The following is a 41,926-nucleotide window of genomic DNA, read 5'->3' as shown; positions in this document are numbered from 1 at the left end:
AACTACACGTGCGTGGCCAAGATCCGCAAGGAATGGCTGCCACGGCGAGAGACGCACCGCGGACTGCACGCACACCTGCGCGAAACGGCCGCTTCACTCCCCCACCCCACGTCCCACAGCCCCTCCTAGCCCCCGTCTTGGCCTTCGCCTCGGCCAGGGCGGTGGATCACTCCAGTACAGCGCCAGGTCAGCGGATCCCCCCACTGAGAGGCAGGTCACTCATGGATCAAGCAAGACGCTTCCCCAGCAGGCGCCGACTGCTGCAGGGCGCGGTCGCCGCCGCCGTTCCCGCCGCGATCCTTCCCGCCACCCACGCCGCGGCCCAAGCCCAGGCAGTCGATTACCCCGGAGCCGAGTGGGTGCCGGCGAGCAGTTCCAACTACACGGCCTCGAACCGCCCCACCACGTATCCCGTCGACTACGTGGTCATCCACGTCACCCAGGAGACGTACGCGGACGCACTCGCCATCTTCCAGAACTCGGCCAAGCAGGTCTCGGCCCACTACGTGGTGCGCTCCAAGGACGGACACATCGCCCAGTGCGTCCGCGAGCGCAACGTCGCCTGGCACGCGGGCAACTGGAGCTACAACACACGCAGCATCGGCATCGAGCACGAAGGGTGGGTCGACAAACCGGAGTACTTCACCGACGCCATGTACGAGAAGTCCGCGGCGCTGACCGCCGCCATCTGCTCCAAGTACGGCATCCCCAGGGACCGCGAGCACATCATCGGCCACCACGAGGTTCCCGGTGCGGACCACACGGATCCCGGTCCGTACTGGGACTGGTCGCGCTACATAAGGCTCGTCAACTTCGTCTGAGGACGGCCGCGACGACGCGGCAGCGGCTCGGCATCCGTGCGACCTCGGTGCGCAAGCCCACGGGCCGGCTCCGAGATCCGTTCCGCATCCTTGTCGGCTTGTCCTTCCGGGGCGACGATGGCAGCACCGCATCGCCTTCCCGGGAGGCCGAGTTGACCGATCCATGGGTGGCCCTGGAGCCGGGCGCCGATCCTTCTGAGCGGGCGAGACAGCTGCGCCGGGCCCACGAAAGGTTCACCGCCGCGGGGACGGTCGTCCGTCCGGTGCGCTCGGTGGTGGCCGACTCGTGGCAGAGGTCGGCCAGGGCGCGGGTGAGTCCGGAAGGCACCGGTGCCGCGGTGGAGCTGACCGACGGCGATCTGGGGGCGTATCGGGCGGAGCATCCGCTGGCACGGGTGATGCCGTTGTTCCGTGAGTTGATGGGCACGTTCGCGGCGGACGGGGAACATTTGCTGGCCGTGTGCGACGCGCACGGGCGGTTGCTGTGGGTCGAGGGCCATCCGGTGACACGGCAGCGCGCGGGGCGGATGAACTTCGTGCCGGGTGCGCGGTGGGCCGAGTCCGCCATGGGGACCAACGCGCCGGGGACGGCGGTCGCCGTGGACCGACCGGTGCAGGTCTTCGCCGCGGAGCACTTCATCCGGCGCGTCCAGCCGTGGACGTGCGCGGCGGCACCCGTGCACGATCCGCGTACGGGACGGTTGATCGGCGCGGTGGACATCACCGGCGGGGACGGCCTGGCGCACCCGCACAGCCTGGCGTACGTGCAGGCCGTCGCGCGGGCGGCTGAGTCCCAACTGGCGCTGCTCGCACCGCCAGTGCAGACCGGGAACGCGGCCGAGTTGTCCGCGCTGGGGCGTGACGAGGCGCTGCTGCTGGTGGGTGGGCGGAAGGTGCGGCTCAGCCGCCGGCACAGCGAGATCGTCGTGCTGCTGGCCCGTCATCCAGAAGGGCTGACCGGGGACGAGTTGTCGTACGCGCTGTACGAGGACGAGTCGGTGTCGCAGGTGACGTTGCGGGCGGAGATGGCGCGGCTGCGGCGGGTGCTCGGCGCGGAGCTGCTGCGGTCACGGCCGTATCGGCTGGCGGTGACCGTCGAGTGCGACGTCGACACGGTCGAGCGCCGACTGGGGGCAGGTGCGATCACGGCTGCGGCCGCCGCGTATGCGGGACCGTTGTTGCCGCAGTCGCAGGCGCCGGCGTTGGTCAGGCTCCGGCACAGGCTCGCGGATCAGCTGCGGGCGGCGCTCGTCGAGCGGAGCGACCCCGACCTGCTGTCGGACTGGGCGCACGCTCCGTGGGGCGAGGACGACCTGGTGGTGTGGCGGACGCTGGCCGCGCTGCGGCCCACGGCTCCGGTGCTGGCCCGCCTGCGGCAGCTCGACGCCGATTTGGTGTCTGCCGGGGACGAGCACACGTAGCCGAAAGCGACCCTGAGCGGGACTTCCTCCGCGCTGATACGCACACCCGGACCGGGCCGCGCATCGTCAAGGCGCAGACAGACCAGGAAAGCGCCGCGCAGCGTCGAGACGCAGACCTGGACCGAGCTGCGCAGCATCCAGACGGAGACCTGAACCGGGCTGCGTATCGTCGGAGCACAGACCTGGGCCGGGCCGCAACGTTCTTGCAACGTCACCGTTTCTAGCCTTCGAGCGAGTGCTGCCCAACGGCGGGCAGCCGTCCACGGGAGGCATGTCGAAGATGACCCGTTACGCAGCGCCCGGCACCGAGGGTGCGATCGTCGCCTACCAGCCGCGCTACGACCACTTCATCGGTGGTGAGTACGTCGCCCCTGCCCGTGGCCAGTACTTCGAGAACCCGAGCCCGGTCAACGGTCGTCCCTTCACCGAGGTCGCCCGGGGCACTGCCGAGGACGTCGAGCGTGCCCTCGACGCGGCCCACGCGGCCGCGCCCGCGTGGGGGCGCACGTCCATCACCGAGCGTGCGGACGTGCTGCGGAAGATCGCCGACCGGATGGAGGCGAACCTGGAGCAGCTCGCGGTGGCCGAGAGCTGGGAGAACGGCAAGCCGGTCCGCGAGACGCTGGCCGCCGACATCCCGCTCGCCATCGATCACTTCCGCTACTTCGCCGGAGTGATCCGTGCGCAGGAGGGGTCGCTGAGTGAGGTCGACGAGGACACCGTCGCGTATCACTTCCACGAGCCGCTCGGCGTCGTCGCGCAGATCATCCCGTGGAACTTCCCGATCCTCATGGCCACGTGGAAGCTGGCGCCGGCGCTGGCCGCCGGCAACGCGGTCGTCCTCAAGCCCGCCGAGCAGACCCCGGCCTCCATCCACTACTGGATGAGCCTGGTCGCCGATCTGCTGCCGCCGGGGGTCGTCAACATCGTCAACGGTTTCGGGGTCGAGGCCGGCAAGCCGCTGGCGTCGAGTCCGCGCGTGGCGAAGGTCGCGTTCACCGGCGAGACGACCACGGGGCGGCTGATCATGCAGTACGCCTCCGAGAACATCAAGCCGGTGACGCTGGAGCTGGGCGGCAAGTCGCCGAACATCTTCTTCGACGACGTGTGGGCGGCCGACGACGACTTCCGGGACAAGGCGCTCGAGGGCTTCACGATGTTCGCCCTCAACCAGGGCGAGGTCTGCACGTGCCCGTCGCGGGCGCTGGTCCAGCGCGGGCACTACAGCGAGTTCATCGAGGCGGCGATCGCGCGGACCGAGCAAATCAAGGCCGGGCATCCGCTGGACACCGACACCATGATCGGCGCGCAGGCGTCCAACGACCAGTTGGAGAAGATCCTCTCCTACCTGGACATCGGGCAGCAGGAGGGCGCGAAGGTCCTGACGGGCGGGCAGCGGGTCGAGTACGACGGCGAGTTGGCGGGCGGCTACTACGTGCAGCCGACGATCTTCGAGGGTGACAACCGTATGCGGATCTTCCAGGAGGAGATCTTCGGCCCGGTCGTCTCGGTCGCGTCGTTCAGCGACTTCGACGACGCGATCAAGATTGCCAACGACTCGTTGTACGGGCTGGGGGCCGGGGTGTGGACGCGGGACATCAACACCGCGTACCGGGCGGGCCGCTCGATTCAGGCGGGCCGCGTCTGGACGAACTGCTATCACGCGTATCCCGCGCATGCGGCGTTCGGCGGCTACAAGCAGTCGGGCATCGGCCGCGAGACGCACAAGATGATGCTGGAGCACTACCAGCAGACGAAGAACGTTCTTGTTTCATACAGCCCAAAGAAACTTGGGTTCTTCTAGAGCCTCAAGTTGGGTGCCTGGAAGGACCTTTGCCCTTTCAGGCACCCACAGGGCACAGACACTATCCATAACTGTTCAGCAACCGTCCGGACCCATTCACCACGAATCTACGCCCGCCCCGGACCAGCCACCGGCCAATTGGGGCGCTACGTTGCGGCGCCCTCGGCAGAGCGAAGCATGCGATGAAGAGCAGACGACGTCGGGTGACGGTCGTGATCACACGGCGGCAGGCTCTCGGGTGGTCTCGAGGTCGTTAAGCACCGCGAGGACTGGCCCCCAGCACATGCCGACGGTGTCACGGTCCGGGATGACGCCACGTTCTCGTTGCTTGCGGAGGTGGACGAAGTTTCGATACTCACGAACGATCGCCATGAAGTCATGGGCGTCCATCTGAATCCACCCTCGGGTACGAGCGGTGTCGAGCAGCAGAGCAAAGCTTGCCCGTTCAGGGGCAACGCGCCGCTCCCCCTGGGGGAAGCCCCGTTGCAGGCTGGGGTCCCTGTGCGTGAGGACATCGAGGAGGAGAGCTTCGGTGAAGCTGCCGATACCGATGAGCGCCATTCCGTACGCACCGTGCTGCTCGCAGATCTGCGTTTCGGTGACCCTCTCCATGAGTTGTCGCAGGAACTCCTTGCTGCTGACGAGGGGACGGATTCGCTCTTCCAGGTCCTCGGGGGCGGAGAACAGCGTGCTGTGGCCGTCGGTGCCGACCTCTCCCAGGACGGGGCGCCCTGCGACGTATGTGACGGCCACTTGCTCTGCTGCGAGGAGGGTGTTCAGTTCTTGGCGGATGAGGTCGGCGGAGGAGCGGCCGTCGTCGTATTCGAGCGGGTCACAGATGCGGCAGAGCAGTCGACTGACAGCGGCGTGGTCATCGGTTCCGGCCACGAGGTCCGTAAGCCACGCGATGCGCGGTGAGCCGTCGTAGTCGGGAGGTGATGGCCAGGCTGCGCGTCGCAGGAGTTGTTCCAGCTGATAGCCGCGCCGTTCGAAGGGGCCGTCAATGTCGACGATGAGACGAGCGACGCGTTCAAGGGTCAGGACGTCGAGTTTCTTCATCAGTACGCTTCCTTGTCTGCCGGGTTCTGGGCCTGTTCGAAGGCGCGGATGAGACGTTCGGTGATCACGCGACCGCGTCGTTTGAAGCCGAGTTCGGTGAGGGCCTGACCGACCCGGGTGTCGCGATCGAGCTGGTAGCCGTCGCTCAGAAGCCAGTTGGCCAGCGCGAGCAGGTCGGCGTCGCTGTAGTCGGCGGTGCGTCCTCCTTGCGGCACGGTGGGGCGTGCGCCGCGGCCGACCGCCGGAGGCGGAGCCGGCGGGTGGTGGACCGGATCGGGGGTTGGCGCGCGGTCGGCCCGATCTATGGCATCACGCCAGGTGTCGAGGAGCCGTTCGAGTTCGGCGCTTGGGTTGGCAAACCAACTGGAGGCCCAGATGCGGTGGAAGCGCCATCCCAGTCGTTGCAGGTGTTCTTGGCGCAGTCGGTCGCGGTCGCGGGCGCTGGGAGCTCGGTGGTAGCGGTCGCCATCGGTTTCGACGGCGAGGACCATCTGTCCGGGCCGTGTGGGGTGGCCGAGCGCGAAGTCGATGCGGTAGCCGGACACGCCCCATTGCGGTGTGACCGGGACGTCAGCTGCTTCGAGGGCTGCGAGAACCTGTTGCTCGAAACCGTTGAGGTTCCAGTCGGTGCGTGCACTGCCGGTGCGGTGGAGATCTCCTCCGTGAGAGGCGTACTCCAGGAACGCGCGCAACATTTCGGGGCCGCGGTGGCGGGTGGCCAGGAGCTTGGACGGGTCGAAGTCGTGGTGGGTGAAGGAGGTGACGACGGTCATCGACTGGCGGGCGCGGGTGATCGCCACGTTCAGGCGGCGCTCTCCCCCTTCGTTGTTGAGTGGGCCGAAGTTCATGGCCAGGCGTCCGTTGGCGGCTTTCCCGTAGCCGATGCTGAGGATGATGGCGTCTCGTTCATCGCCTTGGACTTGCTCGATCGTTTTGACGAAGAAGCGTTGGCGTGGGCCTGCGTCGGGGCTGAAGTAGTCCTGCAGGTCCGGATGGTCCTTCAGAGCTTGGGGCAGAGCCAGTTCGATCCGGTCTGCGTGCCGCTGTCCCATGGTGATGACTCCGAGACTCTGGCTCGGTGTGTGGGTGGCGTGTGCCAGAGCGAGGTCGACGACTCGTTGTACTTCTTCGTCGGAGGAGCCGGATTGGCCGGGGCGGACCTGGGCGTCGACGATGTCCAGGCGTAGTGGACTCGCCTGCGTGGTGCCCGGAAAGGTGACGAGTGTGTCGTTGTAGATGGTGTGGTTGGCGAAAGCGATGAGGCGTTCGTCGCGGCTGCGGTAGTGCCATTTGAGGGTGTGGACGGGGAGGCGGCTGCAGAGCATGTCGAGGAGGGATTCGAAGGCATCTGGTGCGGCGTCGCCGGACTCGTCGTCATCGGGGTCTTCGTCTGCGCCGCTGAGAAGCTTCTGGAAGAAGGTCGTCGGGGGGAGTTGGTGCGGGTCGCCGGCGACGATGACCTGGTGGGCGCGCATGATAGATGTGATGGCGTCGTGCGGAAGGACCTGGCTTGCTTCGTCGAAGATGACGACGTCGAAGAGGCGGGTGGCGGGTAGGACGCGGCTGACGACGAGTGGGGACATGGCCCAGCACGGTTTGGCGGCCATGAGGACGTCCGGCGCCTTTTCGACCAGTCTGCGGAGGGACAAGTGTCGGGATTTTCGGTGGGCCTGGGTGCGCACGAGGGTGTTCTGGTCGAGGTGCGTGTCGCGGGCTTTCCGCAGGCGGGTGGCGACCTCGTACCGGACGCGAGCCGGGTTGAGGTCTCGGTGGGTGCGGTCGAGACGTTGGAACTGCTCGATCGTGTGATCGTGCTCGGTTCCGACGAAGGAGCGTAGGTAGGGGTGTTGCATGTGGGCCTCGTCCAGGACAGAGGCCCACCAGAGGTGGTTCAGGGTTCCGACAGCGGCGTCGGGCGCGGTTCCGGCTTCGGCGAGCTCGTCCAGGAAGTGGCCGAGCCCGGCCGACTCCAGGCGGTCGGTGAGCTGGTTGAGCTCGGGCATCCGCAACAGCGTCGCGCGGTCCTGGTCAAGTCGCTGGATGAATCGGTCGACCTCGTCGGTGGACGTGTTCTCCCATCCGTCCCAGCGCACGCAGAGGGCGATCGCAGCCAGCTGGTCACGGACCTGCGTGAAGGAGGCGACAGCTTTGGACAGCCCGGGGACGGCCCACGGGCTGCTGTCGTCAGTCGCAGCATGTTCCTGCCACCGGACCTTCTGATCGGCGGCCTCCGTGAGTGCTGCGTGCAGCAAGGGGCGCGTTCGACAGCCGTCCTTGGCCAGTCCCCGGGCTCTGGCTGTCAGCTTTCGACGTTGCCACCAACCGACCTTGACTGAGTGCTCCCTGCGCCAGGTGCGGTCGGCTGTCGCGGCGATCATGTCGTTCAGGCCGGAGTCGAAGACGGCTGCCTCGAAGCGGCTGAGGCTGGTGGTGACGTCGTGCAGCAGAGTGAGGAGGGATTGCCATCCATGGACGTCGTCGGCCGGTCGCAACCCCGCTGCGTTCACGAGCTTCTCGACGGTGAGTCGGGCATCTGTCAGAGCACGGCCGGTGAGTTGGTCGAGGCTGGCGACGACGGAATGCAGTTCGTTGTCGGAGCGGACCGGCAGGTGAGACCAGGGGGAGGATCCGCGTCGCACCAGAAGGCCGTTCTTGGCCACAAGGGCGCGCAGGTCGCTTTCGGTTTGGAGGAGCTGCTCTCCGTGGAGGCGGTACAGGTCGTCGCCGCGTAGCCGCAGTCGGGTGTGCTGGTCACGGGGGCTTGCCATGAGGCGCGTGATGAGTTGGTACGGGCTGATCTCCCAAGGCGCCAGTGGCTGGTGAAACTCCTGGACGTGCCGCAGGGCCTGCTCCCGATGGCCAACAAGACTTCGGTGGAGACCGTCAGGGCGGGGTGGAGGCTCTTTTCCGGCGCGTTCCAGGGCCTCATACAGCTGCTGGGCGGTCTGGCGGCGGCTGAGCTTGTTGCCATGCAGGTCGAAGACCAGTCCATCGAGGTCGACCTCGGCAAGACTGTCGGTCACTGCTTCGATGGCGGCACGCTTCTCGGCGACGAAGAGCGTCCGCTTACCCAGTGCAGCGAAGGCGGCGATCAGGTTGGCGATGGTCTGGCTCTTGCCCGTGCCGGGTGGCCCTTCAATGACGAGGTGAGCGCCGGCCAATGCGGCGCTGATGGCCTTCTGTTGAGAGCCGTTGGCGTCCCTGACCAGATACTCCGACCGAGGTGCCGTGGAGTCCGCGCTGGACGGCACGTGAGAGGGTGCCTCCGCACGCAGAGCACGTTCGGCCTCTTTGTCCTTGGCCAGGGCCGCTACAACCGGGTGGCTCGCCAGCAGGTCGACCGACCGGGCGAGGTCGTTGACCATGGGAAGCCGGTCGAAACTGAAGACGCCGGCCACCACGCGTTCTTCCAGTTCCACACTGAGATGGGTACGGGTGCAGGCCGTCTGCAGCACCGCATAGGCGCAACGGGTACGGTCACCAGGATCCGCGCACTCCTCGACCGCGTTCGCGATCTTCTCAGAGAGCTCCTCGAGATCGCCGTCCAGGCCGTACTGACGGCCCAGGGCGTAGAGCAGAACCGGGTTGATCTCGGATTCGCTCACTCCTTCGAGGACGAAGTCGCTCTCCGTCGCGGTGCGCGGTTCAATGGTCAACGGCTGCAGGAGAAGGGGAGCACGCAGGGCTGTAAGTGGACGACCGCCACGCGTTGTTGGGGGCTCGACACGCACCAGGCCAAGCGCCAAGTGCCCGGCGTCGATGCCTTGTTCCTCCGCCAGTTCGACCATCTTGCGGCGGAGACCACGCGCTCGCGCCCACGCCGTTTTGTGATCCTCAGCGGCCGGGAATAGGCTGGCCAGTCGGGTTGTGCGGCCGTTCAGTAGTGAGGTCAGCGCTTGCGGCGCCGCATGCGTGACGTCCAGAGTCGCCCGCTTCGTGTCCTTGAAGTGCAACAGCGTGTTGTAGGGGCCGAAGTCGATCAGCGCATCGGACCACTGCTGTGCACAGACCTCCACCGCCCGACGGCGTGTAGGTCCCACGTGTTCGTCCACGTCTCCCCCTTGGCTGAACTGGGCTGCTAGCTCCGACCGTGTCTAGGTCGTTGTCCGCTCTCGGATCGAGACGAACAGATCAACATACGAGCGGAAGGGGTCATGCCACAGGCAAAATTGGGACACGCAGGGGGCGCGTCGGAAGCACACGCGGCGCAGATGCAGCGCACTTTCAACGAACCGGTCTGCTGGTGTACACAATGGCCTTCGGCTGCGGAGCCAGAGCATTTCCCTTTACTCGCCTACGATCGCGACCTGCCACTGCCGAGTGCCGCCTCTTCACCTGCCGCAGGCACCACGTTGACATCAGCGCTGTCAAGAACCTCACCTCGCCACGATCGCAAAATGTAAGAGAGGCAATCCCGCCTGCCGCGAGGCAGGTGCTTGGCAGTCGAACCGCACCACGGCGCTCTTCGGGACCACCTGAGAGGCGACCATGTTGCCCAGGATGGATCTACGCGAGGTGAACTCATTTCGGGCCAAGTCGACATTCACATGCCATGCGCACTTGCGTGCGCCTGGCTACCCCGAACTACGTTCCACGCCAGCCAACAGTGGACGCCAGCGTAGGGGGATGGATGGCCAGGACCGCGCGACAGACGATGAACGCGCTCCGACGCCCAGCGAGCATCTACCTCCACTCCACCCAGGAGCTCGTCGCCCAGGTCGAGTCGACGGCAGCAGTCGTCGACAAGAAGCGGCGCGCAAAGGGGCACAGCGTGCTCCGCAGGAAGCCCACACTTCACCCCGTCGCCCGCGCACAGTCAGGCTCCACGATTGAACTGACGCCTTGGCAAGTACTGCACGCCCTGGCGCGCGGCTACGTGTTGTCAGGCCAGGGCATGGGGCACGGACTCGCAGAACACTGGCTGAGTCTGAAGTTCTGCGAAGCCCTCGATGGGAACCGCGCCCGCGCCATGGATCTCACTGAGAGAGGGCGTACACCCGAGAGCTGGTACAAGGGGATGCAAGCACGCGAGTTGGCCGTGGGATTTGGACTCGCAGCAGCGGAACACATCGTGCAACAACGCTATCCGGGCCACATCATCTCGGTAGTGGATACGGGGACGGTTCTGCGTGCCGGCTGGCCGCCAAACGTCTCGCAGCGCAGCAAGTCCTCGCGGCCGCGCCCTGACTACATCCTTGAGGCTTGGAAGCCCGGCGAACCTTCGAAGATCACGTTCGTAGCGTGCCGCGGCAACCACCAGCAGCCAAGCAAGCGGGGTGGCAAGACGCGCAGCACCACCCTTCAACAATTGATCAAGGGTGCCGAGCTGACTGAGGGCATGCAGATCGGAGACTGGAACACCGCTGCCAGCCTGATGCTCTCGACCGAACTCATCGGCCAAGGCGGCATCGTGGTCAACGTGATCGAGTCACCAGGTGACGCTCAGCTCCCCCTCCGAGTGCCAGGAGCGTCCGGAAACGCAGACGACGAGATCAGAGATAGACCTGGCATCCCCTACCCCAACGCCGTCCAGATCCCTGCCCGCGAAGGGCAACGAGCGCACCGAGTCGACGGATTTCAAGTAGGCCCTGACGACCTCGCGTGGTTCGGTCAACTGCTTGCTCGAACCGGAGCAGCCGGCCTGACGGCCTTCGCGGGCGGCGGCCCAAACACAGCCCGCTACCTGACCGCACGCCAAGGCCAAAAGCACTACCAGGTGCCCATTTTCGCCGCCACGTCAAGTGTCGACGACGCAGAAATCTATGTTGGTGGGGTCAAGTTCGTCGGAACCGATCACGTCTTCCGGCTGGGATCCGTACGCGTCGAGGCTTTCTCCGGAATGGCCGAGAACCTATACAAGCTGATCAAAGAGGGAGAGGTGGAAAGGTATCGGCGTGTAGCCCACAAACTGAGTTCGACCTGGGGCGATATCCAGAAAGCGGTTCGGCGGACAAGTCCCTTTTCGCTTCAACCGGACGGCACCGTGATGGCACTCAGGATTTTGCCGATTCGAGGACAGCGCAAGTCCTGAGGAACGCTTCGTGAATGTCATCACGCCGTTCCCAACGGATGTGCAAGCGGCGGAAGCCGTGCAACCACGCGATCGTGCGCTCGACCACGTACCGAAAGACACCCAGGCCCGTGCCGTGAGGCTGGCCGCGTTCGGCGATGACCGGACGGATGCCGCACTGCCGTACCTGGCAGCGGTAGATGTCATGGTCGTAACCGCGGTCGGCGAACAACAGGTCGAGCTTCCGCCTGTGTTGGCCGACCACCCCTGCCACGGCCGGGATCTTGTCCAGCAGAGGCAGGAGTTGGGTGACGTCATTTCGATTTCCGCCGGTCAGCGACACCGCGAGCGGGATGCCCTGGCCATCGCTGAGCACGTGGTGCTTGCTGCCCGGCCGCGCGCGGTCGACCGGGCTGGGGCCGCTTTTGGGGCCCGTCGTACAGCCCGGACGTGCGAGGAATCAATCACCGCCCGTGATATCTCGCGCCACACAGTCCGGGATGCTCTACAACCCTTAGGCACCGACAGCGGTCTGACGGTGCACACCGATCAACAACGCTGAAACAACTCATCTGGCCCTCCCCGCTCCCGCAGGATCCCGGAACGCCGGGGGCGTCGCGTGTCCCTCCCGGCCCAGCCGGACCGCTGGAAGAACAGGTGCACAGCAAGCAGTTCCCCTCCGACCCAGGCCTGGGCGCCCCGCGCAGCTCCTGCACCGCTTCTGTGGCTGCGTGGATGACGTCGGCCGAGGAGCAGGGCGCAGCGGGCCAGTAGGACGGGCGCCGGACATGCCAGGCAGCAGGCGGCCACCGCGTTCCGCACTAACGACAACCGAACCACCGGGGGCTGCCGCCTCGGTCAGCACCAGAGAGCACCGCCGATGAACGTGAATACGCAGCCTGTGTGGGCTGAAGAGAGATTCGGGCGCAACAAGGTCCGCCAGCTGTTAGTTCCCGGCCGCACGTTGGAGGTCACCGGGCAGGAGGGGCTCCTGCGCGTCTCCAACGTCTACGGAGACTGGCCGGCCGTGCGCACCGAGGCGGGCGCCTCCGAGGAGCTGACAGCCGTGCTGCCCGGCTCATCCGGCCGGAATGTGCGCTGGCGTGGCAGCCTCACCTGCACGCCGCAGACAGTGACGGAGTCATATCGGGAAGCCATCGGCTTTCGTCCGCACGGTGAGCTGCACAGCCTGCGCCGCCCGCAGATCGGCGCCCTGCACGCGGTGCTGGGGCACTGGGCCTCCGGCCTGAGCGATCCGGGGATCGTCGTCATGCCCACCGGGACCGGCAAGACCGAGACCATGCTGGCCCTGCTGGTGGCCGCGCGGATGGAACGACTACTGGTCCTGGTGCCCAGCTCGGCGTTGAGGGACCAGATCGCGGCGAAGTTCGAGACCCTGGGCATCCTGCAGCAGGAACAGATCGTGGCTCCCACTGCCCTGCGACCGCGGGTGGGCCAGCTCGAGCACGGGTTCAAGAACCCGGACGAGGCGGACCGGTTCGTTGCAGCCTGCAATGTTGTCGTCGCCACCCCCCACATCCTCAACAAGAGCGTGGGCAACGTGCGGACGTCAGTGCTGTCGTCGTTCTCCCATCTCATCGTGGACGAGGCCCACCACTCCCCTGCCGATACCTGGGCGCGGGTGATCGACGACTTCGCCGACCGTGCGGTGCTGTTGTTCACCGCCACACCGTTCAGGGAGGACGGCCGTCGGCTCCCCGGCCGTACCGTGTTCCGTTTCCCGCTGCGCGAAGCCCAGCGCCTGGAGTACTTCCGTCCCATCAACTACCGGGCGGTGTTCGGTGTCGAAGACGTCGACCGGGAGCTTGCCGAGCTAGCTGTGGCCCAGCTGCGCACCGATCGGGCCGACGGCTACGACCACTTGATGATGGCGCGGGCCGAGAGCATTCCGAAGGCCGAGAAACTGGGTGCGCTCTACCAGGAGCTGGCCCCCGACCTCGGGCCTCTCGTGGTGCACCAGAACGTGGGCGTCAGGCACCGCAAGGCAGCCCTGGAGGCGCTGCGAACGCGCGAGTGCCGCATCATCATCTGCGTCGACATGCTCGGTGAGGGCTTCGACGAACCCGCACTGAAGATCGCGGCAGTGCATGCGGCCCGCAAGAGCCTGAGCCCGATGATCCAGTTCATCGGCCGGTTCACACGAGCCGCGGAGGGCCTGGGCCAAGCCACAGTGTTCGTCGCGCAGGAGCCGGGCGTCAGCACGTCACCACTGCGCCGACTGCTGCGCGAGGACGCCGACTGGAACCATCTGCTGCGCGACCTCACCGACCGGGCCACCCTGGCCGCGGAGGAGACCAGCACCTTCGACACCACGTTCGCCGGTGCACCCGGTGATGTGGCGGTCAGCGTGCTGGAGCCGAAGATGAGCGCGGTCGCCTACCGCGCGACCGCCACGAAATGGAGACCCGAAGCCGCTCTCCTGCTCTGCAAGGGCAACGAGCGTGTCCTGGACGACGCCATGGCCCTGGGCGGCGAAGATTCCCCCGTTGCCTGGTATGTCATCGAGCGGCGCACGCCCGTGCGCTGGGGTGCTCCGCAGGAGTTGGAGCAGGTCGTCTATGAACTGATCGTGCTCTACTTCGACACCACCCGGCGGCTGCTATACATCCATGGCTCGGAGAAGTCGAGTACGTACCGGGACCTGGCCGAGGCGGTACTGGGCGAGGACTGCGAGCTGATCAATGGCGAGCAGACTTACCGGGTGCTGGCCCGCCTAGACCGGCTGGTGCCGACCAACGTGGGCCTGAAAGATGCCCGGGACTACTTCACGCGGTTTTCCCTGCACGTCGGCAGTGATGTCTCGCAAGGCTTCACCACCTCCCAGGAACACAAAAGCCAGACCCACATCGCCGCTTCCGGTTTCGACGACGGTGACAGTGTCTCGATCAGTGCCGCGCACTCGGGGCGATTCTGGTCTCCCGCCACCGCACCGAGCCTGAAGGCCTGGACCGACTGGTGCGACCGGCAGGGCACCAAGTTGCTGGACAGCACCATCAACCTGGAGCGCATCTTCGACGGGTTCATCATCCCCAAGGACATCACCGAACGGCCGCCCTACGTGCTACTCGGCGTGGAGTGGCCCTGGGAGCAGATCTACCTCGGCTCCCGCGATCGCTACACCCTCACCTACGACGATCGCAGCTACCCGCTCACCGACGTGGACTTCGAGGTCGACGACTACTCCACAACCGGACCGTTCCTGTTCTCTCTCACGACTCCTGCCTGGCGCGTCGGTTACGAGGCCGACTACGGCGCCAAAGGCCTGGTCTACCGTCCGCGGCAGCGGGACGCCGTCGTCATCGGCAGCAGCCGGACAGCACAGCCACAACAGCTGGAGGAGTGGCTCAACGCGCACAGACCTGACCTGTTCCTGGAGGGTGACCATCTCATCGACGAAGAGGGCAGGCTTTTCGCCCCGCGCTATACGCGTCGTCCCTATGATCCGGCGCTGCTCACGCCGCTGGAGTGGGAGGGCGTGAACCTCAGCAATGAGTCACAGCGGCCCGAGCGCCGAACAGACTCGATCCAGTACTACATGTCAGCCCATTTGCGCGCCTGCGACTCCTTCGATGTCCTGCTCGACGACGACGGCTCAGGTGAAGCAGCCGACCTCGTGGGGCTGAGGGTCGACGGCCGCTACCTGGATGTGACGCTCGTGCACTGCAAGTACTCCTCCAAACCCACCCCCGGAACACGCCTGGAAGACCTGTATGAGGTGTGCGGCCAGGCCATGCGTGGTGCCAAGTGGCGGCGTCAGAATGGGTTGCGCCTCCTGGCCCATCTGGCCGACCGGGCCACCAAGTACCTCCGGCGCAACCCCGGCGTCTCCCCCTACGAAATCGGCGGACGCAAGGAACTGTTCGCCATCCGCGACCAGGCCCACCTGCTGCGGCCCCGCTTCCACACCGTCATCGCCCAGCCCGGCCTTCAGGCCGGCCAAGCCACCGACGAGCAGCTCCTGCTGCTCGCAGGCGCGGAGAAGTTTGTCCGGGACGTCAGTGCGGGCGACTTCACCGTCTACTGCAGCCGGTAGATCCACAGCGGAGCCTGCTGGCTTCCCTGGCCGAAGTGAACTCTCCCCGTTTCGATGTAGCCTGCGCCGCCTACAGATTTGGGGGGAGAGGGGACAGATTGCGGCCCGCCGTCGGCAACGGGCAACAAGCAACTCCTGCACAAACGGATGTGGCCAACAGCGCCAACGTGCTGGTCGCCACGGATATCCGGTAGCCGAGAACACAAGATCCGGACCATTTCCGGACCAGTCCCCGACCGAAGGCTGCGCCAACTACCATTTCTCCTGCTCAACATGGGTGCAGCTGCTGTACCACCAGCAGACGAAGAACCTCTTGGTGTCGTACTCGCCGAAGAAGCTTGGGTTCTTTTAGAGCCTCACGTTGGGTGCCCGGAGAGGGTTCCCCTCCGGGCACCACAGAACGCGGCGACTACCTGTGATGGTTCAGCAACCTTCCGGACCCGTGCACCACGAGTCTGCGCCCATCCTGGACCAGCCAGGGACCAGTTGGGGCGGCTACGTTGCGTTGTCCTCGGCGGGGCAAAACATACGAAGAAGTGCGGACGACGCCGGGTGACGGGCGTGGTCACGCGGCAGTGGGCTCTCGGGTTGTCGCGAGGTCGTTGAGCACCGCGAGGCGCCTCGGAGGCTTCCAGCGCCACCTCGCACGAGGGCCCCGCCGAGAAAACGAAAGAGCCGGATCGGCACCGACGCAACGCCCAACTTGCCGCGATCAGATGAAGCCCTCCAGTCGATCTGGCATGCCGAGTTGAGGCTGGTGACGGTGCCATTCGCGAGCACGGAGCAGCGTTCGGGGCGCTGATGCGGTGAACCCGACAGGGGCGGCGTCCGTTCCGGACGCCGCCCCTTACACGACTGACCGGGGGTTACTTGACGTTGACGCCGGTCCAGGCAGCGGCCACGCGCTTGTACTCGGTGGAATTCGCGCCGTACAGGTCCTTCGCAGCGCTCAGCGTGCCCTTACGGGCCGCCTTGTAGTCGGTGGTCGACGTGAAGTACGTCGTCAGGGCCTTGAACCAGATCTTCTCGGCCTTGTCGCGGCCGATGCCCTCCACCTTGGAGCCGTCGGCGGTCGGCGAGTCGTACTTGACGCCGTTGATCTCCTTCTTGCCGCTGCCCTCGGACAGCAGGTAGAAGAAGTGGTTGGCGATGCCCGAGGAGTAGTGGACGTCGACGTTGCCGGCGTCGGCGGTCCACTTGTCCAGGGACTGGCCGTCCTTGGAGGGCTTGTCCATGTAGCGCAGCGGGGTGCCGTCGCCGTTGATGTCGATCTTCTCGCCGACGAGGTAGTCGCCGACGTCCTCGGTGTTCTTGGCGTTGAACTCGACGGCCGCCGCGAAGATGTCGGAGGTGGCCTCGTTCAGGCCGCCGGACTCGCCGCTGTATTCCATGTTGCCGGTGGCGGAGGTGACGCCGTGCGTCATCTCGTGGGCCGCGACGTCGATCGAGGTGAGCGGCTTCTTGTTGCCCTCGCCGTCGCCGTACGTCATGCAGAAGCAGCTGTCGTCCCAGAACGCGTTGACGTAGCCGTTGCCGTAGTGGACCCGCGAGGTCGCGCCCTTGCCGTCGCCGTTGATGCCGCTGCGGCCGTGCACGTCCTTGTAGTAGTCCCAGGTGAGCTGGGCGCCGTAGGCGGCGTCGACGGCCGCGGTCTGCGCGCTCGAGGGCTTGCCGTTGCCCCAGACGTCGTTGGCGTCCTTGAAGAGCTTGCCGGCGCCGCTCTCCGCGTGCTTCAGGTCGAAGGTGCGGTGGCCGCCTCGGGCCTTGTCGGTCAGCTCGTAGCCGCTCGTGCCCTTCTTGGAGCCGACCGTGACCTTGCCGCTGTACTGGCTGTTGCCGGTGCCGTTCTCGACGGCCTGCTACTGGAAGAGCTTCTTGCCGGTGGCGGCGTCCGTGATGACGTGCAGCCTGCTCGGCGTGCCGTCCTTCTGCATGCCGGTGACGACGGTCTCGTACGCGAGGACGGGCTTGCCGGTGGCGGCCCAGATCACCTTGCGCGGGGGCTGCGCGTCGGCCTTCGCGGTCTTCGCCTTGGCGGCGGTCGACTCCGCGGACTTGGCGACCGACGACTTGCCGAGCCTGGCGTCGGTGGAGGCGACCTTCACGGTGGCCTTCGTCGCCTTGGTGACGCCCTTGAGCTTGCCGCTCTTGGCGGTGTGCACGACGAGGTCGCCGCCGAGGACGGGCAGGCCGTCGTAGGTGCGCTCGTAGCGGGTGTGGGTGGTGCCGTCGGCGTCCTTGACGACGTCACGGACGACGAGCTTCTCCTTGGCGCCCAGGCCGATCTTGTCCGCCGTGGCGGCCTTGTCGGCGTTGGCGTCCTGGAGGAGGTCCGCACGGGCCGACTTCGACAGGGCCACAGGGGAGCCGGACGGCTCGTTGTCGTTGTCCGGCTGGGCGGAGGCGCCGGTGGTCAGTCCGGCGGTGAGAAGCGCTCCAGCCGCGACGGCAGTGGCGATCGCGAGCGTCGAACGCTTCCGGGATATGTGAGAGGTCACGCGGGCTCCATCTGTGGGGACCCGGGAGGCATGGAGGGCCGCCCGGAGCAGCAAAAGACGCGATGCGGGTGTGCAGCTAGTTGCTGTACGTGCAGCGTGTTGCGGGGGAGCGTGCCATTTCAACCAGGTACATGTCAGCATCTTGGCTAGATGTTTGCCGGAAATTGTCCGTTGAGCGATGGTCGACATACGTAATGCGAACAGATCACGAACGCGGCCGGGGTCGGCAACGTGGCTTCCCCGCCGAGGAGTTGATTGCCGCAGCGGCGATGCCCCTCGGTGAAGCGGAGCCGCCCAGCAGCCGCACCCGCGCCGTCCGCGAACCAAGTGATTGCGCCCCACGGCGGTCGCGACCGTGGTGCGCGCGGTCCATGGGAAGCGGCGAGCGAGACGCCGCCGCCCGGTCCCGACGAGCGGGTACGGGACCGACGCACCGGGACCAGCCCCGGCAGGTGCCCGACCGGGAAGCGGAGCGCTCGGCACAGCGGCTCCAAGCGCAGGCGCTTACCCCGTCAGCCGGGCGGTGAAGGTGCGTACCGCGACCGTAGATGCAACCGCGCAGCCGATCTGGCACGAGTGGGGTGGAGAGGCAACGGGCCGTTCTGGCTGCCAAGTTCGAGGCGACTCTGCCGCGCCCCGACGAGAGGCAGCGTCGCATGCCGATCGGAGCGGAGGCTCACCCTCTCGGTCACGACGGGACCGGAGCCCTCGCCCGTGCCGCCGGTGTGCGTGAGGCCACGGCCTCTTCCGGAGTGCGGAAAGCTCCAGCAAGACCTCGTCAAGAAGCATTCGCAGGTCTGACACCATCCGGACAGGGGCCGTCAACCGAAACCCAGCCGTCCGGGTAGCACTCCTAGCACGGATTGAGCCCGATACCCGTGAAGACCCCATGTCCCTGCTGTGCTGGGCCACCAAGTCCACCCCTACTACATCGCCGAGCATCGTCGCGAACGGCAACTTCATCTACTGAGCATCACCACAGGCCGGCACCTCTGGCGGACAATCGTCCATCGATTGAAGACGTATGTGGGGGCAAAGCAGCTATCGCGTCAACTACCGATGGATTTTGGAAAGTTCACACCTCGCCGGCCAGCCCGTCCGGTATGTTCCAACGGCATATGAGGCGACAGCTGACAGCGCAGGGAGACGCGTGAGCAATGACAGCATCGGCCGGCCCCACCTGTTGATCTCCATGATCGACGATGATCCACTGCGGGCCCGCAGTGACGCCCGCGAACTACTAGCCGAAGTGTCAGATGCGGATCCGGTGGCTTCCCTCCGCTCGCCCTCAGCTGGTCCCTCGGTCGGCACCGACAAGGGCGGCGACGTGTCGGAGGTCGTCGGCTTGGTCCTGAGTGCCGGTTCGTTTGCCGCGGCCTGCGTCCAGGTGTGGTTGGCCAAAGTCCCTCAGCGCACCATCATCGCGACCCGTCCCGACGGGGCCACCCTGCGCATCACAGGCCGCGAGGCGCGTCGGGACGACGCACGCCTCGCACAGTTCCTGGGCGAGGGATCCCTGGTAGCAGATGGGAGCGCCGCCCCCGGTGCGCCGGGCCAGGACGACACCTCCACGGCGGACTGACCGGGCGTGCGAAACAACGATCGGTACGCCCTTCTGATCGGCGCGTCCGCGTACGACAGTGAGCACTATCACGATCTTCCGGCGGTCCGTGCCGATCTGCACTACATGCAGGCTGTTCTACAGAGCACGGAAATCGGTCAGTACAACGACTGCGCGATGGTGCAGGATCCGACGCGTGCCGAAATGCTGCACGCCATCGAGTCGTTCCTCGCAGAGCGCCAGCAAAGTGAGAGCGCCCTGCTGTATTTCAGCGGGCATGGAGAGTTCTGCGAGGCCGACAATCAGCTGTACTTTCTCACCCGCGACAGCGACCCTGCCGACCTGCCCCGTACGGCGGTGCCGGCGGAGTTCCTGGAGCGGACTCTGCAGTCCTGCCGTGCCGCGTCCAAGATCGTGCTGCTCGACTGCTGCGCCAGCGGCTCCGTAGTCCAGGGCTGGCATGCCAAGGGCCGGAAGGGTGCGGAATCGGACGAGGCGGAGCACAGCACACTGTTGCGCCCCACCGGCGTGTACTTCATTACCGCCTCGGACGCGTTGCAGGCTGCCTCAGCCATGGCTCCCGAGGGATCGGCTCTCGGTACTTCGCGGTTCACCGGTGAAATTGTCGAAGGACTACGGAACGGACGGATCAAAGACAGCGGTTGGATCTCGCCGGAGAATCTCTTCGAGTACTTGACCGCGCAGATGGTGCGCAAGGGTGTGCCGGAGGAGCAACGCCCGACCAAGTCCACCATCCGCGCCACCCACACACTGCACTTCGCCCGGTCCGTGGCCCGCCCTGTCCATCTCCCCGCTTTGCCCCAAGATCCTCCCCCGCCATCGGCAGCTCATCTCAAGGCTCGCGAGCGGGTGGCGGCTGACCGTGAGAACGCCAACGACTGGCAGCGCCTGCTGCGCTACTACGCGCAGTGCCTCAGCGCGCAGGCCGCGGCAAGCATGCTGCCCGACCGGCGGGCAGGACGGAACTCGCAGTACTTCCTGATAGACGAGGGATCTGAGACCGTTCAGTCCGGTCTGAGCCCAGCACTGCCGGCCCCCAAGAATTTGTCCGGTGCGCACGGCTCGGGCGGCACCACGGCGAAGAAGGGCTCAGGGCGCGCTGCCGATCGGCACGAATACTGGTACGGGTATCCGGCCATCACGCTCCCCTCCCGCGGCGAGGGCAGTCGGCGCACGGATGTCGGGATCGCCCCGCTGTTGATTCAGCAAATGGAGTTGGCTCCAGACGAGAGCGGTCGCGCGGTGCTCCGTCCGAGCGGGGTTCCATCGCTGCACACGAAGCTGGTGACCGAGCTTCTCTCCGAGGACGAAGCCGCCCAGCTGCTGGCCCGTTGGCAGCCGACGTGGCAGCACGGCAACGACGCGCAGATGATCAAAGCCGTACGGGAGTTGCTCGACGTCCTTGGGCTCCCCGAGCTCGAACCGCTGGACGCCTCCGCTCTGAGCGGGGACTCGGTAAACGAGGCCCTGCGTCCCGGCGCGCACAACGCAGCCGTAGTCCTGGCCCCGTCGAGCGTGGAGCGGTTCGCCGGCGACGGCGTCGTGGAGAATCTCCTGGCCATCTCCACCCGCACGGAAGAGATCCCGGGTACGGCACTGGCGACCAGGCCGCACGGCAGGTCGAGGGTGAGGTGCGGCTGGCCCAGGTGTTGTCGCAGCGCGCCGACTTGGCCGGCAGGGTCGAGCTTCCGGTGCCACTCCTGTCACGGCTGTGGCAATCCGGCGACCTCTCGGCGCTGGCCCGCTGGGAAACGAGGGCGCGCCGGGCAGCAGCGGCGGGCGGCTGGTGGGGGCGCTGGCGCCGAACGCGCGCCATGAAAGCAATCGTCACCGCTGCCGGTACCGATGCAGCGGTCCCACTGCCCCCATGGGCCGGGGAACGACCCGTTGCCTCGGACCTTCTCGACGACCTGGCGGATCTGACCGGCCTGGAGCGCCAGGTGCGTGACCTCACGCCGGCTCAGGCCGCCTACGACGAGGAGACCGTGCGCCAGGCCCGCTCCGGCTGCGCCACGACACGGGCCCAGCTGTCCACAGAGCTGTGCGAGGCCGTGTCGGCGGAGGTGCTCGACCGCGGGCGATCGCTGCTGGACCAGCGGCTTCAGACATTGCGTCAGCGCAAAGGGACCCAGCGAAGCCAGCTGAACCTGCTGCGCCACTTGAAGGGGTGGGCGATCACCACTCATGCGGTGCGCCAGCTGAGGCCTGACCCGAAACTCTTCGACCTGGTCGTCATCGACGAGGCCAGCCAGTGCTCCATCGCGGCGGTGCTGCCCCTGCTGTTCCGCGCCCGCAGGGCTCTGATCATCGGGGATCCGATGCAGTTGACACATATCCCCGGCATATCGCCGGAACAGGAACGTCAGGCCCGCGTCAGGGCGGGACTGAGCGCCGCCTGGCTGGAAGACCGGCGCCTTGCCTACCACGTTCACTCCTCCTACCACGCCGCCGCACAGAACGGCGAGAGTGCACTGCTGCTCGACGAGCACTACCGTTGCCACCCGGAGATCGCCGAAATCGTCAACGGCCATTGCTACTCCGGCGCGCTGGAGATCATGACCGACGTGCGCCGGCACGTACCCGCGGTCGATCTCATGGACACCGGGAAAGCGGCCCCTGTACTCGCCTGGGCGAATGTGCCCGCCGGTGAGTCTGCACGCGGCCCCGGAGGAAAGTCCTGGCGCAACCCGTCCGAGGCTGCCGCTGTCGCCGACATCGTGCGGGCGCTGCTTCGCCGCCTGCCCGAGAGCGCGACCGTGGGCGTGGTGACTCCGTTCCGCGCGCAGAAGGACGCCATGGAGAGCATGATCGGCAGCGACCGGGTCCGGGTGGGAACGGTGCACGCTTTCCAGGGCGGCCAGCGCGATGTGATGATCCTCAGCCCGGTGGCCACCTTCAACACCCCGCAACGCACGGCCCACTGGGTGTCGAGCCAGGTCAATCTCTGGAATGTCGCGATCACGCGAGCCAGATCCCAGTTGATCACAGTGGGCAACCATGTCTACTGGCAGCAGGAGGCAGGACTCCCCCACGTGCTGTCCTCACGCTCGCTCCTGTGGGACCCGGCACAGACCACCAGCATGCAGCCAACTCCTGCGCCAGAGCCGCGTCTGCGGCAGGACCGCCACCGCAGAGATCTCACCGACACCGTGCAGCAGGTCCTCGCCGCAGGCGGTGTTGTCGAGCTGGAACGTGATGCGCTGGTCGGTGGACAGCGCATCGACCTGCTGTTCACCACGTCCGGCGGCAACACCGCGGTAGTCGTCGACACCGGCCCCGGGCCGGACCGTGATCCCGCACGACACCTTCGGCTGGTACACGAACGAGCCGGCCTGCTCGTCGGGCTTCCCTCAGGCGGTCGCGGTGCGAAGGCCGGTCCTGTCACGCGCGTGGTCCGTATTCCCGCCTGGCGCATCCTCGTCGGCCCGAACGCAATGGCACCGCTGTTCGACTGAGTGACCGATCGACTGCAAGCCCCTGCGGCGCAAGCCAGGCCTGCACTCGCTCCCAGGCACGGAGGTCGGCCTGTCCGTGACGTTGACGTTCTGGGACGTCCTGCATCAGTTGGGCCGCGGGCTGGCGCTGTCCCAGCGTGGTGCATCACGCGGGCCGGCTGAGCACTGGGGCAGTCTGAAGTACTGCCAGGCGCTCAGCGCCTACACCGAGACCCAGCTCGGCCTGTCGCATGAGGGCAACCTGCTCGGCCTGTCCGACGAGGGCAAGCGAATCGCCATGTACGACAAGGCACCGCAGTCCGAGGAGCGGGGACACGCCTTCGCCCTCGCCGTCAGCGAACTGATACTCTCCCGCCGCTGTCCGAACCACAGCATCTCGATCGTCCGTGCCGACGCCGCCCTGTCGTACTCGCCGAAGAAGCTCGGCTTCTTCTAGAGGCACGAGAAGGCGCCTGACCTGGCCTTTTACCCGTCAGGCGCCTTCTGCTCCGCGCACTCAGCGGGAGAGGGCGGTTTATGTCCTGCGACTGCTGCGCAACCTCATCGACAACGCCGCCCGCCACGCCGCACACCGCATCCAGATCACCATCCGGAACCAGGACCCCTGGATCGTCCTCACGGCGCACGACAACGGACCGGGCGTGCCCACCGAGGGCGCCGAGCGCCTCTTCGAACGCTTCGTCCGGCTCGACGACGCCCGCTCCCGCGACCACGGCGGCGCCGGCCTGGGCCTCGCCATCGCCCGCGACCTGGCCCAATGACACGGAGGCACTCTCACCCCCGGACCCTCGGCGCATGCTTCCAGCTACGCCTTCCCCGAGCGCCCACCCCGGCCGAGGAATGACGCGCAGTCCCCCTGATATGGTTCTCACGCACGCATGGCCGGTGGAAACCCCAGGTCAGACGGGCATCGGGACGTGGCGCAGCTTGGTAGCGCACTTGACTGGGGGTCAAGGGGTCGCAGGTTCAAATCCTGTCGTCCCGACAGGTTTTCATGCAGGTCGGGGCCGTTTCCGCAGATGCGAGAAGACAGCCTTCAGCGCTCTACGGGGCGTGCTGGTCGCAGCGCGATCACCCCCGTTCGCAAGTGGCACACGTGCCAGGTGCGCGGCGGCATACGCACATGGCCTTGCCCACACCCCGGTCCGGGCCCCCTCGCTGTGCGGGCGCCCGCGAACAGAGGACCCCAGGGGGAAGTGAGGTATGCCAGTGATTTGCGTCGGAGGCATGATCGGAATCGGCAAGACGAGTGTCGCCGAACTGATCGCCAAGGAGCTCGGTAGCGAGGTCTTCTACGAGAGCGTGGAAGACAACCCGATCCTGCCGCTCTTCTACACGGCGAGCCCTGACGAGATCCAGGCGAAGCGCTACCCCTTCCTGCTCCAGCTCTACTTCCTCCAGACGCGGTTCGCCTCGATCAAGGAGGCGTACAAGAAGGGCGACAACGTCCTCGACCGGTCCATCTACGAGGACTGGTACTTCGCCAAGGTCAACCACGACCTGGGGCGGATCAGCTCCCTCGAAATGCAGGTGTACGAGGGACTGCTCAACGAGATGATGCGCGAGATCGACGGCCTGCCCTACCGCAAGGCACCGGACCTCATGGTCTACCTCAAAGCGGACTTCGAGACGGTGCTGCACCGGATCGGGCTGCGGGGCCGCGATTTCGAACAGGACGAGAGCCTCGTCGCGTACTACCGGACGCTCTGGTCCGGCTACGACGACTGGGTGCACAAGCACTACTCGGCCAGCGAGGTGCTCGTCATCGACATGCAGCACACAGATGTGGTGAACAACCCCGAGGACGCTGCCCGCGTGGTGCAGGAAGTCAGGGACGTCCTGACGGAGGCCCGCCTCCGGGCATGAGCTGCCCTCGTGGCGCTGAATGGGCCGTATGCAAGCCCAGGCACAGGCACAGGCCCGACAGTGGAGTTCTGGGCAACGGTCCATGGCCTGCTTGGTTCGGTTGGTCCTCTTCTCTTGTGATGAAGAGGACCGTAGCCTTTCCTATCGACCGTCTGAGTCTCTCCGCACGGGCTGAGGACACGTGGACACTGCGAGTCTGCTTCTGATCGGCGCAGCAGGCGGAGCGGTGCGTGGAGTCGTGCACGCATACGACTGCATGTCCGAATGGCTTCTGCGAAGGCAGGAGTTCCGGCTCTCCGAGCACCATGAGGCGGAGAGGAAGCCTCCCGCATTCGGTGAGTTCTACGATGTCGCGGGCCAGAGCATCGCAACGGTCGTGCACATCGTGATGGGGGCCGGGGTGGCGGTTCTCCTGGATTCCTGGGGGCAGATCAGCGGTGGCGTCGCAACGTTCGCTGCCGGGGCATCGGCGCCCTTGATTCTCGTCCAGCTCAAGCACACACGGCTGGCGGAGGTCGTCATCGGCGACCCCAACGCGCCGCAGACCCCCCAGCCGCAGGACGCCCAGCCACCGGCCACCGGGCCGCCGAACGAACAGGCTGCCCCTCGACGGCCGACCGCGGGCCCGAGGGGCGCTGAATGACCCGGCCCACACTGCTCCGTCGCGCCGCCGCGGCCGCGATCGGAGTCGACCGGCGCCCGAGCCATGCTCGCAGCCTGCCCCTTGCGCAGGACCTCCCGTTGAGGCGCAGGGCCGCCGCCGCAATCATCGGCGTCCGGGCCTACCGCCTGCCCACGGCAACGAGAGCTGGGGCACCGGCCCAGCTCACGAGCGTGAGGAGTGCGAGCGAGGGCTCACGTCCCGGGCAACTCCCCCTGGTCACCCTCGCGCCGGTGCCCCTTGGCGTGCCCGAGGGAGAATCCGTCAGGGAACGGCCGCTGCGCCGGGGAGACGTCCTGGCCAAAGGACGGCCGCGCCGTGGACTCGTACTGACCACGGCAGCCGTCACTATCGCTATTGCCTTCGGTTCCTACGTCTACCACGAGGAAATCTTCGTGAATGGCCCCCCAGCGGGTGGGCCGCCCACGGCGACCTCCACGACCACAGAAACACCGACGACGGGCCCTGCAACGCCGACGGGCAAAGCGCCGCCGACAGGCGCGATGCCGAAGAAGTATCTCGGTACGTGGAAGGGCACGATCGAGAATGACCTCGGTCGCCACACCCGGTGGATGGTAATTCGACAGGCACAGGTGGGCGACACAGTGCTGACCTTGACCGCGGTCGGACCGACGAAAGACGGGGGCGGCTACCGCTGTGTGTTTGAAACCAGGCTCAATTCCGTGAAGGCCGACGCCGTCAAGACGAGCAGTTCGACGGTCACCTCAGCGAAGCCGAAATCCTCGTGCGCGCCTGGCAAACCCTCGACCCTGACTCTCGTGGGCGAAAACGGTCTGCGGCGCGCCACCAGCGATGACCGCGGGACCACGTACAACCGCTCTCAGTAGCACGACACCGTGTGGCGGCAGGGAGACGGCGCGCGGGTGTACAGGTGGGCCACGAGGATTCTGAGGTGACCCGTGCACGATGTCAACGCAGCCACTGGTCCTGGTCGGCGGGGCGGTACAGCGTGACCGCCTTGTGGACCTTGTCGAGGGTCAGGCGTCGGTAGGGGACGTCCGTGACCTCGCCGTCGTACGCGAAGTGCGGTTCACCCTCCAGTACTTCCAGCTCCAGTTCGCGTACTTGGGCGGTCGTCAGCACCCGGGAACTGTGCAGCGTCCCGGTCAGCACCGCCAGAAGCAGTCGGGTTCGTGCCAGCGGGGTCCCGGCCTCCACCGCGCGGACGTCGAGCAGCCCGTCGTCGAGCTGGGTGCGGTACGTCGGGGCGAACCCGGCCGGGTGGTAGATGCCGTTGCCCGCGAACAGCAGCCAGATCCGGCGGGGTCGGCCGTTGATGACCACCGAGAGCGGGCTGCCGGTCGCCAGGACCCTGGCCAGGCCCACGGCCAGCGCGGGCCATTTGCCGATGCGCTTCTCCAGGCGTTCCCTCACGTGCACGAGCTCGGAGTACACGCCGATGCTGAAGGTGTTCAGGAAGAGCTGCTGCCCGCCGCTGTCCCTGCTGGACCGGTTTTCCGTGCTGGAACCGCTGTCCGTGCTGGAACCGCCGTCCGTGCCGGACCGGGCTTCATCTTCGGGTTTCACGCCCGAGCCCTCCGGCCATGCCGCCCGGCCCACATCGGCGGTGACCGCGTCACCTGCCGCGATCGCGCGGGCGACGTCCTCCATCGTCTGGTTGCCGAGGTCCGCGGCGAAGTGGTTGAAGGTACCGCCGGGGAAGACCGCGAGGGGCACGTGGTGGCGTGCCGCCGTCTCGCTCGCCGCGTTCACCGTGCCGTCGCCCCCGCACACGCCCAGTGCCCCGCCGGCCGCGACGGCACTTGAGGCCGCGTCCTCCAGCAGTTCCACCAGGTCGTCCCCCGGCTCGAAGACGGTGATCGCGGCCTGGGGCAGCAGCGTACGCAGCATGTCGGCGGTGTCCTTGGACCAGGCGACGCCGGACGACGGATTGACCACCAGGTGGAGCCCCTTGCCCTCCTCCAGCGCGGGAGCGGGCCTACGTGGCCGGGAGGCCGCCGCCGCGGACTCCGGCTTCACCGGCCACCAGCGGCAGGTCAGCAGCGCGGCGCCCACTCCCGCGATCAGCCCGGCCGCGACACGACCGCGGTGATGGGGAACCCCACGGCTCCGCGCATAGGCCAGGCCGGCAGCCACCGGCACCACACCGAGGCCGTACCGGGGCGATTCCAGTACCACGCCCGCGCTGAACGCCGCGGCCGAAGCCATCGCGTTGGAGGGCAAGGACGCGGTCTCGGGCCGGGGGAAGACTCCGGGCAGGGCATCCAGGACCGGGCGGGCGCTCCGCGCGGCCGGCTTGGCCAGCATGTGATTGATGACCGTGACAATGGCCACGGAGCCGAGGCCGCGCAGCGCGGCCCTGCGGGCGTTCCTGCCTCCGGACATCCCCAGTACGGTCGCGGCTCCCAGCCATACGGCGTCGTGCCCGGCAGCCTTGCGCACCAGGTCCTTCGCGGACGATCCCTTCGCGGGACGCATCATGCCGAGGGACGCGGCCAGGCGCGTCCGCGGCCCCGATATCTGTCCCAGCCTTCCAGGTCGCTTCATACGCCCGTCACACCTCTGCCTCTAGGGATCCACCGCGCGCGACCGGACCGCAGCGCCGCCCCACCTTACCCGCGCGCCGGTCGTCCGAGACCGCCAACGCCCCTCCGCTGGAACCGTTCGCAGGCGCAGTGGTCGTCCGTTCAGGAGGTCGGGCAGAAGATGGTCTTCACGGCCTTGCCGATGTCGAGTTCCACGGTGCTGGGTTTGACACTCAGGGTGAGTGACATCGCGAGCTGGCGGCGGCCGTCCGGCGCGTAGGAGGTCAGGGCGATGGAGCCGGGGGCCAGCCCGCCCGCAATGTAGAAGTCGTCGCCGCAACCGTCGCCGCGGTCCTTGCCCTGGGGCCGCACGCCGTTGGGCGGCCGGTCGGTCAGGATTCGCTGGAGTTCCGGCGGCAGCAGTTTGCCCTGGGTGAAGGCCCTGTTGAAGGCGCTCACGTCGTGCGCGGTGGAGACCACGCCTCCGGCGCCCCCGCCGGTGAGAGCGGCATTGAACCGGTCCACGTCGCGGGGCCGGCCGTTGGCGTCGGGGTAGTAGCCGTGGCCGTGCGGCCCCTTGATGCCCTCCGGTGGCTGGACCCTGAGGTAGCTCTTGGTCATCTTGAGCGGGTCGAACAGGCGCGTGTCCAGCTCGGTGGCCAGGTCGTGGCCGGTCAGCCTTTCGACGATCAGGCCGAGGAGGGTGTAGTTGGTGTTGGAGTACGCCCACTTCTGGCCGGGGTCCCCGGTCCGGGGCCGCTCCCGGCTCCACCGCACCAGGTCCAGCGGCTGGTAGGGGGTCGTGAAGTCGAACACGTCGAACGCGGGGTCGCCCTCGCTGCCGTCCGGGTTCGGCTCGCCGGCCCACCAGTCGGGGATGCCGGAGGTGTGCTGGATCATCTGCCGTACCGTGATCTCGTCGGCCCGCGTCACCAGGTCCTTCTCCACCACCACCGGCAGCAGGTCGGCGAGCTTGTCGTCCACGTCCAGCTCGCCCTCCTCGACCAGTTGCAGGACCACGGTGGCCACCATCTGCTTGGTCTGGGACCAGATCGGGAAGCGGGTATCGGCGGGTATCTTCCCGCCCTTGCCGTCCAGCAGCCGGGAGCCCGCGCTGCCGAGACCGACGGCTTTCCCGTCGACGTAGGCCCCGCCGACGGCCCCCACCACCCCAGGAACCCTGGCCAGCTCCTCCATCGCCTTCTGTACGTTCCCGCCCCGCGCCGGGGCTGCGGTGGCGGGTCCTAAGGGGGCCAGCATCAGCAGGGCGAGACCGGCGGCCAGGCCGGCCCTCCTCAGAGACCGGCGAACATTCTCCTGTGACACGACGTGCTCCCCTTTCGTGAGCGCCTTCCGGCGCGCCGGGGCACCACGGCCTCGGCACGGACCTCTGTGGTCCGTGCCTCCATCGAAGCCAGGAGAACGTTGCGGTGACGTATGCGTTTTTGGATACGTCCGCGATACGTCCCCTCCGCGGCCGACTGAGGCCGACCGAGGTCGGCTCAGGTCAGGTTCGACTCAGGCCAGATCAAGGAAGCTCCACCGGGCGTCCGGCTGGGCGCCGCTCAGCCACTTGCCGCAGTTCTGGAGCACGACGGGGCTCGACGTGATGTGCTGCGTGCCCGTCCCGAGGTCGCGCAGGAAGCGGTCGACCGGGCCGCGGCGGATCGCCGCCGAGCCGGCCCAGCGGTGCACGGTGCGGCCCACCTCGTACGCGGTCGAGGTCGTGTGGTTGAGGACGAGCCGGATCAGGGTGTCCTGCTCCGTGCTCGGCACCTCACCCTGGTCCAGGGTCTGTTCGATGCCCTGCCATACGTCGTTCACCCAGGCCCTGGCCGACCGGAGCTGGGCCTCCGCCGTCGCGTACTCGGCGTGGAACTGGGAGGTGTCGACCGCGGCGCCCCGCGAACCGGCCCGCGCCGCGGCGACACGTTTCAGCTCGTCCAGGAGCCGCCGGCCCACACCGAGGGCCCAGCCCGTGTGCCCGATCGCCGACATGTTGACCAGGCCGAGGCGATAGACGGCGCCGCCGTTGACCGGGGTGTCCGTGGTCGCGACGTAGGTGTACTCGTGCGGTACGTACACATCGGTGCAGTGGTAGTCGATGCTGTGTGTCGCGCGCAGCCCGAGCACGTCCCAGTTGCCGTCCGGGGTCACCTGCGACTTCGGCATCGCCAGGACCCGCAGCTCACCGGTGCCCTCGACCTGGATCGCGCTGTGGATGTGGGTGGCATGCGCCATCCCGGAGGCGAACTGCCACTGGCCGCTGACCCGAAAGCCGCCCTCCACGGGGACGGCCCGGCCGGGACGTGTGCCGTGCCCGGAGAGCAGCGCGTACTTCCCGTTCGGCACGTCGGGGAACAGTTCGGCCGCCGCGTCCCCGGCGAGATACGCCGCGGTGGTCCCGGTCATCATCTGCAGCGCGAACATGGTCCATCCGGCCGCGGCGTCGTGGTAACTCACCCGCTCCGCCGTCTCGATCAGCTGCCGCGGCGCGAACTCGTATCCGCCGAGGCTCAACGGGAGTTCGGCCCGAATGATCCCGGTGTCCAGCAGCGCCCGCGCCGTGTCCTCCGGCAGCCTCCCCAACTCCTCGGCGGCATCGGCCCGTTCATCGAGCATCCCGCCGAGCGCGTCGATCCGCTCCAGGACCCCCGGCAGTTCCGCACTGACATGCAGCCGACCCTTGTCCCCCATGAAATCCCTCTCCTTGTGGCCTGTTTGCCGATCGTCTCACGCACCCGCCCGACGACCAGGTCCGGTCCGGTGGGCCGGCGTGCCACTGCCGGACGCCTCGAAGAACGCGACGGCGGCCCGACGTCACCCCTGCCGGGCACCTGCCAGCCGCCCCCGCGCGGCGGCCTGGATCCGTGAGGGTCCGAGCCCCCACTCAAGGGTGCGTCCGGCGGCCGTCGCCAGAGGCCGGTCCCAGCCGGCACGGACGAACGCCGGGCGGTGGATGCCGAGTTCGGCGCGGGCCCAGGCGGGGAGGAGTCCGACCGAGGCGCTCGTGAGCAGACCCACGACCAGTCGCTCGCGTCGGGTGCGTCCGAAGCGGCGGAGGAACAGCACCGAGTCCAACGCTGCCGGAGTGGCCTGGAGTTGGGGACGCATACGGGCCAGGTAGCTCTCGGCTTCCAGAGACGTACGCGGTACGTTCCGTGCGCCCAACGCCTCGGCCATGGGGGTGGCTTGGCGGTAGTAGGCGTCGCATTCGGCGGGGGTCAGCCGGTGCGACCGGGGTGCGTAGGCCTGGTGGCCGGCGAGGAAGCTGCGCACCTCGGCGGTGTGCACCCAGGTGAGCAGGTCGGGGTCGTCCGCACGGTACGGGCGGCCGTCAGGGGCGGTGCCGTGCACCCGGGTGTGGATCCGGCGGACGAGGTCGACCACCTCGCGGGCGGCGCCCGAGGAGCCGAAGGTGGTCGTGGTGATGAACCGTACGGTTCCGTTCAGCCGCCCGACCGGATCGGCGCGGAAGTCGGAGTGCTGGTCGACCCCCGCCATGGCCAGCGGATGCAGCGACTGGAGCATGAGCGCGGCGAACCCTCCGGTGAGCATCCCGGTGGCCTGCCCGTGCACCCGCCACACCGGATCCCCCGGCGCGATCCCGAACAGCCCGGGATCGCCGGGCGGCTCCGCGTACCGCTCCAGTTTGAGATCCCCGCCGTGCATGGTCGCCGTGAGTTCCGCCGCGATCCGTTCCCGCAGTCCCACCAGCACCTCCAGGGGCCTTGTCCCTCAGCCGAGGGTACCGACCCGCCCGGCGAGCACGGCGACGAGGATGAGCAGTCCGCACAGAGGATTGGTGCCGAACGCACGCCCGCAGGCTCCGACATCCGCGGGGTCGGCCCGCCACACCTGCCATCCCAACTGCGCGGCGACCAAGCACAGTCCGGGCCAGAACAGCGGCCCGAGCCCGGCCAGGATCCCGAACCAGCCGAGCAGCGCCACACACCCCGCGTACACGCCGCCCACCAGCACCCGGCTGCGCCGCCCCAACAGCACGGCGGCCGACCGCACCCCGGCGCGCACGTCGGCCTCCCGGTCCTGGCAGGCGTAGATCACATCCGTCCCGACGGCCCAACAGATCAGCGCCCCGTACAGCACTCCGCCCTCGAGCCCGAGCTCTCCGGTGAGCAGGACGTACACCAGCGGCACCGTCCAGTTGATGGTGATCCCCAGCCATACGTGCGGCCAGGGCGTGACCCGCTTCATGTACGGATACACCGCCGCGAGGGGCGCCCCGGCCGCCGCCCACACCACGGCCTCCAGGCTCCAGAACCCCATCACCAGCGGAGCGGCGGCCCCCACCACGACAGACAGCACCAGCGCCCGCCCTGCCGCCAGCCGTCCGGAGGCGACGGGCCGCCCCGCCGTACGCGGCACCTGAGCGTCGAACCGCGCGTCCAGCACGTCGTTGAGTCCGCAGGCGGCCCCTCTCGACAGCACTCCGTACACCAGGAGCAGCAGTCCGAGCAGGCCCCCGTCCCGAGGCTCGGCGATCGCCCCCAGGGCGATCCATCCGGGCACCACCAGCAGCCAGGCCCCGACCGGCCGGTCGAGCCGCAGCAACTCCAGGTACGGTCGCACCCCTTCGGGGGCCAGCCCCACCAACCGTGCGGCACGGCTTCGGGCCGGAGCTTGTAACGGGACGGTCATACCGATTCATGCCCCTTTCCAGGGGGATTGCCCACCGATCCGACCAACCTGGCCCGACCGGGCGGCACCTTCAATGGATCTTAGGCGGTGACGGTGACATGGCCGGGTGATACGTCGACATGAACTGCCTTACGGAGAGCGGAAGTTCACCTGGCCTCCCGGCCGTTGGGCAGCATGTCCACGCACTTGGATGAGCAAGCACTTCCGACGTGGGGCAGCAGCGGGAGTGCGTCCGCCGCGTCGCCGGCCGGGGACACCGCGGGCCGTACGGAGCAGACCTGGTTCCTCCTGCGTGAAGCGGAGGTAGCCGGTGCCGGCGGCACGGAAGCGGGCGCGGGCGATGGCCGCGGCAGGTGTCCCACGTGGGCTTTCCGTACCCGGTCACCGCCAGGGCCACCGCCCCCACGCGAACAGCACCCACTTGGTCCGTCTAAGCTCCTGCACGATCACTTGAGGGGCGCGGATCACCACACCCCTCGAATGTGGACATCGCACACAAGTGGCGGTCGGCGACTGTCCGGACGCCAGTCCCCAAGGGGGACCCGGTACTGATGGGCAAGATCACGCACTTCGTGCACCAGTCACTGGACGGCTTCATCGAGGGCCCGAACGGCGAGTTCGACTGGCCCCGCATGGACGCCGAGCTGTCCGCCTACTCGCGGGCCCTCACCGACAGCGCCGACATCTTCCTGTATGGCCGCGTGGTGTGGGACATGATGTCCGGCTTCTGGCCTCGCGCCGAGGAGTTCTCCACCCACGAGCACGACCTCGCCTTCGCGCCCGTCTGGCGCGAGGCCTCCAAGGTCGTCGTCTCCTCGACGCTGGCCGAGGCCGACTGGAACACCCGCGTCATCAACACCGATGTCGTCGAGCAGCTGACCGCCCTCAAGGACAGTGGCGCGCACCTTCTGCTGTTCGGCGGCTCCACGCTGGCCGGCTTCCTGACCGAGCACCAGCTGATCGACGAGTACCAGATCTTCGTCCACCCCGTCGTGCTCGGCGGCGGCAAGCCCGTCTTCGCCACACCCCAGCAGCGACTCGACCTGACCCTGTCGGATACCCGTACCTTCGACTCGCAGGTGGTCCTGCTGCACCACGAGCGCGCCGACCGCCCCTCCTGATGCGGAGGGGCGCTCCGCCGCGCATCGGAAGCCGCGCGCCGGAACAGGACCTGCCACGTCAGGATGGCGGCAGCTCAGTGCTGAGCCTGTCGGCGGGCACTCGCTCGACGCGGGTCCAGCCCCTCCAGCCACGTTCCTTCAAGATAGCCAACACCAGTTCGGCACCCGGCGCGGACTCCAGCATGGTTGAGTCCATCAGGGCGACGAACTGATCGTCGAAGCCATCGGTCCCCGCCTCGCCGGCCTCGACGGCCCGAATCATCAGACGCTCCAGGATGTCGGCGATCCGGACGATCCGTGGGTCGTCGGCCCGCCAGTCGATCTCCCCGGTGAAGAAGCTGTAGAGCCTCACCATGTCGGGGTCGTCCAGCTCCTCATGCTTCTTGGCGATCACGGAGTCGATCAGGTCAGGCACCTGCGCGGCGATCATGATCCAGGCATCCCGCTCCAGCTCGATGTACCGCTCCCCGACGCCGAGACCGCGCAGCCGGTCGAGGTAGTCCACGACGCTCTGCGGGAGCGCCAGGTGCTCTCCGGCGGCGAGCCGGGCGAGCCGGCTGCGGGTGCCCTGCAGCCGGCGGATCTCGGCGCGCAGATTCTTGTCGATCTCCTGGACGCCACCGACGAACTCCTCCGGGCCGGCGTCGAGGAGTTCCTGCACCCTGGCCAGCGGCACGCCGGCGTCGGCCAGGGTGCGGATCCGGATCAGCCGCACGACCGCGGCGGCATCGTAGGTCCGGTACCCGGACCGGTCGCGCTCGGGCTCGGGCAGCAGACCGATCTTGTGGTAGTGGCGTACCGCCCGGACCGTCACCCCCGCGTACGCCGCCAGCTGACTGATGGTGAGCATGGTCCCAGCCTGCCTCAGGCGATCTTCCGGCGATAGGCGATCATCGCGAAGACGTACGCCACGGCGAGAATGCCCACGCACCACGCGAGCGCGATCCAGATGTCGTCGCCGGTCGGCTGCCCCGTGAACAGAGCACGGATCGTGTCGACGATCGACGTCACCGGCTGATGCTCGGCGAACCAGCGCACCGGGCCGGGCATCGTTTCCGTGGGCACGAACGCCGAGCTCACGAACGGCAGGAAGATGAGCGGGTAGGCGAACGCGCCTGCTCCCTCGACCGACGACGCGGACAGTCCAGGGATGACGGCGAGCCAGGTCAGCGCCAGGGTGAACAAGAGCAGGATGCCGGCGACCGCGAGCCATGCCGACACTCCTGCCCCTGAGCGGAAGCCCATGAGAAGCGCGACACCCACGACGATCGCGAGCGAGATCAGGTTGGCGACCAGAGAAACGACGACATGGGCCCACAGCACCCCCGACCGTGCGATCGGCATGGACTGGAATCGCTCGAAGATCCCGCTCTTCACATCGGTGAACAGCCGGTACGCGGTGTAGGAGATGCCCGAGGCGATGGTCATGAGCAGGATGCCGGGCAGCATGTAGTTCACGTACGAAACCGACCCGGTATCGATGGCGCCGCCGAACACGTAGACGAACATCAGCATCATGGCGACCGGCGTGATGACGGTCGTGACAATGGTGTCCACACTGCGTGTGACATGGCGCAGTGTGCGCCCCGTGAGCGCGGCAGTGTCGCTGAAGAAGTATGCGGTCATCCTTGTCCCCCAGTTGTCGCGCCTGTGGCGTCGCTCTTGTCGCCGGCTATGACCGAGAGGAAGATCTCCTCCAGCGTCGGCTGCTTCTCGACGTACTCGACCTTGGCGGCCGGGAAGAGCTGCTTGAGTTCGGTGAGGGTGCCGTTCACGATGATCCGCCCCTGGTGGAGGATCGCGATCCGGTCGGCCAGCTGCTCGGCCTCCTCCAGATACTGCGTGGTGAGCAGCACCGTCGTGCCCTGGCCGGCGAGCTCCTTGACCGCATCCCACACCTCGATGCGCGCCTCGGGATCGAGCCCGGCCGTCGGCTCGTCCAGGAAGATCACCGGCGGATTCCCGATGAGGCTCATCGCGATGTCCAGCCGACGGCGCATCCCACCCGAATAAGTGGATACCTGCCGCGCGCCGGCGTCGGTCAGCGAGAAGCGCCTCAGCAGGTCATCCGCGACAGTGCCCGGGTCCTTGAGATGGCGCAGCCTGGCGACGAGCACGAGGTTCTCCCGGCCACTGAGGATCTCGTCGACGGCCGCGAACTGCCCGGTGAGGCTGATGGACTCCCGCACCTTCGCCGGTTGCGCGGCGACGTCGAAGCCGTGGACGTCGGCTGTCCCCGCGTCGGCCTTCAGAAGCGTGGCGAGAATCCGCACGGTCGTGGTCTTGCCCGCACCGTTGGAACCGAGCAGGGCGAAGATGTTGCCCCGCGTCACGTCGAAGTCCACGCCTCGCAGCACTTCGAGCTTCCCGTACGCCTTCTTCAGACCCCGCACGTGAATCGCCGGACCGGCGATCGCTTGGGTCACCACCATGGTCATCTGCCTCCTTCGCGGAGCTCCCGGTCGGCTGTGCGGAAGCTCCTGCCGGAAGGATGGAGGGTTGACCCGGCGTCAAGGTCAAGCCGGTCCGGCCACGGCATCCCCACAGGCTCCTGGCCTGCCACTTCATGGCGGCAGCTTGGGGCCGGCGCGAATCCGAGCGTCTGCCTGCTCGTGATGTGCTCGGCCTGGGCTCCCACGGCCGTGACGGACGCCTGTGGGTGGGCGCTGCGCATGCTCTCGGGCAGCACCCGAACGGCGTCGGGGACGGCGCCCATGCTGGTGGTTTCCAGATGCCCTCTTCGAGACCGAGGGTGCGCCAGCCCTTCTCCAGGTCGGCGGCGGCCAGTCCGCTGTTGTTCGGCGTGGTCACGTGCATGCTGATGTTCTCCGTGGTGCAGGAGGGGTGCGTCGCACGAACGTATTGCGAGTGTGGGACCGCTGCGCCGTGAGCTGCACCACGACACGAGTGCACCCGGTGCAGTCATGCCATGGTGGCCCTGTGAGGCGTTGGCAAACGGCTGGCTGCTGACGCATGCGGCTTCCCTCGGGAGGGACATCGTGAGGCTTCTTCTCACCGACTCGGGCATCAAGAACCCGAGCATCCAGGATGCGCTGGTCGACCTGCTGGGGAAGCCGGTCGCCGAGTCCCGCGCTCTGTGCATCCCCACTGCTGGGTACGGGGGTCCCGGCGGCGATCCGGACGGGCCCTGGCAGTTCATCAGCGGGCAGTCGCCCAGCCCCATGACGGAGCTGGGGTGGAAGTCGGTGGGGGTGTTGGAGCTCACGGCGTTGCCCAGCATCGAGGAGGCGCGTTGGGTCTCCTGGGTCCGGGAGGCCGACGTCCTGCTGGTCAATGGCGGTGACGCGCTGTACCTGTGCCACTGGATGCGGGAGTCCGGGCTGGCCGAACTCCTGCCGTCGCTGCGCGACACGGTCTACGTGGGCCTCAGCGCCGGGAGCTTGGTGATGACCCCCCGTGTTGGGGAGGACTTCGTGGGCTGGAAGCCGCCCACCGGCGGCGACCGCGCGCTGGGCGTGGTCGATTTTTCGATCTTCCCGCACCTGGATCATCCGGACTGTCCGGACAACACCATGGCCGCGGCAGAGCGGTGGGCGGCCGGCATCGGAGGTCCCGCGTACGCGATTGACGAGCAGACTGCCATCAAGGTGACCGGTGACGCCGTCGAAGTGGTCTCCGAGGGCCAATGGAAGTTGTTCTAGTGCCTATGTCAGATCCTTGCAAGACAAGCCAATGGACCTGTTGATGCGGTTCAGTGGCTCGTCGCACCCGACGAAGCGTCCGGACCGTGGCGATCCCAACTGCCTCTCAGTAGCGCTGCGGCGCCGCAGGCCTTCGTCACCCTCATGACCTGCTGGTCCAGGCACAACTCGCTGCAACCGCCCGAAGCCCGGAGGCTGCCGCAGCTCCTCGTCCGACCCGTCCCGTGCTGCCCGTTCAGTTCAGGAGTGCCAGCAGACGGTCGGCCTGTTGATCTACGGTGCCGGGCGGGTTCCTGGGGTTGTCCGGATCATCGAACGACAGCAGGAACTCTGCTCGACGAACGTCACTGCTGACCAACGAGAGTTGATGCACTTGAATCGCCGTACGCTCACCTCGATCACCGCCGAGGCGCACCCGTACGTACCTTCCACGAGAACCCGTCGATGACCTGGCGATGATGCCGCCGCCTGATCATTCTCAGGCGGCTCGGCTGACGTCCAGCCGTTCGGACGACGGCTCGTATCCAGCCGCCTTGTAGGTGGCGACGGCTGCAACGTTCGAGCTCGTGGTGCTGACGAGTGCGCTTGATGCACCCAGTTCACGCAGCGCTGCCGCAGCGGCGACGCTGATCGCCGTCCCGTAGCCGCGACCGCGATGGTCCGCGTGCACGCCCACCGGCTCCAGCAGGCCGGGCTTGCCGGGCCCGGCCGACCAGACCGTCGCCGCGGCCACCGCGTTGTCCTGGTCGTCGTAGCCGATCAGGCAGCGGGCATCGGCGTAGACCGGCCCGGCCGCGAGGACGTGCCAGATCTCCTCGGTGAACCTCGGGCTGCCGAACGCCGAGCGGTGCACCGCTGTCCGCACCCCAGCCGTCTCCGGACCCGCTACCTCGATCCGCAGGCCGGAGTCCTTCACCGGCTCGGCGAGGTCGCGGCGCAGCGGCGTCCACGGCTCGTCCAGATTCCAGCCCGCTTCCAAGAGGACCTCGCGAAGCAGGGCGCCGTTGGGGATTTCGAGGCCGACCTTCCCGGGCGGCAGGACCCCGCGCTCCGGATCATTGAGGTCGGCCAGCAGTCGGCGCGCCAGATGACCGTCCTGTCGCAGGTCCGGCGCGGTCGTCAGGCGCAGCACATCAGGGCCGTCCAGGTATCCGACGGCAATGATCCGACCGTCCACGCTCCACGTGCGGACGGCCGCGGCCAGCCTCTCCGCGCCCAGCGCCCAGGCCCAGCCGAGGTCTCCCGGATGGAGTTGCAGCGGCGTGCGGTCGTCCTGCCACACGCGGAGGGCATCCACTGCCCCGGTCAGCCCGTCGACGCCGGGCTCGTTCAGAACGATCGTCATGTCCCGCATCTCACCCCATCACGGCGACCGGCCGCACCTGGTTTTACTCAGCCAGCCGGATCGACAGGACGCGCCCCAGGTGGCCACCTCGCCGGACTCCGCCTCCGCGTCTCGACGATCTGGTTCAAGAACCTCAGCCGAGCGTGTTCCTGCCGCAACTGCCGTGTGCGGTGCCGAGGATCTGCGACGCCTGCTTTCCGGTCAGCCCGAGTTCCTTCTTGGTCTTCTTGGCCTGGTCGACGAGGGCCTGCCCTCGGGCGGCGCAGAGTGCGTCGCCATGGGCCACGAGCTCCTCGTCGCTGATGTCGTCCAGATCCGGGTAGTGCTCCCGGATCGTCCGGAGGTAGAGCCTGGCCGACAGCCCCTTCAGCCCACGCGCTTCGGCAGGAGGCGCCGACGGGCTCTCGGACGGGTTCGCCGACGCGGACTGAGTGGCCGGTGTTGCCGAGGCGCTTGCCCCACCGTCCTTGGAGGGGCCGCATGCCGACGCGCCGAAAGCGGCGAGCGCAAAACAGACGGTCAGCATGGGCAGGCGCTTGTACATGAATCTCCCCGTACATAAGTGAGCTTAGAGATTTTCCCCCATTCGTGACGTGATCCCCGACCATCTTTTCTCGCGCAAAGACCGGCAGGGGTTGAAAGGGCCGTCCATGACGTGCGCCGCGGCGCTCGGCCTGGACTCCAACAGAACGTGACAGAGGGTCCAGACCGGGCGATCGGGCTTGTGTCGTGCTCTGTTGGAGTTCAGGTCGGCCCGCCGAGTCGGCTCCCGGCACGTCGCGCTCAGCCGTGATGCCCTCAGCGGTCAGAGGTCGGATCCATTGCAAATGGTGCGTGCGGTGGTGATGGCCGCGGAGCCAGTCCGCGGGCCGAGGCCGCCCACAACGACAGGTGATGGGCGACGGGCGGCGGGCGACAGACGGAGTCAGGGCGTGGAGCCGGTCGCGGTGCACGCAGGGAGCCCTCGGCTCCCCCGCCACCGACCTTGGGCGTCAGACCTCAACCGGCCCGCGTACCACCGCGATTGTTAAACGGGGAGTGTCCCTGTATCTTCCGGAGGCAGAAACGAGGGCAGCCCCCGTTTAACCTCTGAGGAGTTTCCGGATCATGAGTGAAGAGACCGTCACGAGCACCGCGGGCCAGAGCCCACCGGCAGCCGAGGGGGCCGCGGCCCACCGCAGACCTGGCGTGGTTCTCGCCATCGTGCTCGCCCTCCAGACGATGCTCATCCTCGACGTGAACGTGGTGAACATCGCCCTGCCCGACCTCAAGGAGGCGCTGGACTTCACCCCGACCGGGCTCTCCTGGGTGCTCAGTTCCTACCTGCTGACCTTCGGCGGACTGCTGCTGCTCGGCGGCCGCGCCGGAGACGTACTCGGGCACCGCCGCGGAATGCTCATCGGGGTCACCGTGTTCACCCTCTCCTCACTGCTCGGCGGCTTCGCCCATTCGGCAGGGATGCTCCTTGCGGCCCGCGCTCTTCAGGGCGTCGGCGCCGCCGTCGCCGCGCCGACCGTGCTGGCGCTGATCGCCACCCACTTCACCGACGACACGTCCCGGGCCCGCGCCCTCGGCCTCTACGCGGCGGTATCCGGTTCCGGCGCCGCCATCGGTCTGATAGGCGGCGGCCTGCTGACCGACTGGCTCTCCTGGCGCTGGGTGCTCTTCATCAACGTGCCCATCGGCGTCGCCCTGCTGATCACGGCCCCGATGTTCATCCACGAGACCGAACGCAAGCCCGCCCGCTTCGACCTCGGTGGCGCCCTGACCTCGACCGTCGGGATGACCGCACTGGTCTACGGCTTCATCCGGGCCGCCGAGAGCGGCTGGAGCGACGCCCTCACCCTCGGCTCCTTCGCCCTCGCGATCGTCTTGCTCGCGCTCTTCGTCCTCATCGAGACCCACGCCAGGCAACCGATCACGCCGCTGCGGCTGTTCGCCGACCGCAACCGCGCGACCGGGTACCTGTCACTGCTGTTCGTCATGGCGGCCGGCAACGCGATGTTCTTCTTCCTGACCCAGTTCCTCCAGGAGGTCCGGGGCTTCACGCCGATCCAGGCGGGCCTGGCGTTCGTACCGCTCGCCGCGCTGATCCTCGTCGCTTCCAGCATCGCCGCGAAGGCGCTGCCCAGGGTCGGACCGCGCGTACTGACGGCCGTCGGCGCCGCCGCCATCAGCGTCGGTCTCATCTGGTTCGCGCGGATCACCCCGGAGGCCGAGTACCTCTCCGCGCTGCTCGGTCCCATGCTCGTCGCCGGTCTGGGGATGGGCACCCTGCTCGTCGGCGTCACCACCATCCTGATGTCCGGCATCGCGCCGGAGGAGACCGGCGCCGCGTCCGGCCTGCTCAACGTGATGCAGCAGATCGGTGGCGCGCTCGGCCTCGCCATCATGGTCACCGTCTTCGGCGCCGCGAGCCGCGCCGCCTCGGACGAGGTCCCGTCCGGTCTCGACGCCCGGGGCACAGCGGACTTCGTCCTCACCGAAGGCGTCACCACCGCGTTCGCCTGGGGCGCCGGATTCACCGCACTCACCATCCTGCTCACGCTCATCATGCGTGCCGTCCCCACGGGTGCGAGCGCAGCGGAACCTGCTCCGGCACCGGCACCGGCACCGGCACCGGAGCAGGACGCGAACCCTGCACGGGAGGTGACCGCACCGTAAGGAGGCCCCGGCACAGCGGGAGGGGTCGGGCCCGTCGCACCAACGCCCCGGGCCCGTCACGAATCACGCGGGATAGGATGTGGGGCCACACCCCGGTTCGGTGCCGCTCCCCTCGGCGACGGGAGCGGCATCCTGCCCCGCAGGCCAAGGAGAAGACAGCCCGATGCGCGCAGACGCCCGCCGCAACTACGAGCGACTCCTGTCCGAGGCCAGGACAGCCTTCGACGAACACGGCATCCACACCTCGCTCGACGACATCGCCAAGCAGGCGGGGCTGGGCAACGCGACGCTGTACCGCCACTTCCCCACCCGAGAAAGCCTGCTCGAGGCGATACTCCGCGACAGCATCTCCGAACTCGGCGACACCGGACAGGAACTGCTCACCACGGAGCCGGCCGGAGAGGCACTGGCCACCTGGGTACGGGCGGCCGTGACCCACGCCACCACGTACCGGGGCCTGGTGACCATGCTGATGGACAGCCTCAAGGACGAGACGTCCGACCTGAACAGCGCGTGCACCGCGATGCAGGCCGCCGGCAGGCAGCTCCTCGAACGGGCCCAGCACGCCGGGGAGGTACGGGACGACATCACGGCCACCGGCCTGTACGCCCTGATCGCGGCGGCGGCCTGGACCCGGGAACACGCCCCGGAGGAAGCCGACCAGGTCCTTGCCGTACTCATCAACGGCCTCTGGCAGCCCCGCAGCTGACCCCGCTCCCTGCTACTTATACACATCT

The 41,926-nt window shown here is 67.6% G+C and carries 29 protein-coding genes, 1 tRNA gene and 4 pseudogenes; 19 read left to right on the top strand and 15 right to left on the bottom strand.

Annotation, left to right across the window (positions count from 1 at the left end):
- From AOK22_RS42390 to exaC, 4 genes and pseudogenes are all read left to right on the top strand, one after another.
- A pseudogene (locus tag AOK22_RS42390) lies at positions 1-129 on the top strand (acetamidase/formamidase family protein); the annotation flags it as partial.
- Between the two features lie 92 nt (positions 130-221).
- The gene (locus AOK22_RS01615; RefSeq protein ID WP_055696701.1) at positions 222-821 is read left to right on the top strand and encodes an N-acetylmuramoyl-L-alanine amidase; all 600 of its coding nucleotides are present in this window, start codon (positions 222-224) and stop codon (positions 819-821) included.
- Between the two features lie 152 nt (positions 822-973).
- A complete protein-coding gene (locus AOK22_RS01610; protein WP_055696707.1) occupies positions 974-2,242 on the top strand; it encodes a GAF domain-containing protein in 1,269 nt (422 codons plus the stop codon).
- A 280-nt stretch (positions 2,243-2,522) separates the two neighbouring features.
- Complete coding sequence (exaC, locus tag AOK22_RS01605) at positions 2,523-4,046, top strand: acetaldehyde dehydrogenase ExaC (protein WP_055696706.1); 1,524 nt, start codon at positions 2,523-2,525, stop codon at positions 4,044-4,046.
- A gap of 216 nt (positions 4,047-4,262) precedes the next feature.
- On the opposite strand, the gene AOK22_RS01600 is transcribed toward exaC, so the two are convergent.
- Positions 4,263-5,105, bottom strand: a complete 843-nt coding sequence (locus AOK22_RS01600; protein WP_055696700.1) for a hypothetical protein — start codon at positions 5,103-5,105, stop codon at positions 4,263-4,265.
- On the bottom strand, positions 5,105-9,157 hold the full coding sequence (locus AOK22_RS01595; RefSeq protein ID WP_063795175.1) for an AAA domain-containing protein: 4,053 nt from the start codon (positions 9,155-9,157) through the stop codon (positions 5,105-5,107). The genes AOK22_RS01600 and AOK22_RS01595 overlap by 1 nt, the downstream gene beginning before the upstream one ends.
- Positions 9,158-9,735: 578 nt before the next feature.
- Here AOK22_RS01595 and AOK22_RS39280 point away from each other — a divergent pair.
- Positions 9,736-11,136: a hypothetical protein gene (locus AOK22_RS39280; RefSeq protein WP_244164659.1), complete on the top strand. Its 1,401-nt coding sequence runs from the start codon at positions 9,736-9,738 to the stop codon at positions 11,134-11,136.
- Here AOK22_RS39280 and AOK22_RS01590 read toward each other — a convergent pair.
- A pseudogene (locus AOK22_RS01590) lies at positions 11,099-11,598 on the bottom strand (IS5 family transposase); the annotation flags it as partial. The gene AOK22_RS39280 and the pseudogene AOK22_RS01590 sit on opposite strands and share 38 nt — an antisense overlap.
- Positions 11,599-11,995: 397 nt before the next feature.
- Here AOK22_RS01590 and AOK22_RS01585 point away from each other — a divergent pair.
- Complete coding sequence (locus AOK22_RS01585) at positions 11,996-15,169, top strand: DEAD/DEAH box helicase (protein ID WP_055696698.1); 3,174 nt, start codon at positions 11,996-11,998, stop codon at positions 15,167-15,169.
- An 866-nt stretch (positions 15,170-16,035) separates the two neighbouring features.
- Here the strand turns inward: AOK22_RS01585 and AOK22_RS01580 are convergent.
- Positions 16,036-17,667: pseudogene (locus AOK22_RS01580) on the bottom strand (M4 family metallopeptidase).
- A 1,150-nt stretch (positions 17,668-18,817) separates the two neighbouring features.
- Here AOK22_RS01580 and AOK22_RS01575 point away from each other — a divergent pair.
- The 9 genes and pseudogenes from AOK22_RS01575 (at position 18,818) to AOK22_RS41250 (ending at position 26,079) form a co-directional block, all read left to right on the top strand.
- Complete coding sequence (locus AOK22_RS01575) at positions 18,818-19,249, top strand: effector-associated constant component EACC1 (RefSeq protein WP_055696697.1); 432 nt, start codon at positions 18,818-18,820, stop codon at positions 19,247-19,249.
- Between the two features lie 6 nt (positions 19,250-19,255).
- Positions 19,256-21,067, top strand: coding sequence for a caspase family protein (locus tag AOK22_RS42385; protein WP_244164658.1), 1,812 nt, complete (start codon positions 19,256-19,258; stop codon positions 21,065-21,067).
- Positions 21,064-22,704 carry a DEAD/DEAH box helicase gene (locus tag AOK22_RS42380; RefSeq protein ID WP_244164657.1) on the top strand — a complete coding sequence of 547 codons (1,641 nt, stop codon included), beginning with the start codon at positions 21,064-21,066 and terminating at the stop codon, positions 22,702-22,704. The genes AOK22_RS42385 and AOK22_RS42380 overlap by 4 nt, the downstream gene beginning before the upstream one ends.
- 76 nt (positions 22,705-22,780) lie before the next feature.
- Positions 22,781-23,140, top strand: a complete 360-nt coding sequence (locus AOK22_RS01565) for a hypothetical protein (protein WP_055696696.1) — start codon at positions 22,781-22,783, stop codon at positions 23,138-23,140.
- Positions 23,091-23,456: pseudogene (locus AOK22_RS43935) on the top strand (ATP-binding protein); the annotation flags it as partial. The gene AOK22_RS01565 and the pseudogene AOK22_RS43935, both read left to right, overlap by 50 nt.
- 159 nt (positions 23,457-23,615) lie before the next feature.
- Positions 23,616-23,689: transfer RNA gene (locus tag AOK22_RS01560), tRNA-Pro, on the top strand.
- A gap of 218 nt (positions 23,690-23,907) precedes the next feature.
- A complete protein-coding gene (locus AOK22_RS01555; protein ID WP_055696695.1) occupies positions 23,908-24,570 on the top strand; it encodes a deoxynucleoside kinase in 663 nt (220 codons plus the stop codon).
- A gap of 238 nt (positions 24,571-24,808) precedes the next feature.
- The gene (locus AOK22_RS01550; protein WP_055696694.1) at positions 24,809-25,213 is read left to right on the top strand and encodes a hypothetical protein; all 405 of its coding nucleotides are present in this window, start codon (positions 24,809-24,811) and stop codon (positions 25,211-25,213) included.
- Between the two features lie 251 nt (positions 25,214-25,464).
- Positions 25,465-26,079: a hypothetical protein gene (locus tag AOK22_RS41250; RefSeq protein ID WP_157872150.1), complete on the top strand. Its 615-nt coding sequence runs from the start codon at positions 25,465-25,467 to the stop codon at positions 26,077-26,079.
- 82 nt (positions 26,080-26,161) lie between these two features.
- Here AOK22_RS41250 and AOK22_RS01545 read toward each other — a convergent pair whose 3' ends face one another.
- From AOK22_RS01545 to AOK22_RS01525, 5 genes are all read right to left on the bottom strand, one after another.
- A complete protein-coding gene (locus AOK22_RS01545) occupies positions 26,162-27,760 on the bottom strand; it encodes a diacylglycerol/lipid kinase family protein (RefSeq protein ID WP_079036265.1) in 1,599 nt (532 codons plus the stop codon).
- 140 nt (positions 27,761-27,900) lie between these two features.
- Positions 27,901-29,064, bottom strand: coding sequence for a serine hydrolase domain-containing protein (locus AOK22_RS01540; RefSeq protein WP_157872148.1), 1,164 nt, complete (start codon positions 29,062-29,064; stop codon positions 27,901-27,903).
- A gap of 192 nt (positions 29,065-29,256) precedes the next feature.
- Positions 29,257-30,435 carry an acyl-CoA dehydrogenase family protein gene (locus AOK22_RS01535; RefSeq protein WP_055696691.1) on the bottom strand — a complete coding sequence of 393 codons (1,179 nt, stop codon included), beginning with the start codon at positions 30,433-30,435 and terminating at the stop codon, positions 29,257-29,259.
- A gap of 123 nt (positions 30,436-30,558) precedes the next feature.
- Positions 30,559-31,452 (bottom strand): oxygenase MpaB family protein, encoded by an 894-nt coding sequence (locus AOK22_RS01530; protein WP_244164656.1) that lies wholly within the window; start codon positions 31,450-31,452, stop codon positions 30,559-30,561.
- A gap of 24 nt (positions 31,453-31,476) precedes the next feature.
- Positions 31,477-32,328: a 4-hydroxybenzoate octaprenyltransferase gene (locus AOK22_RS01525; protein WP_157872146.1), complete on the bottom strand. Its 852-nt coding sequence runs from the start codon at positions 32,326-32,328 to the stop codon at positions 31,477-31,479.
- A 620-nt stretch (positions 32,329-32,948) separates the two neighbouring features.
- On the opposite strand from AOK22_RS01525, the gene AOK22_RS01520 reads away from it, so the two are divergent.
- On the top strand, positions 32,949-33,518 hold the full coding sequence (locus tag AOK22_RS01520; RefSeq protein ID WP_055696689.1) for a dihydrofolate reductase family protein: 570 nt from the start codon (positions 32,949-32,951) through the stop codon (positions 33,516-33,518).
- 58 nt (positions 33,519-33,576) lie between these two features.
- On the opposite strand, the gene AOK22_RS01515 is transcribed toward AOK22_RS01520, so the two are convergent.
- From AOK22_RS01515 to AOK22_RS43930, 4 genes are read right to left on the bottom strand one after another with little or no spacing between them, the layout of a single operon-like run.
- The gene (locus AOK22_RS01515) at positions 33,577-34,368 is read right to left on the bottom strand and encodes a MerR family transcriptional regulator (protein WP_055696688.1); all 792 of its coding nucleotides are present in this window, start codon (positions 34,366-34,368) and stop codon (positions 33,577-33,579) included.
- 14 nt (positions 34,369-34,382) lie between these two features.
- Positions 34,383-35,144 (bottom strand): ABC transporter permease, encoded by a 762-nt coding sequence (locus tag AOK22_RS01510; RefSeq protein ID WP_055696687.1) that lies wholly within the window; start codon positions 35,142-35,144, stop codon positions 34,383-34,385.
- Positions 35,141-35,956 carry an ABC transporter ATP-binding protein gene (locus AOK22_RS01505; protein ID WP_079036263.1) on the bottom strand — a complete coding sequence of 272 codons (816 nt, stop codon included), beginning with the start codon at positions 35,954-35,956 and terminating at the stop codon, positions 35,141-35,143. Before AOK22_RS01505 ends, AOK22_RS01510 begins: the two co-directional genes overlap by 4 nt.
- Complete coding sequence (locus tag AOK22_RS43930; RefSeq protein WP_055696685.1) at positions 35,953-36,234, bottom strand: AAC(3) family N-acetyltransferase; 282 nt, start codon at positions 36,232-36,234, stop codon at positions 35,953-35,955. The genes AOK22_RS01505 and AOK22_RS43930 overlap by 4 nt, the downstream gene beginning before the upstream one ends.
- 283 nt (positions 36,235-36,517) lie before the next feature.
- Between AOK22_RS43930 and AOK22_RS01495 the strand changes: the two genes are divergently transcribed.
- Positions 36,518-37,180, top strand: a complete 663-nt coding sequence (locus AOK22_RS01495) for a Type 1 glutamine amidotransferase-like domain-containing protein (RefSeq protein WP_055696703.1) — start codon at positions 36,518-36,520, stop codon at positions 37,178-37,180.
- 478 nt (positions 37,181-37,658) lie between these two features.
- On the opposite strand, the gene AOK22_RS01490 is transcribed toward AOK22_RS01495, so the two are convergent.
- Both AOK22_RS01490 and AOK22_RS01485 read right to left on the bottom strand, forming a co-directional pair.
- Complete coding sequence (locus AOK22_RS01490) at positions 37,659-38,525, bottom strand: GNAT family N-acetyltransferase (RefSeq protein ID WP_055696702.1); 867 nt, start codon at positions 38,523-38,525, stop codon at positions 37,659-37,661.
- A 133-nt stretch (positions 38,526-38,658) separates the two neighbouring features.
- Positions 38,659-39,069 (bottom strand): hypothetical protein, encoded by a 411-nt coding sequence (locus AOK22_RS01485; RefSeq protein WP_055696684.1) that lies wholly within the window; start codon positions 39,067-39,069, stop codon positions 38,659-38,661.
- Positions 39,070-39,632: 563 nt separating this feature from the next.
- On the opposite strand from AOK22_RS01485, the gene AOK22_RS01480 reads away from it, so the two are divergent.
- Positions 39,633-41,189, top strand: a complete 1,557-nt coding sequence (locus AOK22_RS01480; protein WP_107101820.1) for an MFS transporter — start codon at positions 39,633-39,635, stop codon at positions 41,187-41,189.
- A gap of 163 nt (positions 41,190-41,352) precedes the next feature.
- The gene (locus tag AOK22_RS01475; RefSeq protein ID WP_055696682.1) at positions 41,353-41,898 is read left to right on the top strand and encodes a TetR/AcrR family transcriptional regulator; all 546 of its coding nucleotides are present in this window, start codon (positions 41,353-41,355) and stop codon (positions 41,896-41,898) included.
- Positions 41,899-41,926 lie beyond the last annotated feature (28 nt).

Origin of the sequence: Streptomyces silaceus (genome assembly GCF_001419745.1) — a bacterium.
GTDB lineage: Bacteria > Actinomycetota > Actinomycetes > Streptomycetales > Streptomycetaceae > Streptomyces > Streptomyces silaceus.
This window is presented reverse-complemented; position numbering and strand designations above follow the sequence as displayed.

Coding starts and splice junctions, on each gene's coding strand:
- AOK22_RS01510 (WP_055696687.1), bottom strand. CDS start 35,144: ATGACCGCATACTTCTTCAGCGACACTGCCGCGCTCACGGGGCGCACA.
- AOK22_RS01600 (WP_055696700.1), bottom strand. CDS start 5,105: ATGAAGAAACTCGACGTCCTGACCCTTGAACGCGTCGCTCGTCTCATC.
- AOK22_RS01475 (WP_055696682.1), top strand. CDS start 41,353: ATGCGCGCAGACGCCCGCCGCAACTACGAGCGACTCCTGTCCGAGGCC.
- AOK22_RS42380 (WP_244164657.1), top strand. CDS start 21,064: ATGAAAGCAATCGTCACCGCTGCCGGTACCGATGCAGCGGTCCCACTG.
- AOK22_RS01480 (WP_107101820.1), top strand. CDS start 39,633: ATGAGTGAAGAGACCGTCACGAGCACCGCGGGCCAGAGCCCACCGGCA.
- AOK22_RS01485 (WP_055696684.1), bottom strand. CDS start 39,069: ATGTACAAGCGCCTGCCCATGCTGACCGTCTGTTTTGCGCTCGCCGCT.
- AOK22_RS01520 (WP_055696689.1), top strand. CDS start 32,949: ATGGGCAAGATCACGCACTTCGTGCACCAGTCACTGGACGGCTTCATC.
- AOK22_RS01615 (WP_055696701.1), top strand. CDS start 222: ATGGATCAAGCAAGACGCTTCCCCAGCAGGCGCCGACTGCTGCAGGGC.
- AOK22_RS43930 (WP_055696685.1), bottom strand. CDS start 36,234: ATGGGCGCCGTCCCCGACGCCGTTCGGGTGCTGCCCGAGAGCATGCGC.
- AOK22_RS01490 (WP_055696702.1), bottom strand. CDS start 38,525: ATGACGATCGTTCTGAACGAGCCCGGCGTCGACGGGCTGACCGGGGCA.
- AOK22_RS39280 (WP_244164659.1), top strand. CDS start 9,736: ATGGCCAGGACCGCGCGACAGACGATGAACGCGCTCCGACGCCCAGCG.
- AOK22_RS01585 (WP_055696698.1), top strand. CDS start 11,996: ATGAACGTGAATACGCAGCCTGTGTGGGCTGAAGAGAGATTCGGGCGC.
- AOK22_RS01555 (WP_055696695.1), top strand. CDS start 23,908: ATGCCAGTGATTTGCGTCGGAGGCATGATCGGAATCGGCAAGACGAGT.
- AOK22_RS01505 (WP_079036263.1), bottom strand. CDS start 35,956: ATGACCATGGTGGTGACCCAAGCGATCGCCGGTCCGGCGATTCACGTG.
- AOK22_RS01535 (WP_055696691.1), bottom strand. CDS start 30,435: ATGGGGGACAAGGGTCGGCTGCATGTCAGTGCGGAACTGCCGGGGGTC.
- AOK22_RS01545 (WP_079036265.1), bottom strand. CDS start 27,760: ATGAAGCGACCTGGAAGGCTGGGACAGATATCGGGGCCGCGGACGCGC.
- AOK22_RS01515 (WP_055696688.1), bottom strand. CDS start 34,368: ATGCTCACCATCAGTCAGCTGGCGGCGTACGCGGGGGTGACGGTCCGG.
- exaC (WP_055696706.1), top strand. CDS start 2,523: ATGACCCGTTACGCAGCGCCCGGCACCGAGGGTGCGATCGTCGCCTAC.